51 protein-coding genes and 8 tRNA genes (2 of these 59 only partly in view) are annotated in these 57,671 nt (G+C 44.6%); 51 read left to right on the forward strand and 8 right to left on the reverse strand.

Translation table 11 applies throughout. The features are described 5' to 3' along the window. The 5 genes from AC4OGX_RS14240 to AC4OGX_RS14260 all read left to right on the forward strand — a co-directional run. A protein-coding gene (locus AC4OGX_RS14240) for a bL17 family ribosomal protein (RefSeq protein WP_493331239.1) crosses the window boundary here: on the forward strand, positions 1-313 show its 3' portion. The gene continues 224 nt to the left of window position 1, outside the view; 313 of the gene's 537 nt are visible here — the last part of the coding sequence; its start codon lies beyond the left edge, outside the window; its stop codon occupies positions 311-313. Between the two features lie 185 nt (positions 314-498). Beyond that, the gene (locus AC4OGX_RS14245) at positions 499-2,115 is read left to right on the forward strand and encodes an AAA family ATPase (RefSeq protein WP_493331240.1); all 1,617 of its coding nucleotides are present in this window, start codon (positions 499-501) and stop codon (positions 2,113-2,115) included. Positions 2,116-2,235: 120 nt separating this feature from the next. Next, complete coding sequence (locus AC4OGX_RS14250) at positions 2,236-2,892, forward strand: TetR/AcrR family transcriptional regulator (protein ID WP_493331241.1); 657 nt, start codon at positions 2,236-2,238, stop codon at positions 2,890-2,892. A gap of 84 nt (positions 2,893-2,976) precedes the next feature. Then, positions 2,977-3,831 carry an ABC transporter ATP-binding protein gene (locus tag AC4OGX_RS14255; protein WP_493331242.1) on the forward strand — a complete coding sequence of 285 codons (855 nt, stop codon included), beginning with the start codon at positions 2,977-2,979 and terminating at the stop codon, positions 3,829-3,831. Next, positions 3,818-4,582 carry an ABC transporter permease gene (locus AC4OGX_RS14260; protein WP_493331243.1) on the forward strand — a complete coding sequence of 255 codons (765 nt, stop codon included), beginning with the start codon at positions 3,818-3,820 and terminating at the stop codon, positions 4,580-4,582. The genes AC4OGX_RS14255 and AC4OGX_RS14260 overlap by 14 nt, the downstream gene beginning before the upstream one ends. Before the next feature lie 61 nt (positions 4,583-4,643). On the opposite strand, the gene AC4OGX_RS14265 is transcribed toward AC4OGX_RS14260, so the two are convergent. Continuing rightward, positions 4,644-5,519, reverse strand: a complete 876-nt coding sequence (locus tag AC4OGX_RS14265; RefSeq protein WP_493331244.1) for a GNAT family N-acetyltransferase — start codon at positions 5,517-5,519, stop codon at positions 4,644-4,646. 367 nt (positions 5,520-5,886) lie between these two features. Here AC4OGX_RS14265 and adhE point away from each other — a divergent pair, with 367 nt between their 5' ends. Both adhE and AC4OGX_RS14275 read left to right on the forward strand, forming a co-directional pair. Continuing rightward, complete coding sequence (gene adhE, locus AC4OGX_RS14270) at positions 5,887-8,505, forward strand: bifunctional acetaldehyde-CoA/alcohol dehydrogenase (RefSeq protein ID WP_493331245.1); 2,619 nt, start codon at positions 5,887-5,889, stop codon at positions 8,503-8,505. Positions 8,506-8,860: 355 nt separating this feature from the next. Then, positions 8,861-9,616, forward strand: coding sequence for a phosphotransferase (locus AC4OGX_RS14275; protein WP_493331246.1), 756 nt, complete (start codon positions 8,861-8,863; stop codon positions 9,614-9,616). A gap of 131 nt (positions 9,617-9,747) precedes the next feature. Here the strand turns inward: AC4OGX_RS14275 and AC4OGX_RS14280 are convergent, their stop codons facing one another. Continuing rightward, positions 9,748-10,905, reverse strand: coding sequence for a cell wall hydrolase (locus AC4OGX_RS14280; protein ID WP_493331247.1), 1,158 nt, complete (start codon positions 10,903-10,905; stop codon positions 9,748-9,750). Between the two features lie 118 nt (positions 10,906-11,023). Here AC4OGX_RS14280 and AC4OGX_RS14285 point away from each other — a divergent pair, with 118 nt between their 5' ends. The 17 genes from AC4OGX_RS14285 (at position 11,024) to AC4OGX_RS14365 (ending at position 29,492) form a co-directional block, all read left to right on the forward strand. After that, positions 11,024-11,869, forward strand: coding sequence for a Cof-type HAD-IIB family hydrolase (locus AC4OGX_RS14285; RefSeq protein WP_493331248.1), 846 nt, complete (start codon positions 11,024-11,026; stop codon positions 11,867-11,869). After that, the gene (locus AC4OGX_RS14290) at positions 11,863-12,693 is read left to right on the forward strand and encodes an undecaprenyl-diphosphate phosphatase (RefSeq protein ID WP_493331249.1); all 831 of its coding nucleotides are present in this window, start codon (positions 11,863-11,865) and stop codon (positions 12,691-12,693) included. Before AC4OGX_RS14285 ends, AC4OGX_RS14290 begins: the two co-directional genes overlap by 7 nt. A gap of 206 nt (positions 12,694-12,899) precedes the next feature. Then, complete coding sequence (locus tag AC4OGX_RS14295) at positions 12,900-13,574, forward strand: response regulator transcription factor (RefSeq protein WP_493331250.1); 675 nt, start codon at positions 12,900-12,902, stop codon at positions 13,572-13,574. Next, entirely contained in the window at positions 13,571-14,806 is a 1,236-nt protein-coding gene (locus tag AC4OGX_RS14300; RefSeq protein ID WP_493331251.1) for a sensor histidine kinase, read from the forward strand. The genes AC4OGX_RS14295 and AC4OGX_RS14300 overlap by 4 nt, the downstream gene beginning before the upstream one ends. 63 nt (positions 14,807-14,869) lie before the next feature. Then, the gene (locus tag AC4OGX_RS14305; RefSeq protein WP_493331252.1) at positions 14,870-15,442 is read left to right on the forward strand and encodes a polyphosphate polymerase domain-containing protein; all 573 of its coding nucleotides are present in this window, start codon (positions 14,870-14,872) and stop codon (positions 15,440-15,442) included. 144 nt (positions 15,443-15,586) lie between these two features. Then, entirely contained in the window at positions 15,587-16,258 is a 672-nt protein-coding gene (locus AC4OGX_RS14310) for a DUF4956 domain-containing protein (RefSeq protein ID WP_493331254.1), read from the forward strand. 9 nt (positions 16,259-16,267) lie between these two features. Further along, positions 16,268-18,019: a CotH kinase family protein gene (locus AC4OGX_RS14315; protein ID WP_493331255.1), complete on the forward strand. Its 1,752-nt coding sequence runs from the start codon at positions 16,268-16,270 to the stop codon at positions 18,017-18,019. Positions 18,020-18,122: 103 nt separating this feature from the next. Continuing rightward, positions 18,123-18,905, forward strand: a complete 783-nt coding sequence (locus tag AC4OGX_RS14320) for a transporter substrate-binding domain-containing protein (protein ID WP_493331256.1) — start codon at positions 18,123-18,125, stop codon at positions 18,903-18,905. 14 nt (positions 18,906-18,919) lie between these two features. Then, positions 18,920-19,612 (forward strand): amino acid ABC transporter permease, encoded by a 693-nt coding sequence (locus tag AC4OGX_RS14325; RefSeq protein WP_493331257.1) that lies wholly within the window; start codon positions 18,920-18,922, stop codon positions 19,610-19,612. Next, the gene (locus AC4OGX_RS14330; RefSeq protein ID WP_493331258.1) at positions 19,602-20,348 is read left to right on the forward strand and encodes an amino acid ABC transporter ATP-binding protein; all 747 of its coding nucleotides are present in this window, start codon (positions 19,602-19,604) and stop codon (positions 20,346-20,348) included. Before AC4OGX_RS14325 ends, AC4OGX_RS14330 begins: the two co-directional genes overlap by 11 nt. Before the next feature lie 351 nt (positions 20,349-20,699). Then, the gene (gene mutY / locus AC4OGX_RS14335; protein ID WP_493331259.1) at positions 20,700-22,445 is read left to right on the forward strand and encodes an A/G-specific adenine glycosylase; all 1,746 of its coding nucleotides are present in this window, start codon (positions 20,700-20,702) and stop codon (positions 22,443-22,445) included. A gap of 180 nt (positions 22,446-22,625) precedes the next feature. After that, entirely contained in the window at positions 22,626-23,234 is a 609-nt protein-coding gene (locus tag AC4OGX_RS14340; protein WP_493331260.1) for a TetR/AcrR family transcriptional regulator, read from the forward strand. Positions 23,235-23,257: 23 nt separating this feature from the next. Next, a complete protein-coding gene (locus AC4OGX_RS14345) occupies positions 23,258-24,178 on the forward strand; it encodes a diacylglycerol/lipid kinase family protein (RefSeq protein ID WP_493331261.1) in 921 nt (306 codons plus the stop codon). Positions 24,179-24,243: 65 nt separating this feature from the next. Continuing rightward, positions 24,244-25,014 carry a glycerophosphodiester phosphodiesterase family protein gene (locus AC4OGX_RS14350; protein WP_493331262.1) on the forward strand — a complete coding sequence of 257 codons (771 nt, stop codon included), beginning with the start codon at positions 24,244-24,246 and terminating at the stop codon, positions 25,012-25,014. A 172-nt stretch (positions 25,015-25,186) separates the two neighbouring features. After that, positions 25,187-25,867 carry a phosphatase PAP2 family protein gene (locus AC4OGX_RS14355; protein WP_493331263.1) on the forward strand — a complete coding sequence of 227 codons (681 nt, stop codon included), beginning with the start codon at positions 25,187-25,189 and terminating at the stop codon, positions 25,865-25,867. 302 nt (positions 25,868-26,169) lie between these two features. Then, a complete protein-coding gene (gene trpS / locus AC4OGX_RS14360) occupies positions 26,170-27,255 on the forward strand; it encodes a tryptophan--tRNA ligase (RefSeq protein WP_493331264.1) in 1,086 nt (361 codons plus the stop codon). 20 nt (positions 27,256-27,275) lie between these two features. Then, on the forward strand, positions 27,276-29,492 hold the full coding sequence (locus AC4OGX_RS14365; protein ID WP_493331309.1) for a bifunctional diguanylate cyclase/phosphodiesterase: 2,217 nt from the start codon (positions 27,276-27,278) through the stop codon (positions 29,490-29,492). A gap of 64 nt (positions 29,493-29,556) precedes the next feature. On the opposite strand, the gene AC4OGX_RS14370 is transcribed toward AC4OGX_RS14365, so the two are convergent. After that, positions 29,557-29,630, reverse strand: a tRNA-Arg gene (locus AC4OGX_RS14370). 174 nt (positions 29,631-29,804) lie between these two features. Beyond that, positions 29,805-31,037: a 6-phosphofructokinase gene (locus AC4OGX_RS14375; protein ID WP_493331265.1), complete on the reverse strand. Its 1,233-nt coding sequence runs from the start codon at positions 31,035-31,037 to the stop codon at positions 29,805-29,807. 311 nt (positions 31,038-31,348) lie between these two features. Here AC4OGX_RS14375 and glf point away from each other — a divergent pair, with 311 nt between their 5' ends. The 3 genes from glf (at position 31,349) to AC4OGX_RS14390 (ending at position 33,773) form a co-directional block, all read left to right on the forward strand. Continuing rightward, positions 31,349-32,446 carry a UDP-galactopyranose mutase gene (glf, locus tag AC4OGX_RS14380; protein WP_493331266.1) on the forward strand — a complete coding sequence of 366 codons (1,098 nt, stop codon included), beginning with the start codon at positions 31,349-31,351 and terminating at the stop codon, positions 32,444-32,446. Between the two features lie 10 nt (positions 32,447-32,456). Next, positions 32,457-32,876, forward strand: a complete 420-nt coding sequence (locus AC4OGX_RS14385) for a GtrA family protein (protein ID WP_493331267.1) — start codon at positions 32,457-32,459, stop codon at positions 32,874-32,876. Between the two features lie 162 nt (positions 32,877-33,038). Then, complete coding sequence (locus AC4OGX_RS14390) at positions 33,039-33,773, forward strand: protein kinase family protein (RefSeq protein ID WP_493331268.1); 735 nt, start codon at positions 33,039-33,041, stop codon at positions 33,771-33,773. 415 nt (positions 33,774-34,188) lie between these two features. On the opposite strand, the gene AC4OGX_RS14395 is transcribed toward AC4OGX_RS14390, so the two are convergent. Next, a complete protein-coding gene (locus AC4OGX_RS14395) occupies positions 34,189-35,448 on the reverse strand; it encodes a Glu/Leu/Phe/Val family dehydrogenase (RefSeq protein ID WP_493331269.1) in 1,260 nt (419 codons plus the stop codon). Between the two features lie 110 nt (positions 35,449-35,558). Further along, on the reverse strand, positions 35,559-36,839 hold the full coding sequence (locus tag AC4OGX_RS14400; protein WP_493331270.1) for an aspartate aminotransferase type Ic: 1,281 nt from the start codon (positions 36,837-36,839) through the stop codon (positions 35,559-35,561). Between the two features lie 125 nt (positions 36,840-36,964). Here AC4OGX_RS14400 and AC4OGX_RS14405 point away from each other — a divergent pair, with 125 nt between their 5' ends. The 5 genes from AC4OGX_RS14405 (at position 36,965) to AC4OGX_RS14425 (ending at position 43,402) form a co-directional block, all read left to right on the forward strand. After that, complete coding sequence (locus AC4OGX_RS14405) at positions 36,965-37,930, forward strand: LysR family transcriptional regulator (RefSeq protein ID WP_493331271.1); 966 nt, start codon at positions 36,965-36,967, stop codon at positions 37,928-37,930. Between the two features lie 147 nt (positions 37,931-38,077). Continuing rightward, complete coding sequence (locus tag AC4OGX_RS14410; RefSeq protein ID WP_493331272.1) at positions 38,078-39,943, forward strand: PEP/pyruvate-binding domain-containing protein; 1,866 nt, start codon at positions 38,078-38,080, stop codon at positions 39,941-39,943. A gap of 260 nt (positions 39,944-40,203) precedes the next feature. Continuing rightward, positions 40,204-40,968: a carbon-nitrogen hydrolase family protein gene (locus AC4OGX_RS14415; protein ID WP_493331273.1), complete on the forward strand. Its 765-nt coding sequence runs from the start codon at positions 40,204-40,206 to the stop codon at positions 40,966-40,968. Positions 40,969-40,995: 27 nt separating this feature from the next. Next, positions 40,996-42,306, forward strand: coding sequence for a cytosine permease (locus AC4OGX_RS14420; protein ID WP_493331274.1), 1,311 nt, complete (start codon positions 40,996-40,998; stop codon positions 42,304-42,306). A 28-nt stretch (positions 42,307-42,334) separates the two neighbouring features. Continuing rightward, entirely contained in the window at positions 42,335-43,402 is a 1,068-nt protein-coding gene (locus AC4OGX_RS14425) for an aminopeptidase (RefSeq protein ID WP_493331275.1), read from the forward strand. Positions 43,403-43,544: 142 nt separating this feature from the next. Here the strand turns inward: AC4OGX_RS14425 and AC4OGX_RS14430 are convergent, their stop codons facing one another. Continuing rightward, on the reverse strand, positions 43,545-44,453 hold the full coding sequence (locus AC4OGX_RS14430) for a LysR family transcriptional regulator (RefSeq protein ID WP_493331277.1): 909 nt from the start codon (positions 44,451-44,453) through the stop codon (positions 43,545-43,547). A 174-nt stretch (positions 44,454-44,627) separates the two neighbouring features. Between AC4OGX_RS14430 and AC4OGX_RS14435 the strand changes: the two genes are divergently transcribed. The 14 genes from AC4OGX_RS14435 (at position 44,628) to AC4OGX_RS14500 (ending at position 53,510) form a co-directional block, all read left to right on the forward strand. Beyond that, the gene (locus AC4OGX_RS14435) at positions 44,628-45,692 is read left to right on the forward strand and encodes a 2,5-dihydroxypyridine 5,6-dioxygenase NicX family protein (protein ID WP_493331278.1); all 1,065 of its coding nucleotides are present in this window, start codon (positions 44,628-44,630) and stop codon (positions 45,690-45,692) included. Positions 45,693-45,770: 78 nt separating this feature from the next. Then, entirely contained in the window at positions 45,771-47,366 is a 1,596-nt protein-coding gene (locus tag AC4OGX_RS14440; RefSeq protein WP_493331279.1) for an OPT/YSL family transporter, read from the forward strand. Positions 47,367-47,381: 15 nt separating this feature from the next. Further along, a complete protein-coding gene (gene pepD, locus AC4OGX_RS14445; protein WP_493331280.1) occupies positions 47,382-48,809 on the forward strand; it encodes a beta-Ala-His dipeptidase in 1,428 nt (475 codons plus the stop codon). 367 nt (positions 48,810-49,176) lie between these two features. Then, positions 49,177-49,647 (forward strand): DUF1700 domain-containing protein, encoded by a 471-nt coding sequence (locus AC4OGX_RS14450; protein ID WP_493331281.1) that lies wholly within the window; start codon positions 49,177-49,179, stop codon positions 49,645-49,647. Positions 49,648-50,047: 400 nt separating this feature from the next. Continuing rightward, positions 50,048-50,326, forward strand: coding sequence for a hypothetical protein (locus tag AC4OGX_RS14455; RefSeq protein WP_493331282.1), 279 nt, complete (start codon positions 50,048-50,050; stop codon positions 50,324-50,326). 185 nt (positions 50,327-50,511) lie between these two features. Further along, positions 50,512-51,660: a THUMP domain-containing class I SAM-dependent RNA methyltransferase gene (locus AC4OGX_RS14460; protein ID WP_493331283.1), complete on the forward strand. Its 1,149-nt coding sequence runs from the start codon at positions 50,512-50,514 to the stop codon at positions 51,658-51,660. A gap of 11 nt (positions 51,661-51,671) precedes the next feature. After that, a complete protein-coding gene (locus AC4OGX_RS14465) occupies positions 51,672-52,271 on the forward strand; it encodes an XTP/dITP diphosphatase (RefSeq protein WP_493331285.1) in 600 nt (199 codons plus the stop codon). 5 nt (positions 52,272-52,276) lie between these two features. After that, entirely contained in the window at positions 52,277-52,759 is a 483-nt protein-coding gene (locus AC4OGX_RS14470; RefSeq protein ID WP_493331286.1) for a metallophosphoesterase family protein, read from the forward strand. Positions 52,760-52,925: 166 nt separating this feature from the next. Next, positions 52,926-53,000: transfer RNA gene (locus AC4OGX_RS14475), tRNA-Pro, on the forward strand. A gap of 4 nt (positions 53,001-53,004) precedes the next feature. Beyond that, a tRNA-Gly gene (locus AC4OGX_RS14480) sits at positions 53,005-53,075 on the forward strand. 48 nt (positions 53,076-53,123) lie between these two features. Then, positions 53,124-53,197 (forward strand) — tRNA-Arg (locus tag AC4OGX_RS14485). Between the two features lie 5 nt (positions 53,198-53,202). Next, positions 53,203-53,276, forward strand: a tRNA-His gene (locus AC4OGX_RS14490). Between the two features lie 51 nt (positions 53,277-53,327). Beyond that, positions 53,328-53,399: transfer RNA gene (locus AC4OGX_RS14495), tRNA-Gln, on the forward strand. A gap of 38 nt (positions 53,400-53,437) precedes the next feature. Beyond that, positions 53,438-53,510 (forward strand) — tRNA-Lys (locus AC4OGX_RS14500). A gap of 93 nt (positions 53,511-53,603) precedes the next feature. Here AC4OGX_RS14500 and AC4OGX_RS14505 read toward each other — a convergent pair. Further along, positions 53,604-53,846 (reverse strand): helix-turn-helix domain-containing protein, encoded by a 243-nt coding sequence (locus tag AC4OGX_RS14505; protein ID WP_493331287.1) that lies wholly within the window; start codon positions 53,844-53,846, stop codon positions 53,604-53,606. Positions 53,847-53,996: 150 nt separating this feature from the next. Here AC4OGX_RS14505 and AC4OGX_RS14510 point away from each other — a divergent pair, with 150 nt between their 5' ends. From AC4OGX_RS14510 to AC4OGX_RS14530, 5 genes are all read left to right on the forward strand, one after another. Further along, positions 53,997-54,332 carry a hypothetical protein gene (locus tag AC4OGX_RS14510; protein ID WP_493331289.1) on the forward strand — a complete coding sequence of 112 codons (336 nt, stop codon included), beginning with the start codon at positions 53,997-53,999 and terminating at the stop codon, positions 54,330-54,332. 58 nt (positions 54,333-54,390) lie between these two features. Then, positions 54,391-54,471, forward strand: a tRNA-Leu gene (locus tag AC4OGX_RS14515). Positions 54,472-54,895: 424 nt separating this feature from the next. After that, positions 54,896-55,969 (forward strand): zinc-binding dehydrogenase, encoded by a 1,074-nt coding sequence (locus tag AC4OGX_RS14520; RefSeq protein ID WP_493331290.1) that lies wholly within the window; start codon positions 54,896-54,898, stop codon positions 55,967-55,969. Between the two features lie 11 nt (positions 55,970-55,980). Then, on the forward strand, positions 55,981-56,661 hold the full coding sequence (locus AC4OGX_RS14525) for a beta/alpha barrel domain-containing protein (RefSeq protein WP_493331291.1): 681 nt from the start codon (positions 55,981-55,983) through the stop codon (positions 56,659-56,661). Positions 56,662-56,710: 49 nt separating this feature from the next. Further along, positions 56,711-57,671, forward strand: partial view of an MFS transporter gene (locus AC4OGX_RS14530; protein WP_493331292.1) — the 5' portion only. It continues 413 nt past the right edge of the window; the window shows 961 of its 1,374 coding nt (coding positions 1-961); its start codon is at positions 56,711-56,713; the stop codon falls past the right edge of the window.

Raw genomic sequence — 57,671 nt, forward strand, 5'->3', positions numbered from 1 at the left:
CAAGAGAGTCAAAGAAGTTGTTGACGGCAAGAAAGTTACTGTATACGACGAAGTTGACAAGAAGATCAAGAAAGACATGCCAAGCAGACTTCATGCAAGAAGAGAGATGCTGAAAGTTCTTTACCCGGTTAAAGAAGTTCCTACTCAGGCTGCCGGAAGAAAGAAAAATACAAAGGAAGTTGATCTTGCAGAAAAATTATTCACAGAGATCGCTCCTAAATATGCAGACCGCAACGGTGGTTACACAAGAATCGTAAAGATTGGCCAGCGTAAAGGTGATGCAGCTATGGAAGTTCTGATCGAGTTAGTTTAATTCGATTGGCAATATAGCGAGATAAATGAAGGGCAGAGATATGAATAGTATCTCTGTCTTTTTGTATTTGAAATGTACTTTAAAAGCTTTGGTTAATCTCGAAAAATGTGGTACACTATATTGTATAAGAACCCGCAGTACAGGTATAGACTTTCAAATATAATCCAAAATCAACAGGAGGCATTATGGCATTTTATTTAAATAATAACGGGTGTTATGAAGCATATAAGTATATTGCCCAGATGACTTATTTTGTGGATAAAACTGAGATTTTAGACGAACTGATTCCACTGATTAATACAGAAAACCGCTTTATATGTGTCACACGTCCGCGGAGATTCGGGAAGACTGCAGCAGCAAATTTAATTGCGTCTTTCTTCTCAAAGGGTTGTGACAGCAGAGAATTGTTTAAAAAACTGAAAGTGGGCGGCAGGCCGGAATTTGATGAGCATATTAATCAACATAATGTCATTACGATTGATTTCAGTAAAATGCCGCTTACCTGCAACACCTATGAAGATTATATTACATCCATTGCCGGAAAATTGATGCGTGATCTAAAAGCACAATATCCGGATTGTGGAATTGGAGAAACTGACAGTCCATGGGATGCCTTAGAGATGATTCGCAGTGGAAAAAATGAAAGATTTATTTTTGTATTGGACGAATGGGATTTCATTTTCCACGATGAGACATTTAATAAGAAGGATCATATCAAGTATCTGCGCTTTTTGCAGAACTTACTCAAGTCTCAGACATATGTGGAATTAGCCTACATGACTGGAATCCTTCCTATTGCGAAATATTCGAGTGGTTCACCTTTGAATATGTTTAGTGAGTATACCATGGCAAATGCAGATGTTTCGCGATTTAGTACATCTTTTGGTTTTACTGAACCGGAGGTTAGAGAGTTATATCAGCGATACAAAAGCCAGTCCGGTGGAGTACAGTTTTGCTACGCTGACTTAAAAGAATGGTATGATGGTTATCAGACATTCGGCGGTGATTCTGTGTTTAATCCCCGTTCAGTGGTTCTTGCACTTACGGAAAATCATCTTGGAACATATTGGTCCAGTACAGGTCCATATGATGAAATATTTTTCTATATTAACCATAACTTACATGAAGTGCAGGAAGACATTGTTCGTATGGCAGCCGGAGAATGGATTGATACAACAATCAAGAATTTCACTGCGGAAACGATGGAACTGAATACCCGTGAGGATATATTTTCGGCGATGCTGGTCTATGGGATGCTGACGTATAAAAATGGAAAAATAGCCATTCCAAATAAAGAATTGATGCAAAAATACGAGGAAGTGCTTCAAAGGAAGGAAATGGGATACATCGCGGCACTTGCAAAGCGTTCAGAAGAAATGCTCCAGGCTACGCTTGAAAAGGATATAAAGACCATGGAAAGCATATTGTCGATTATGCATGATACAGAGGTTCCCATTTTAAACTATAACCAGGAGGCGGATTTAAGCGCATTGGTTAATCTTGTCTATTTATCTGCACGCGGAAGATATCGGATAGAACGGGAGGACAGGGCAGGAAAAGGATATGCAGATTTTATTTTTTATCCGTCAAGAGTGGGTGATACTGCAATCATTCTGGAACTTAAGGTGGATGCCAGTCCAGAGGCTGCTATTCATCAAATTGAGGATAAGAAATATGCACTCAGATTGACGAATTGTACAGGAACAGATTGCAGTATTGGGAAGATTCTTGCAGTAGGGATCAGTTATGACCGTAAGACGAAAACACACCATTGTGCAATAAAAGAGTTGATGACAAACTGAGAATAAGTTTGTCATCAACTCTTTATAACTTGTTCTATTAAAAAACTTCTTAATTGACAAAAGCAAACCTAAAGTCTATAATTAAATAAACATACATGCGTATGTACAGGAGGTGATTATATGCCGCGTCACGACCCAGACCAGAAAACAAAGCAGAATATATTGGAAACTGCTAAGCGTCTTTTTGCTGAAAAAGGGCTGGAGAATGTGAAAGTTGAAGATGTTGTAAAAGAAGTTGGTGTAACGCGGGGGGCATTTTACCATTATTTTAAATCCCGGGAAGAATTGATTGCAGGAGTTATGTACAAAGCCTTTGAAGAAGATGATGACAACCCATATCTACTGGCTTACAAACAAGAAGGACTCAGTGCTCTTGAAAAACTCCGCTTTGCAGCCAAACTTAGTTTGCGTTCTCATTTGGATACCAGTGAAAGCATGAGAGCGGAGATGAAGAAGTTAGCAAGTGACCCTATTGTTTTTAAGAACGAGATGATTTTCCAAGTAACCGTAATGGCGGCCTGCATCGAAAAGCTATTGATTGAGGGAAACAAAGATGGCTCCATGAATGTTGTCTTTCCAAAACAGGCGTCACAGATGATCGCCTGGCTTGTTGCCTCTTGGCTCAGTCCATACCTATTAGAAGTGTCTTATGAAGAGTATATGGATAAAATTTCGTTCTTTGAACAGCTTTCAGCATCGCTTGGCATTCCTATCATGGACGAGGAAATGAAAGAAATCTATTCTACACTTGGCAGCAAGGAATTTAAAAGAGAATAGATTTATAATTTTACTGCCTTTCTATAGGCAGTAAAATTTAAGGCCATAACATACATACGCATGTATATATAAAGGAGGACGACCATGTCAGAAAAAATAATCGAAGTATCCGGACTGCAAAAATCCTACAAGGAAAACCATGTTTTGAAAGATGTCAGTTTTACCATTGATAAAGGGAGTATTTTCGCACTGCTTGGCTCAAATGGTGCAGGAAAAACAACAGTAATCAAAATTCTCTCCACACTACTGAGATCAGACGGCGGAAGTGCTGTTATTAACGGATTTGACGTGACAGCAAATGGCGACAAGGTACGGGAATGTATCAGCCTGACGGGGCAGTTTGTGGCGGTAGATGAAGTTTTGACAGGCAGAGAAAATTTAACACTGATCGGACAACTGAAACGTTTAGCAAACCTAAAAAGTACCGTAAACGAGTGGCTGTCTTTTTCAAGATTAGAAGATGCTGCGGATAGAAAAGTGTCTGCCTATTCGGGAGGTATGCGGCGCAGGCTTGATATAGCCATGAGTCTTATGGGAAAGCCGGATGTGCTTTTTCTTGACGAACCGACAACAGGACTTGATCCACAAAACCGTATCGCCATGTGGGACCAGGTTAAGGATCTGGCAGAGACAGGAACAACTGTGTTTCTCACAACACAATATTTAGAAGAAGCGGAATATCTTGCTGACCATATCGGGATTCTACATGAGGGTAGAATTATTGCAGAGGGCACACCGAAGTATCTGAAAGAAATAATGCCGGAGAGAGGAGTACGGCTTAATTTTGACAGTGAGGTAAAAGCCAATTCAGCAATAAAGCTCTTAACAGAAAATGGAATTTCTGCCGACAGTATAGAACAAAACCTGCCCTCACTAGAAGACGTATTTTTAACACTAATCGATGAGAAAAAGGAGAGAAATCAATATGAAAAGATCTGATAAAAACATAGTTCTTGATACATGGGTTATGTTCAAACGCTGTTTAACGATCTCTTTGCGGAATCCAGAAACGCTCCTGACAGCAACACTGATACCATTTTGCCTCATTCTATTATTTGGCACTGTATTTGGCAGCATATCCGATGTAGGGGATTATCATTACATTGATTTTATTGTGCCGGGAATTATTTTGCAAAGTATCGCTCAGGCGTCGCAATATTCGGCTATGAATGTTACTGCTGACATGACAAAGGGAATCATAGACCGTTTCCGCTGTATGTCTATTTCAAAGTCCGCTGTGTTGATCGGTCATATAGGTGCTGGAGTAATACGGGGAATTATTTCAAATGCCGTCATTGTGGTAACGGCTCCTATTCTTGGATTTAGGCCACAGGCTGGGATTGTAGAATGGATTTTAGTGATAGCTCTCCTTTTGCTGATAAATATTACATTTACATTAATCGCTGTACTTTGTGGAACGATTTCAAAGTCTGTAGAGGGAGCAGCCGGACTACTGTTCCCACTCTTTATTCTACCTTTTATGAGTTCGGGATTTGCCCCTGTTGACACTATGCCAGGCGGTATTGGCTTGTTTTCTGCAATACAGCCTATGACACCGATGATCGATAGTCTGAGAGCCCTGACACTTGATCTGCCTTTGGGAAATAGCTTATGGCTGGCATTCGCGTGGTGTATGGCATTAAGTGTTGTGAGCTTTGCTGTTTCAATGCGGACATACAATCGCAGATAAGCATAGAGGTATATTTATTAACTAACTATGCTGAGTCAAAAAGAAGGAGAAAGCCTCAAGTTTAACTGTACGGATTCGCTCTTCTCCAGGAATAAAAATCGGATGAAACTTTAAAGCCAATTTTGAAATAAAATTCTTGCTCCGAAAGGACAATCGCTCTTTTTGCTCCCAGGCCTCTGGCCCGACTGAGTGCTTCGTAGACTACAGCTTTTCCAAGGCCTGAATTTCTACATTCAGGTATGGTTACAACAGGCTCTATGTACGCAGTATCTCCTTTACTATACCAAACTTGGCAATGAGCACAGTAATCATCTGATCTTATTGCAAAGACAGACAATTGCGTATTGGAATTAGGAGAGGGAGTAAAGAGCTTTTCATCCCATTTATCCGGTATATCAGTATGATTAAATCCCTTATGTATCACCATTTGATATTTCCAGTGGTCGAATAGAAACTCCTTAGGGCTCATGGAATATCCGAAGGGAAGTTTATAGTCTAATTCCTGATCCAGATTAATTTCCAGGATGCTTGTCTCTTTATTACATTTTACAAAATGAAGTTCCTGTAAAAGCTGACACAGGCTGTGATCCTGATCACTGATTTTTATAGTACATTCATCTTTGGTATTGGATAAAATGAGATCTACCATCAATTTTAACAACATGGGATCGTTACAGCGGTGTAAAATATAATACCTGTCTTCATAGAAGGTATCATATACGATCAGCCCTGCTATTTTATGCTCTTCATCTCTAAAAAGGGCTATGCTGTCAAGGTGACTTGTATCTAACAAAGAATGTCCCATCATCCATTCAAAGCGGCCCCAGTGGAATAATTCGTTATAACCACGATCTGCTGCTTTCAAAAGAAATTCATATATTTCATTATACTGTTTATTAAATCTTTCATGATTTTGATACATTTCAACTGTATACATGTTATCCCTCGCTTTTATCTATTTGGATCATACCCATTATAACATCGGATCATATATCGTACAATTAGATACTTTCATAAGGTTTGATGTAAATGAAAGTAAAATCAGAATTATCTGTATGAGGGAAAATGAAGAAGCAGTACCTGAAACCAATTTAAGGAATCGTTCTTGTAAAATAACTTATAAAACATATTGGTCTTTATAGAAAATCAAGAACGTTTGTTTGCCATTTGTGCAATATACACAATAAACGTTAAAAAAATAACGTTAAATATTTGTCAATTGCGTCATTGACAATAATTTAACGATGAGATATACTGAGACCTGTAAGAAAGAGAACAATTCAATTACGGGAGGAAGAATTGAAATGGCAAAGAAGGAAACGGTCGTAGTACCTGAGATTGTTGACAGCGTGGAGACACTCGAAGCGAAAATGAAAGCAATGCGTGAAGCACAGAAGGTATTTGCTACTTTCACACAGGAACAAGTAGATAAGATTTTCTATGAGGCAGCCATGGCAGCCAACAAGATGAGAATTCCGCTCGCAAAGATGGCTGTAGAAGAGACTCAGAGAGGTATCGTAGAAGATAAGGTAATCAAGAACCACTACGCAGCAGAGTATATCTATAATGCATATAAAGATACAAAGACATGCGGTGTTATTGAAGAAGACGCTGCATATGGAATCAAAAAAATAGCAGAGCCGATCGGTCTTGTAGCAGCAGTTATTCCTACAACGAACCCGACTTCCACTGCAATCTTTAAGACTCTGATCTGCTTAAAGACAAGAAATGCAATCATCATCAGCCCACACCCGGCTGCTAAGGCATGTACGATCGCAGCAGCTAAGGTTGTTCTGGATGCAGCGGTAAAAGCAGGTGCACCGGAAGGCATCATCGGATGGATCGACGTTCCTTCACTGGAGCTGACGAATACGGTTATGAGAGATTCCGATATCATCCTGGCAACAGGTGGTCCTGGAATGGTAAAAGCGGCATATTCATCAGGAAAGCCGGCACTTGGTGTAGGACCTGGAAACACGCCTGTTATCATCGATGAGACAGCAGACATCAAGATGGCAGTAAACTCCATCATCCATTCTAAGACATTTGACAATGGTATGATCTGTGCTTCTGAGCAGTCCGTAACAGTACTGGACAGCATTTATGACGAAGTAAAGAAAGAGTTCGCTTACCGTGGATGCTACTTCTTAAAGAAGGGCGCTGAACTGGATAAAGTCCGCAAGACGATCATCATCAACGGCGCATTAAACAGCAAGATTCCTGGAAAGTCTGCATACGAGATCGCTAAGATGGCTGGCGTAGATGTTCCGGAGAATACAAAGATCCTGATCGGTGAAGTAGAATCAGTTGACATCTCAGAAGAATTTGCACATGAAAAATTATCTCCTGTACTTGGTATGTATAAAGCAAAAACTTTTGATGAGGCACTTGATAAAGCAGCACAGCTTGTAGCTGACGGCGGATATGGACATACAGCATCACTTTATGTACATCCGGCACAGACAGAAAAGATCGCAAAACATGCGGCAGCAATGAAGACATGCCGTGTACTGATCAATACACCTTCTTCTCACGGCGGTATCGGAGACCTGTATAACTTCAAGATGGCTCCATCCCTGACACTGGGATGCGGTTCATGGGGCGGAAACTCCGTATCTGAAAACGTAGGAGTAAAACACTTACTGAATGTGAAGACAGTAGCTGAGAGGAGAGAAAATATGCTTTGGTTCAGAACACCTGAAAAGGTTTACTTCAAGAAAGGCTGTATGCCGGTTGCGCTGGATGAGTTAGGAACAATCATGCATAAGAAGAAAGCATTTATTGTAACAGACTCCTTCCTGTACAAGAACGGATACGTGAAACCGATCGAAGCAAAACTGGACGAAATGGGAATCCAGCACACATGCTTCTACGAAGTAGCTCCGGACCCGACTCTGCAGTGTGCACAGAAGGGTGCAGATATGATGAGATCCTTCGAGCCGGATACGATCATCGCACTTGGCGGCGGTTCTGCAATGGATGCGGCTAAGATCATGTGGGTAATGTATGAGCATCCGGAAGCAAACTTTGAAGATATGGCTATGGACTTCATGGACATCAGAAAGAGAGTATTTACCTTCCCTAAGATGGGCGAGAAAGCATACTTTGTAGCAATCCCGACTTCCTCAGGAACAGGTTCCGAGGTAACACCATTCGCAATCATCACAGATGCAGAGACAGGTGTAAAATGGCCTCTTGCAGACTACGAACTGCTTCCGAACATGGCAATCGTAGATGTTGACAATATGATGACACAGCCGAAGGGACTGACAAGTGCTTCCGGTATCGACGTTATGACACACGCAATCGAAGCTTATGTATCTATCATGGCTACAGATTACACAGACGGTCTGGCTATGAAGGCAGTGAAGAGTGTATTCGATTACCTGCCGTCAGCATATGAGAACGGAGCAAATGATCCGAAGGCACGTGAGATGATGGCAAATGCTTCCTGTATGGCAGGTATGGCATTCGCAAATGCTTTCCTTGGACTGAACCACTCCATGGCTCATAAGCTGGGTGCTTTCCATCACCTTCCACATGGTGTTGCAAATGCAGTGATCCTGACAGAAGTTATGAAGTACAACTCAGCAGAAGCTCCGACTAAGATGGGCACCTTCTCACAGTATCAGTACCCACATGCACTTGCAAGATACGCTGAATTAGGACGTTTCGCAGGATGCACAGGTAAGGATGACCAGGAAGTATTCGATAACTTCGTTGCTAAACTGGAAGACTTAAAAGAGAAGATCGGTATCAAGAAGACGATCAAAGATTACGGTATCGATGAGAAGTACTTCCTGGATACATTGGATGACATGGTTGAGCAGGCATTCAATGACCAGTGTACAGGTGCTAACCCAAGATACCCACTCATGAAAGAAATCAAAGAAATCTACTTAAAATGCTATTATGGCAAATAAGATTTAAAGTTAAATATTTTCTCACTGGAAAGAGCGTGGCGCATAAGCGTCGCGCTCTTTCACAATATAAAAAATCTGGTATATTATTGAGTATGCATATACTGGGCCACAGAGGTAAGCAATTCAAGTCTTGCCGAATCAAAATCCATCTACAGCATTCAATAATTTCTTATACTCCTGAGGATGGGAATTATGGCTTAAGCATATAAGTTAATAAATTAACAATAAAAGAACGCAAAAAAACTTAGTTAAAAATTGCACAAATTTACATATAGGTACTTACATTGTTAAAAAATATAAGCTATAATAAAACCAACTTAAAACAACGGCAACAAAAAATCAGGAGGTATGGCTTATGAAACTGGAAGAGAAAAATTTAATCGTAGAACGTTCTTATAAGAAAGTATACAAATGCGATGACAGTGTAGTGAAAGTATTCGAACCGTCACATCCCAAGTCAGATGTATTTAATGAAGCTCTGAATACTGCACGTGTAGAAGAAACAGGCCTGGATATCCCGAAGGTAAAGGAAGTCACTCAGGTGGACGGCAGATGGGCGATCGCGATTGAGTATAAAGCCGGTAAGACCTTAGAAGAGATGATGGAGACAGATAAGGGCAACCTCGAGAAGTATATGGAGGATTTTGTTGACCTTCAGATCACAGTTCACAGCAAGACCTCCCCACGGTTGAATAAGCTGAAAGATAAGCTTAGCAGCCAGATCAACAGCTTGAAGGAAGTCGATGCCACGACCAGATACGAACTGCTTACAAGACTGGAAAGTATGCCGAAGCACAGCAAAGTATGCCACGGTGATTTTAATCCAAGCAACGTCATTGTAGGTAAGAACGGTAAGATGACAGTAGTTGACTGGGCACATGCAACACAAGGAAATGCAAGTGCAGATGCGGCCATGACATATCTTCTGTTTGCTTTAAAGGATCAGAAAGCCGCAGACCTTTACCTTAAGATTTTCTGTAAGAAGAGTGATACAGCTATGCAGTATGTTCAGCAATGGCTGCCGATCGTAGCTGCGGCACAGCTTACAAAGGATAACGAGCTGGAGAAGGATTTCCTGATGAGATGGATCGATGTCATCGATTATCAATAGGATGCGAAGGACAGTTCTAAGATAGATGGTCAGAATGGATACAAAAGGTAAAAAGTAAAGACTATTACAAATGATAAAAGAGCATTGAAGTGCAAGATATTCTTTCCTGCATTTCAATGCTCTTTCTTATCTTACCATCCCTGGAAGAACAGATTGTTGCCGATGTTCACTCCCGGTCTGTCTGTCGCCCCGGCATAGAGGAAATAGTAACAATCCTGTACGGCTGCAAGCCTTGCCCCGTTGATCGCATCCTGGGCAACTGTATACGCCAAGCTGCTCGCACCATTTGCAAGAACACTGTCCAGCCTTCCTGTCCATACGGGTTCGAACTGTCCGCTGGCATATACGACCTCTGTGATACTGTTAGGGAAGAGCGGACTGTAAACACGGTTCATGATAACAGTGGCAACAGCCAGCATGGAATCATAGTCGTGCATGGCTTCGCAGTCTAGGATCGCTGCGAAAACATCCAGGTCACCACCGCCTACATTCGCAGCGCCCCCATTTACAACGGTATCGTCGTATCCGCCGCCGGAGCTGCCGCCATTGCCGGAACCTCCGCCATTTTCAGACTGACCGCCGGACACGCCGGCATTCGCCTCTTCCTTCGCTTTCGCGTCTGCTTCGGCCTTCGCCTTTGCAGCTGCCTCCGCTTCCGCCTTTGCCTTTGCTGCTTCCTCTTCACGCAGCTGTGCCAGTTGTGTCTTATATGTCTCTAAATCTGTAGAAGTTGCCCTTGCTTTCTGTTCCAGCTCATCCTGACGGCTCTCCAGGTCCTTCTGGATCTTGACCAGAGAAGCCTGCTGTGCTTCCAGAGTATCTTTCTTATCAGAGATCTCTTTACGTGTCTTCTGAAGCTCCGTAAGCATGTCCCTGTCGTAATCACTGATATTCTGGATGAAATCTGCCTTGTTTAAGAAATCCGTCATGTTTTCTGCCGAAAACAGCATCTCTAACAGTGTTGCATTACCAGTTTCATACATATACTTAATACGGGTCTTCATGTCATCGTATTGTTTGGCTTCGTTTGCCTTAGCTTCTTTTAAGGAATCCTTTGTCCTTTGGATCTCGCCGTTTGTTATCTCGACCTGCATCTCGGCAGTAGAGATCTCGTCGCTTATGGAAAGAAGCTCCTGGTTGATACCGGTAAGCTGATCCTGAAGATCTGATGTTTTGCTTTCCAGGCTCTTCTTATCTTCGGCGTGGACCGGGAAGGCAGAAAGCAGGAATACGAGAGAACAAAGTAGTGCAAGAAGCGCTTGTCCTCTTCGTTTTAAGCGCAATTTCATAATTTCCAATTCCTTTCTAAATTGTTTTGCTCTAGTATTATACTATAAATTGCTTTATTACGCAAATTTTGATAGAATGAGTTATAAAATCGAAGAAATTAAGAGGTAAGAAGAATACATGGAGCATAAAATTAAGATGATAGGACTGGATCTGGATGGGACACTATTGACAGACAAGAAGGAGCTGCTTCCCTATACAAGACAGATCCTGGATGAGGCGATAGAAAAAGGGATTTTGGTCCTTATGGCAACAGGAAGACCGTTTACAGGGATTCCGGAAGAGCTGAGGTATTATCCGGGGGTGAGATATGCACTGACCTCCAACGGCGCGCGCGTGCTTGAGATCAAGGGAGAAAAGGTATTGATCGAGCATCTTCTGCCGATGGAAAAAGCAAAGAAAGCATTGGAAACTTTGTCAAAATATGATACATTACAAGAGGTGTATTTTGAAGGTCAGGCGTACGCGCCTGAGGAGAAAATGAAACATATCGGCCGTTACCATCACAATCCGTATATGTGGGAATATCTGCGGACGACCCGCAGGGCTGTGCCGGACATCTGGAAATTTACGGAGGCGCAGAGCAGGGATCTGGATAAGATTCAGGCTTTGTTTGCAGACATGGAAGAAAGGGATGCGGCCTGGAAGGAGCTGGAGCAGCAGGGAGGCCTGGCCCTTGTAGGTTCACTTGGTTACAATATTGAGATCAATGCAGCAGGCGTCAATAAAGGAACCGCACTTGTGGAACTGGGAAGGATCCTGGGGATCAAGCGTGAAGAGATCATGGCATGCGGAGATGGAGATAATGATGCTGACATGCTGCGTGAAGTTGGGCTGGGTGTAGCTATGGAGAATGCGATTGATACGGTCAAGGAAGCGGCGGATTATATCACCGTGTCCAATAACGAGCAGGGAGCTGCAAAGGCAATAGAAAGATTTGCTCTTAGAGGAGGAGAATTATGTTAGAAGCATTGAAGGTAATCATACTGGGAATCGTGGAAGGGATTACGGAATGGCTGCCCATCAGCAGTACCGGGCATCTGATCCTGGTTGAGGAGTTTATCAAGCTGGATATGAGTGAAAGCTTTCTATCCATGTTTAATGTAGTGATACAGCTTGGTGCGATCATGGCGGTAGTTCTGATCTATTTCCACAAATTGAATCCATTTTCACCGAAGAAGACGGAGAAGCAGAAGATGCTGACACTCCAATTGTGGGTAAAGGTTTTAATCGCGTCTGTACCGGCAGCGATCATCGGCCTTTTGTTTGATGATTTTATTGACGAACATCTGATGAATTATGTAGTTGTTGCAATTACTTTGATCCTTTATGGTGTTGCGTTTATTGTAGTGGAGAAGCGGCATGAGAATGCAAAACCGGCAGTGAAGAGACTGTCTGACCTGACGATCCCGATGGTACTCATAATCGGATGTTTCCAGGTACTTGCTCTGATTCCAGGTACCTCACGTTCCGGTGCCACGATCATCGGCGGTCTGCTCATCGGGGCAGCCAGAGGGGTTGCGGCAGAGTTTACATTTTTCCTTGCAATTCCGGTAATGTTCGGAGCAAGCTTTTTAAAGATCATAAAATTTGGATTCCATTTCACTGGGATGGAAGTATTCCTGCTTCTGCTGGGATGCGTGGTCTCTTTTGCGGTATCCATATTCGCGATCAAGTTCCTGATGCAGTACATAAAGAATCATGATTTCAAGGTGTTTGGATATTATCGTATCGTACTTGGTGTTATTGTTCTGCTTTATTTTGGTATGACGGCTATGTTTGCGGCATAGAGAATCTGAGGCTGTGTAAGCGCCAGAAGTAAAATTCGGTTTGGTGACGGAATTTTACTTTGGCGCTTTTTATGATTCTGAAAATCCAGGAGAGTAAAAGCGGATATTCTTAAATCCATTTCTTTACTTACGGGATAGGGAGATCTAAGGTCTGACTAAGGTGGATATGCTTTCATAAAATAAAATGAATGAGATGAGGTGGCAAAATGAAATTGCTGTTTGCGGAAGACGAAATAGAGATGTCAGAGGCAATCACGGATATCCTTACATTTCATAAATATGTGGTTGATGCGGTGTATGACGGGGAGGAGGCTTTGGAATATGCCCGGGCGGACAAGTATGACGGGATCATACTGGATATCATGATGCCGAAGAAAAGTGGGCTGGAGGTGCTGACAACTCTCAGGAGGGAGGGATGCCGCACACCGATCCTATTATTGACTGCGAAGGCGGAGGTGGAGGACCGGATTCAGGGGCTTGACCTTGGTGCCGATGATTACCTGCCTAAACCGTTTGTTATGGGGGAACTGCTGGCCAGAATACGCGCTATGCTTAGAAGAAGGGAAGAATTCACACCGGACATCCTGACCTGTGGAAATATTTCGCTGAATATGCAGAATTATGAGCTGAGCGGAGACGATCAGTCTTTTGTGCTGCCGAAGCTGGAATACCAGCTGATGGAGCTGTTTATGCTGAATCAGGGGATCTACCTGTCTACGGAGGATCTGCTTGTGAAGGTGTGGGGATATGAGACGGAGGCTGAACTGGGAACGGTGTGGGTGTATATTTCCTATCTGCGGAAAAGGCTGGCTGCATTAAATGCAAATGTGGAAATTAAAGCAAAGCGTAATATCGGATATACGCTGGAGGTGATGAGATGATCCGGACACTTCAGAAGAAATTCATCACGACAGCTATGCTTGCAATTTCTATCCTGCTGTTGGTCCTTTTAGGGGCGATTAATATCGGATATTATCTGGCAAATGGGCAGCAGGAGCATGCGATGATGGATATGCTGTCTAGAAATGATGGGATGCTGCCTCATGATATGGAACCTGCGGGAAAGGGAAAAGACAGCTTCTTGGGGCCGCCGATGAATGAGGATACGGCAATGTCAGCAAGATTTTTTAAGGTTTACATAGACATGGATGGTCAGATCGTGAGAACTGACGTGAGCCGGATATCTTCGGTAACAGAAAAAGAGGCGGCAGAGTATGCAAAAGGCGTTGTCGAGAAAACGGAAAGCTTAGGGAAGATAAGCGGATTTCGATATCAGATATCTGAGACCAGGGATGGACAGGGGAGAGTTATTTGGTTTCTGGACACCTCCATACAGCGTCATAATATGCTGGTGGTATTAGTTCTTTCTATATTTATAGGAGCCGTCTGCTGGGGATTGATGCTTCTGCTGGTCATTCTTTTGTCGAAAAAGGCGATTCTTCCGATAGCAAAGAGTCTGGAGAAGCAGAAACAGTTTGTGACGAACGCCGGACATGAGATCAAGACGCCGCTGGCTATTATTATGGCAAATACAGATGCGATGGAACTGCATCAGGGGGAAAGTAAATGGAGCCGGAATATCAGGAATCAGACGCTGCGTTTAAATGGCCTGATGCAGAATCTGCTGACGCTGTCCCGCATGGATGAGGAGACATTAAAGCTTGAGACTACGGAATTATCATTAAGTTGTCTGGCAGAAGAGATGCTGCCTCCTTTTTACGAGTCTGCATCCTTAAAGCAGATTGTAATCAGGAAAGAAATTCAGCCGGATGTGATGATCCGGGCGAACCGGGATCATATGACACAGCTGCTTTCTATTTTATTAGATAATGCGGTAAAGTATACCAACAAGGGCGGAGAAATAGGCATCCTTCTGAGAAAAACCGAGAAGAGTGTGCTTCTTCAAGTGCAAAATACCTGTGAAATGCTTCCGGAAGGGGAACCGGAAAAGTTGTTTGACAGATTCTACAGAGGGGACAGTGCAAGAACACAGAAAAGCGGTGGTTATGGAATTGGTTTATCCGTTGCGCAGGCAATTGTGGAAGCACATAAGGGGACGATCAAAGCAGAGTTTGGGGAAGAAAATCAAATTTCATTTATCGTCAGTCTCTAAGTTTCAGCTAAGGTTCTGCATGTAGAATACCACTTGTGACAAGAAAAGAAAGGAGAAGTTTCGATGAAATTCAGACACGAGTGGAAACATGAGATAAACTATTCGGATCTGATCACTCTCAGGCAGCGGCTGTGTGCCGTAGCGGATATAGATCCACATGCAGTAAACGGACACTATGAGATCAGGAGCCTGTATTTTGATAATTTATCAGATAAGGTTCTCAGAGAAAAGCTGGATGGAGTGAATCGGAGAGAAAAGTTCCGGCTTCGTTATTATAACAGAGACACATCATTGATACATCTTGAAAGGAAGAGTAAACAGAACGGTCTTTGCAGTAAGGAAAGTGTGATCCTGTCAAAGGAAGAGGTGCGTGCAGTCACAGAGGGCCGCTATGAGTGGATGGCAGGCAGTGACAGGAAACTGGTACAACAACTGTACTGTAAGATGAGAACGCAGGGACTTAGGCCGAAGACAATTGTAGATTATACAAGAGAGCCGTTCGTGTCTTCACCCGGAAACGTCAGGGTCACCATGGATTATGATATTCGGACTGGGCTGCGGTGCACGGATTTTCTGAATCCGGCCTGTGTGACGGTTCCGGCCTGCGGCGGACAGATCGTTCTGGAAGTCAAGTAGGATGAATTCCTGCCATCGGTCATCCGGGCTGCAGTGCAGCTGGAAGGACGGCATACAGCGGCCTTTTCAAAATACGCTGCCTGCCGGATTTACGGGTAGTTGTCTGCGAGCATATAACAGAAGAATAAAAAGAGGAGAAGAAAAATGACTTTTAATGATGTGTTTAAATCTAGTTTTCTTGAAAATATAGGAAGTGTGAGCATCCTGGATATGGTGATCGCACTGGTATTGGCGTTCGGACTGGGGATATTTATCTTTTTTGTTTACAAAAGGACGTTTTCCGGGGTGATGTATTCCTCCAGCTTTGGAGTGACCCTGATCGCTCTGACGATGATCACAACTGTTGTGATCCTGGCTGTGACATCTAATGTAGTGTTGTCTCTTGGTATGGTCGGCGCATTGTCTATCGTACGTTTCAGGACCGCGATTAAGGAGCCGCTGGATATCGCATTTTTGTTCTGGTCGATTGCAGTGGGGATCGTCCTGGCAGCAGGAATGATCCCACTGGCAGTGATCGGAAGTGTTGTGATCGGTGTGATCCTTCTTGTGTTTGTAAATAAGAAGACATATCTGAATCCCTACATTGTTGTGATCCAGTGCGACGGTCATGACAGTGAAGTAAAGGCAAAGGAGTTTTTGAAAAAGCAGGTGCAGAAATGTGTGGTGAAGAGCAAAACGGCACAAAAGGGGAGTGTAGAGCTGAATCTGGAAATCCGCATGAAGGAGGAGAATACAGATTTTGTGAATATTCTCTCGGAGATGGATGGAGTAAGCAGTGCAGTTCTGGTCAGCTACAACGGAGAGTATATGGGATAAGGAGGCGTTATGTCAACAAACAGGCACATTGATAAAATATGCTGTGCCATCCTGATTATCGTTCTGATCCTGACAGGAGTTTTCTGTAATGCAAAGGCTCTGGGAGTTGAAACCATGGCGGCTTCTTTGGGGTATGAAGCAAAGCTGTTCGATACCTCATCTGTACATACGATCAATATTGTGATGGACGACTGGGAAGAGTTTTTGGATTCCTGCGAAAATGAGGAATATGCTGTATGCTCCGTGGTGATCGATAACGAGGCATATAAAAATGTAGGGATCCGCGCAAAGGGCAATACGTCCTTGAGTTCAGTGGCAGCATATGGAAATGACAGGTATAGTTTTAAAATAGAATTTGATCATTATGATGATACGAAAAATTATTATGGTCTGGATAAGGTCAGTCTGAATAATATCATCCAGGATAATACTTATATGAAGGATTATCTTACTTATCAGATGATGGGATACTTTGGCGCGGATGCTCCTCTGTGCAGTTATACTTATATAACGGTGAACGGGGAAGACTGGGGGCTGTATCTGGCGGTAGAGGGTGTGGAGGACAGCTTTCTGGAACGGAATTACGGCAGCGATTCAGGAAACCTCTATAAACCGGACAGCATGAGCATGGGCGGCGGCCGTGGGAATGGCGGTGAGTTTGATCCGGATGAATTTAAGGAGAAGTTCGGCGGCGGTGAAACTGGTGAAAATGCCGATGCAGGGACGGATCTAAGAGAGGATGCAGGGACAGAAAATGCAGGCGGTGAAGGTTCGGGGGAGGATAACAGTGGCAGAATGATGCCCGGCGGGGAGCGCCCTGGAGGCGGGAACTTTCCTGGAAACGGTGAAATGCCGGGTAGAGGGAATGGTGCTGAGAATGGAGATATGTCAGAGGACGGAACTTTCCCGAAGGATGGGACTATCCCGGAGGACGGAAACATGCCTGACGAAGGTGATCTTCCTGCCAATGGCAGTATGGGAGGCGGAAAAGGGATGGGCAGTGACGACGTATCTCTGATCTATTCAAACGATGATTTCGACAGTTACAGCAACATTTTTGATAATGCCAAGACGAAGGTTTCAGATGCTGACAAGACCCGGTTGATTGAGTCTTTGAAAACGCTGAATGAAGGTGAGAATATTGAAGAAGTCGTGGACGTGGATGAAGTACTTCGCTATTTTGTTGTTCACAATTTTGTTTGTAATTTTGACAGTTACACCGGTTCAATGATCCATAATTATTATTTATACGAAAAGGACGGTGTCATGTCCATGATCCCATGGGATTATAATCTTGCCTTTGGAGGTTTCATGTCAGGTTCGGATGCCGTAAGCCTTGTGAATTACCCGATCGATACGCCTGTGTCCGGCGGCACTGTGGAATCAAGGCCCATGCTGGCGTGGATATTCAATGATGAGGAATATACAAAAATGTATCATGAATATTTTCAGGAGTTTCTGACAGAATATTTCGACAGCGGATATTATGGGGAAATGATGGATTCGGTATCGGAAATGATCGCTCCGTATGTGGAAAAAGATCCTACGAAGTTTTGTACTTATGAAGAATTTGTGGAAGGAGTTTCTACATTAAAAGAATTCTGCCTGCTTCGGTCCGAGAGTGTGAAGGGGCAATTAGACGGAACGATTCCTTCTACTTCGGATGCACAGAAGGAAGACGGGAGTGCATTGGTTGATGCAAGTGAGATTACGATCATGGCAATGGGAACTATGGGGAATATGACGGGAAGAAAATATTAATGGAAAAACGTTCCTCCTACTTGTATTTTATTAAAAACGTGATAAAATATAAAAATACTGTGTATTATTATGCATAACATGATAAATTTGGAGGAATGGAAAGATGAAGAAGAAAGTTTTAAGCTTGTTATTAGTTACAGCGTGTGTATTCTCAATGGCAGCATGTGGTTCCAATAAGGATGACGGAGCAAAATCCGATTCAGGAGACACAGCTAAGAAAGAGACTTTGGTCATGGCAACAAACGCGGAGTTCCCGCCTTATGAATTTTATGAAGGCGACAAGGTAGTCGGGATCGATGCAGATATTGCGGCAGCAGTAGCTGAGGAGATGGGAATGGAATTAAAGATCGAAGACATGGCATTTGATTCCATCATCGCAGCCGTGACAAGTGGAAAGGCAGATATCGGTGCTGCCGGAATGACAGTGACAGAAGACCGTCTGGAGAATGTTGATTTTACTGATACATATGCAAAGGCTACACAGGTCATCATCGTAACAAATGACAGTGCCATCGCAGGACCGGATGATCTGACAGGAAAGAAGATCGGTGTCCAGCTCGGAACAACAGGTGATATCTATGCTGACGATATCGAAGATGCAGAGGTAGAGCGTTACAATAAAGGTTTTGAGGCTGTTCAGGCTTTACAGCAGGGAAAGATCGATGCAGTTGTGATCGACGGAGAACCGGCTAAGGAATTTGTAAAAGAAGCAGATGACCTTAAGATCCTGGATGAGGCATTCACAGAAGAAGAGTATGCCATCGCAGTGAAAAAGGGAAATGATGAACTGAAAGATAAAATCAATGAAGCACTGAAAAGCCTGAAAGATTCAGGAAAGCTGGATGAGATCGTTGCAAAATACATCAGTGCGGATAAAGCAGAGTAAAAGAGGAATGAAAGATGTTGCAGACATTGCAGGATAAGTTTTACCAAAATTTTATTAAAGACGATCATTGGAAATATATCGCAGACGGACTCAAGGTCACATTACAGGTTACGTTTTTTGCGGTGATCATTGGTATTGTCCTCGGTTTTCTGGTGGCCATCATACGTTCCACTTATGATAAGACGGGAAAACTGAAAATATTGAACGCTGTCTGTAAGGTTTACCTTACGGTCATCCGCGGAACCCCGGTCGTTGTCCAGCTTTTGATCATCTACTTTGGAATTTTCTCCAGTGTGGATATCAACAAGGTCCTGGTGGCGATCATGGCCTTCGGACTGAATTCCGGAGCCTATGTTGCGGAGATCTTCCGTTCCGGCATCATGTCCATAGACAATGGACAGTTTGAAGCGGGGCGGAGCCTTGGATTTAACTATGTACAGACGATGATTTATATTATCATGCCGCAGGCTTTTAAAAATGTCCTTCCGGCCCTGGGAAATGAGTTTATCGTACTTTTAAAGGAAACCTCTGTTTCCGGTTATATCGCACTGCAGGATCTTACAAAGGGCGGAGATATCATCCGAAGCCGTACATACGATGCGATGTTCCCGCTGGTAGCCGTAGCTTTAGTATATCTTGTCATGGTAATGATCTTTACCAAGCTTGTGAATATGCTGGAGAGGAGGCTGAGAAACAGTGATCATTAATGGAGATGTTTTAATCAAAGTAGAAGACCTGCATAAGGTTTACCATAATAAGCTTCATGCATTGGACGGAGTTTCCGAGGAAATCTGTAAGGGTGAGGTTGTCGTGATCGTAGGACCATCCGGTTCCGGTAAATCCACGTTTCTGCGTTCCCTGAACCTGCTGGAGGTACCGACATCAGGACATGTATATTTTGAAGGTGTCGACATCACAAGTAAAGAGACCAATATAGATCACCATCGTCAGAAGATGGGAATGGTATTCCAGCACTTTAATCTGTTCCCGCACAAGACGATTTTGGAAAACATCACGCTGGCTCCGATCAAGCTTTTGAAGAAGAGCAGGGAAGAGGCTGAAAATCGTGCGATGGAGCTGCTTAAGCTGGTCGGTCTGGAAGCAAAGGCGAATTCTTACCCCTCCCAGTTATCAGGAGGACAGAAGCAGCGTATTGCGATCATCCGTTCCCTGGCAATGGACCCGGATGTCATGCTGTTTGATGAGCCCACATCTGCCCTGGACCCTGAAATGGTCGGGGAAGTACTGGAACTGATGAAAAAGCTGGCTGATGATGGAATGACAATGGTTGTCGTGACTCATGAGATGGGATTTGCAAAGGAAGTAGCGACAAGAGTCATTTTCATGGATGAAGGAAAGATCAAGGAGCAGGGAGCACCTGCAGAATTCTTTGACCGGCCGAAGGATCCAAGGCTTCAGGAATTTTTGTCTAAGATTTTATAAAAGAAATAAATTGCAAATGTGAGATTGGCAGGGCAGGAGATATTGACTGCAGGCCATGAAAAGGCATCCATCCGGGAGAAGCTCCGGATGGATGCCTTTTTATGATATAGGAAATTCCAAAGGAATATCCTATATCATAAAAACTCTTCGGGGGGGGGCCCGCTTTGTTCTAAGGATATCCATTTCCCTTATATTGGGTGTATTGGATATAATAAAAGAGGAAAATATTTTTACAAAACGTTTGTTCTGTGCTAAACTAGCCATATGACAGTATCAGTCAAGATACAATCTTGGCGTTACATCGGTATTACGACAGTATGCTAGTAAGAGATGGAGAGAAGCAGAGAACATATGAGATATGAAAGAATAGAAAAGGCCGTATTCCTGGAGCGGCCGAACAGATTTATCGCTTATGCAGAGATAGAAGGACAAAAGGAAACGATCCATGTTAAGAATACCGGGCGCTGCGCGGAGCTTTTAAGGCCGCGGGCATCGATTTATGTACAGAAGAGTGATAATCCAGAGAGGAAGACGAAGTGGGATCTGATCGCCGTAGAGAAAGGAAATACCATGGTCAATATGGACTCCCAGATTCCAAATCGGGTGGTGCAGGAGTGGATTGAGGGCGGTGGTGCCTTTGAGGACGCACCTTATGTGAAGCCGGAGACGACTTACGGGAATTCACGTTTTGATCTATATGTGGAGGCTGGAACACACAAAGGCGCCGATAGAAAGATTTTTATAGAGGTGAAGGGCGTTACCCTGGAGGAAGACGGTGTGGCACGTTTCCCGGATGCACCGAGTGAACGTGCGGTAAAGCATGTGGAAGAGCTGTGCCAGGCCGTGAAGGACGGGTATGAGGCTTATATCATCTTTGTGATCCAAATGAAGGGCATCCGTTATTTTACGCCGAATGTGGATACTCATCCGGCATTTGCCGAGGCCCTGAAAAAGGCGAAGGAATCAGGTGTGAATATTCTGGCATATGACTGTCAGGTCACACCGGAGTCGATCGTATTAGATGAACCGGTACCTGTGGTACTTAGAAGCCCTCTCTTAAAGGAGTCGGCAGATCTGCTGGTCAGGTGGTACAGGGAACACAAGCGGGATCTTCCCTGGCGGCATGACATCAGTGCCTACCGTGTGTGGGTATCGGAGATCATGCTCCAGCAGACACGGGTGGAGGCTGTGAAGCCGTATTATGAGAGGTTTTTAAGAGAGCTTCCCACGGTAAAGGACCTGGCAGAAGCAGAGGAAGACCAGCTTTTAAAGCTGTGGGAAGGGCTTGGTTATTATAACAGGGTGCGGAACATGCAGAAAGCGGCACAGCAGATCATGGTGGATTTCCAGGGCGAATTCCCTGAGACTTATGAGGCGGTTTTGTCTCTTACAGGGATCGGGAGCTATACTGCCGGCGCGATCAGCTCCTTTGCTTTTGGGCTTACGAAGCCGGCCGTAGACGGCAATGTTTTAAGAGTAGTGTCCCGGCTTTTGGCGAGTGAGGAGGATATCATGAAAGCCAGCGTCAGGACGGAGATTGAGAAGGCGTTGGAAGAGGTGATCCCGCCGGATGCGCCCGGAGATTTTAATCAGGGCCTGATCGAGCTGGGCGCTATTGTCTGTGTGCCAAACGGAGAACCAAAATGTACCGAATGTCCGCTTGCCCATCTGTGTCAGGCAAGGCAGAAAGGGATTGAAACTAAGCTTCCGGTGAAGAAAAAAGCTAAGGCACGCCGGATCGAGAAGCGCACCGTACTGATTTTTAAAGACGGGGATACACTGGCGGTTAGGAAGCGTCCCTCAAAGGGGCTGCTGGCCGGATTATATGAACTGCCGAATCTGGAAGGTCATCTAACGAGGAAACAGGTCATAGAATATAGTAACTCCATAGGCCTTGCTCCGATCCAGGTGAAGAAGGCAGAAAAAGCAAAGCATATATTCAGCCATGTGGAATGGCATATGATCGGTTATGAGATTAAGGTAGATGAACTGGAAAAGAACTGCAGTGAGGAGATGATCTTTGCACGGAAGTCAGAGTTGGATGAGAAATATCCCATTCCGTCTGCTTTCGAAGCTTATAGAGGAAGTCTGATATAATTTTTTGATAATTTTAGAGTCCGCTCTGTTTTCTTGAAAGCTGTATATTTTTATGTTATACTTAGCCATAGAACCCGGTAAATGATCTAGTGATCAGGCAGTGTCGTACATCCGGTGCGGCGGAGTGATTTCAAAGACTGCCCGGTAAGATTCTCATCTGATAATAAGGAGTGTACAGTTATGAGTGATAAAGTGGAATTATCCAGGCAGCAGCAGAAATCAAAGGAGACAAAGGAACGTATATTCAGGGCTGCAAAGAGGATATTGCAGAAAAAGGGCTATGAAGAGCTTTCTATAAAGAATATCTGTGAAGAGGCAGGTGTATCGAATGGGAGCTTCTATCATCATTTTAAGACAAAGGACGACCTTCTTTCCTATTATATCGAAGACCAGCCGAACATCAACCCGGATCTTCTGGATCTGCCGAAGAATGCGGATGAGGCTAAGATCGCCATTATACATGTCTACCTGAATTATGTGGAATACTGCAGGGAATTAGGCGTGGAGTTCATGTCCGGCTACTATGACACTAAGAATCAGGCATTGAATCCTGCCATCCGTACGGAACGCCCGTATCCGATCGTGACGGTGCAGACGTATGTGGAGAAGGCTGTCAGGGAGGGGATCATAAGGATCGGTGTAGACATTGATGAGTTTACGACAGATATTCGTATGATCGTGATCGGCAATGTATTCGAATGGTGCTTAAGGAATGGGGAAGCAGATTTTGAGGGGAACATGAGGCGCTCTCTGGGAAAATATCTGGATAGTACAGTTTACGCAAGATAACAGACGGCACGGGGGTGCAGAATATGAGATATACATTTATTGTGAATCCAAATTCACGTTCCGGCATGGGCGGTATGATCTGGGAGGTCATCGAGCCGGAGCTGATCAAGAAAAAGGTGGAGTATGACTGTTTCCATACAACTTATCCCGGACATGCGACAAAGCTGGTCAGGCAGATCACAGCTGACGGCCTTTTGCATACTCTGGTCGTATTGGGAGGGGATGGTACGGTAAATGAAGTGATCAATGGGATCGAAGATATCAGTAAGATCACTCTCGGATATATCCCCACCGGTTCCAGCAATGATTTTGCGCGGGGGTTAAAGCTGCCGAAAGATCCTCTCAAGGCTCTTGAGGTGGTTCTTAATCCGGGGCAGATAAAAAGGATGGATATCGGACTTCTGACACGTGCGGGAAAAAAACGCAGGTTTGCTGTGAGCACGGGGATCGGATTCGATGCGGCGATCTGCCATCAGGCGGCAGTTTCGAAGCTGAAGGTGTTATTAAACAGATTAAAGCTGGGAAAACTGACCTATGTGGGGATCGCGTTGAACCGTTTGTTCCATGATAAGCCTGTGGAGGCGGAGGTGATCCTGGACGGTGGAGAATCAAGGACGTATCACAGGGTATACTTTGCGGCCGCTATGAATCAGCCATACGAGGGCGGCGGATTTTATTTTTGTCCCGGGGCGCAAAGCGATGACAGGATGCTGGATGTGATCATTATTTCCAGCCTTCCTAAGCTGGCAGTTTTGCTGCTGCTCCCTACGGCATATAAGGGATGGCATGTGCATTTTCCGGGGATCTCTGTTTTGCGGTGCCGCGAGGTCTGCATCAGGACCAAGAAGGCACTGGCCGTACATACGGACGGGGAACCTGTATTTTTAAGAAAAGAGATCAAAGCAGAATTATTAAAAGAGCAGATCAAAGTGATAACAGCCTGATAGAGGAAGAGGGGATGCTGGACATGATTTTTATAGGAATGCTATTCTTGCTTTTCTACTTATTTATGCTGACGCCGAGAATGACAAAGCGCAGCCGGATGAAGCCCTTTTTGGGAACGATGTGGGCCCATAGAGGGCTTCACTGCATAGAGAAAGGAATCCCGGAGAATTCCATGGCGGCTTTTCGGATGGCTGTGAAGAAGGGCTATGGGATAGAACTGGATGTTCATATGACCCGGGATAAGAAAGTGGTCGTTTTCCATGATGATACACTAAAGAGGGTCTGTGGAAAAAAGGGGACTGTTGAGGAGACGGACTGGGAGGAACTTAAGAAGTGTTACCTTAGCAAAACGTCCGAGAGGATGCCCTTGTTTTCAGAGGTCCTCGCCTACGTTAACGGCCGGGTGCCGCTTTTGATCGAGATAAAACAGCCCTCGCAGGATACACAGGTCTGTGCCCTGCTTGCTAAACAGCTGGAAGGGTATCAGGGAGCATATCTTGTGCAGTCCTTTAACTGTCTGGCTCTTCGCTGGCTGAAAAAGAACAGACCCGGGATATTGCGGGGACAGCTTTCCTCGGATCTTGTAAAAAGTGACCGGTCGCCGCATTATTTTCTGCGATTCTGCGTAAAATATTTGTTAAGCAATTGTTACAGCAAACCGGATTTTGTTTCTTATAAGTTAAAAGACAGCCGGAATATCAGCCTTTGGCTTTTAAAATATCTCTTTCATACTCCGATCGCAGTATGGACGCTTAAGACACACGGAGAACTGACAAAAGCCCGCAGTAGTTATGATATGTATATCTTTGAGAGGATCAAAGAGCTGTGTGAGTGAGTACACGGCGGCACACATGGCAGAGGCGGGGGAATTCTCAAAAATTCAAAAGAATTTGTTAAGAATATATGAACATTATTGTTGTCGGGATAAAATCGTGCTATAATCGGGGCAAGTTACAGGGGATCGTATAAAAGACAGAAGGTTCGGAATCGAAAAGGGAGCGTTCAATATGAACATGAAAAGTAAAGCGGCAGGCCTCATAAAGAAGTATAAGCATGCGTGGGTATTTGCCTATATACTCATCTACATGCCCTGGTTCATGTATTTGGAAAAGCATGTGACAGTAAACTATCATGTTATCCATTCGGCGATAGATGATAAGATACCATTTATAGAATATTTTATTGTTCCATATTTATTGTGGTTTGCGTTTATAGCAGCTGTGTTTCTTTACTTTTTTTTCACAGATGTGGAGGGATTTTATAAGCTCTCCAAGCTGATGTTTACAGGGATGACGATTTTCCTGGTCATTTCCACACTGATGCCCAATGGACTGAATCTGCGGCCGCTCTATTTTGAGAGAGATAATATTTTTGTGGATATGGTGAAGACGCTCTACCGGGCAGACACCCCGACAAATGTACTTCCAAGTCTTCACGTATTTAACTCACTGGGGGCATGCATCGCGATCTACCACAGCGAGGCGCTGCGCAGACATAAGGCGGTCTGTGCGGGGGCATATATCCTTGCGGGGCTGATCGTTTTGGCGACTATGTTTTTAAAGCAGCACTCTGTGATCGATGTGATGGCTGCATTTTTAATGGCATATACCTTGTATCAATTTGTCTATGAGACAAGCAGAAAGAAGGTTCCCAAGATGTCACGGCAGACAGTATTCGGTAATAAATGACAGTGGAAGTAAGCGTAAGACATATGTAAGCGGCAGAAGGAAAACAGAAGCGTGAGGCTTGAGACAGCTTTACGTGTGATTCGAATAGAGAAGACAGAGAGCAGAAGAACTCTTTCAGACACGGGATCTATGGTGCAGATAGACCAAAGACTCGTCTGAAAGGGTTCTTTTTTCTCTTCAAAGATGTAATCCTAAGTATCGGGCTGCAAAATAGATACGTTATTAGGTAGCCAAAAATGTGATGTTAGTGTTATAATGTGAGCAGACGACCAGAAATTTATTTAGGAGGAATGTAGAAAGTTATGGGAAAAATTATATTAACGGGAGACAGACCGACTGGAAGGCTGCATGTGGGACATTATGTGGGTTCTTTAAAACGCAGAGTGGAGCTGCAGAATACAGGAGAGTATGACGATATATTTATTATGATAGCGGATGCACAGGCATTGACCGATAATGCGGACAATCCGGAGAAGGTACGCCAGAATATCATCGAGGTTGCATTGGATTATCTGGCATGCGGGCTGGATCCGGAGAGATCCACGCTGTTCATCCAGTCTCAGATACCGGAATTGTGTGAATTATCTTTTTATTATATGAACCTTGTTACAGTATCCCGGTTACAGCGTAACCCTACTGTGAAGTCGGAGATTCAGATGCGTAACTTCGAGGCCAGCATACCGGTCGGATTCTTTACCTATCCGATCAGCCAGGCTGCGGATATCACCGCATTTAAGGCCACGACTGTGCCGGTTGGGGAGGATCAGCTTCCGATGCTGGAGCAGACAAAGGAGATCGTGCGGAAGTTTAACTCTATTTATGGGGATACCCTGGTGGAGCCGGATATCCTGCTGCCGGATAATTCTGCATGCTTAAGACTCCCTGGAATTGACGGAAAAGCAAAGATGAGTAAGTCATTGAATAACTGCATCTATCTTTCAGAGGAACCGGATGAGATCAAGCAGAAGGTATTCAGCATGTTCACAGATCCGACTCATATTCGGATCGAAGACCCGGGCAAATTGGAAGGCAATACAGTATTCACATACTTAGACGCATTCTGCAGGCCGGAGTATTTTGCAGAATTCCTGCCGGACTATGCCGATCTGGATGAATTAAAGGCTCATTATCAGCGGGGCGGACTCGGTGATATGAAGGTGAAGCGTTTCCTGAATAATGTACTGCAGGCCGAACTCGAACCGATCAGGAACAGACGGAAGGAATATCAGAAGGACATCCCTTATGTATATGAGATTTTGAAAAAGGGCAGTGAGAAGGCAGAACAGGTTGCTGCAGATACACTGCGTGATGTAAAAGAAGCCATGAAAATTAACTATTTCGAAGATCAGGAATTGATCAATGCACAGTCTGAGAAGTTCCGTGAATAATTGACAGAGGAGTCATTATGATGCAGTATATGAAGGATTCGGAAGAGTACAAGCTGCTTTTAGAGCGGGCAAATTACGACGATCTGACCAAGGTGCTCAACCGCAGGGCAGGGAAAGAATATTTGGAAGGGCTGCTTGATAAAGCAAAGAGCGAGAAGAAGATCATCTCGGTCGCTCTCTGCGATATCAATGATTTAAAGCAGGTGAACGATAAATTCGGGCATAGGGAAGGCGACCATATGCTTCGTTATGCTGCATCTACAATGACACGTCAATTGGGCGCGTATGATCTGGTATTCCGCTTAAGCGGCGATGAATTTGTCATGGCATATTACGATGAAAGCCAGAAAAATGCTGAAGGCCGGATGGAGGAGATCCTAAAGGAACTGAAGCTGAGAAGAAAAGAGAACGGTATTTTTTATGATGTATCTTTCTCCTATGGGTTTGTGGAGATCTATCCGGAGGAGCATTATACGGTATCTGATGTGATCGCAAAAGCTGATTCTAAGATGTATATCCAGAAGCGGAGCTATCATATCATGAGAGCTAAGCAGAAGCTGAGACAGCAGAGCGGGAGAGAGGAGATCCGGCAGTTTCAATACGATAAGGAGCATCTGTATGATGCACTTTTGTACAGTACGGATGATTACATCTTTGTAGGAAATATGAAGACGGGTACCTTCCGTTATCCGCCTGCAATGGTGGAGGAGTTTGGCCTTCCGGGGCAGGTTGTGGAGAATGCAGCAGCCTTTTGGGGGGAGATCATCCATCCACATGACGAAAAGGGATTTCTGGAGAGCAATCAGGAGATTGCGGATGGCCGCACAGAATATCATGATATTGAGTACCGGGCAAGAAATGTACGCGGAGAGTGGATCTGGCTGCGCTGCCGTGGAAAGATGATACGCGACAGGCAGGGAGTTCCGAATCTCTTTGCAGGAATGATCAGCAATCTGGGACGCAGAGACCAGATCGATCATATGACAGGACTTTATAACCGCTTTGAGTTCGAAGGGGATGCTAAAAAGTATTTGGTAGACCAGGAGGGGACAAGGGAGCTGGGGATTATGATCCTGGATATGGACAGCTTCCGCAATATCAACGATCTGTATAATCGCTCTTTTGGAGATGAGATCCTGAGGGTGACAGCACAGAAGATTGCGGAGATGCTCCCATATAACGCGAAGATTTACCGGCTGGACGGCGATGAGTTCGGGATCCTGATCCTGAATGGGAATGTAGATGAGGCGATGGAGATCTTCAATCGGATACAGCAGAAGTTTCAGAGGCAGCAGGATCATAACGGCCGGAAATATTTCTGTACCATTTCCGGGGGATATGTTTCTTATCCCAAAGATTCGGATCATTATCTTGAGCTTTTAAAGTTTGCGAATTATTCTCTTGAATATTCAAAGGCAATGGGAAAAAATAAGATCACCGTGTTCTCTCATGAGATTCTTGAGCGTAAGGAGAAAAAGCTGAAGCTGACAGAAATGCTCAGGGAAAGTATGGAACGGGAATTTGCCGGATTTTCGGTCAGCTACCAGCCACAGGTGGACTCTATCACGAAGGAGCTGTACGGAGCGGAGGCACTTGCCAGATGGAACTGTGCATCATACGGAAGGGTATCACCGCTTGAGTTCATACCGATCCTGGAGCAGAGCGGCATGATCATTCAGGTGGGTAAGTGGATCTTTAAGAAAGCAGCGGCGCAGTGCCGGGAATGGAGAAAAATAAAGCCGGATTTCAATATGAGCATCAATCTTTCCTATCTGCAGCTGTTAGAGGAAGATTTTGGGGCCTTTGTTGAGGATACTCTGGAATCTATGGGAGTGCCTTTTGAGAATATTACCCTGGAGCTGACAGAGAGCTATCTTATCGAGCAGGATGGGATGGTACATGATATCATGGTGAATCTGCAGAGTAAGGGGATCAGAATCGCTATGGATGATTTTGGTGTGGGGTATTCATCATTGTTTGAACTGAAGAATACACCGGCTGATATTATCAAGATCGACAGAGCCTTCGTGAAAGGTCTGACCTCAGATATATTTACAGGGACCTTTATCCGTTCTATCACAGAGCTGTGCCATAATGTAGGGAAGCAGGTCTGCATGGAGGGTGTGGAGACTCAGACAGAGTATAATATCGTAAAGGATATCGGGTTGGATCTGATCCAGGGATTTTACTTTGGAGAACCGATCGTTCCTGAGATGTTTGAGAAAAAATATTTTTGAGGCATGAGGATTTAACAACAAAAAAGGACTGATACTAATTGCTTAGTGTTCAGTCCTTTATTAACGTGCGCGAGAAGATTCGAACTCCCGACCTTCTGGTCCGTAGCCAGACGCTCTATCCAGCTGAGCTACGCGCACATGCTGTTGTAACTCGTTCACAGCGAAATTTAGTATATAATAGATTTGAGGTTTTGTCAATAGATTCCGGGAAAAAAGTTTTAAAAAATTTTACGCGGATTCTCTCAGTGCAGAATCCATGGTGTCTTTAGAAACAAATTCCCGGAATCTTTTTTGTGATAAAGCGGATATCTCTTATAATGTACGGAATAAATGTCTTGGAATACCATCCACCATAACCGGTGATACGTCACCCTGAATAAGAGGGCGCACATAGTTTACAAACTCATCAGTTACATAGTTTCCTTCTTCGTTCACCCATTCTCTTGGTACCAGCTTCTCATCATTTGCGATCTTATGTACGTCTTTTACCTCTGTTCCGCTCTGGTAAGGATCATCGGAAAGTCTCTGGATGACTACCATTTTACCGGAATCTCCTTCGTCAGCCGCTTTCACGGCAGCACCGCCTACCTGGTAAGCCTCCAGGATATCGACACGGGACGCACAATGGGATGCGGAGCGCTGCAGGCTGCTCAGCTCGATGGCACGAGTCTTGCTGCCGATCTCCCCGGCAATGTAGCTTGCAAGGTAATTCGCTGTACCGGAGAGCTGTTTATGTCCGAATGCATCTACAAAATCAATGCTCTGGCCCAGCTCGCAGACATAACGTCCGTCAGCCAGACGGATTCCTTCTGATACAGCAACCACAACGGACGGCTTTTTCGATAACAGCTCCCGGACCTTCGCACCGAATGTCTCAATGTCAAATGGAAGCTCCGGCAGATAGATCAGGTCCGGTCCTGAGCAGTCTTCTCCTTTTGCCAGGGCAGCGGCGCCGGTGAGCCAGCCTGCATTGCGGCCCATGATCTCAACAACAGAGACGAGGCCCTTCTCATATTCCAGACAGAAGCTGTCCCGGATGATTTCTTTCACAGAGGTGCCGATGTACTTAGCAGCACTTCCGAATCCCGGTGTATGGTCGGTCAGTGCCAGGTCGTTATCGATGGTCTTCGGGCATCCGATAAAACGTGTGGGGTGTCCTGTTACAATGGCGTAATCGGATAATTTCTTGATGGTATCCATGGAGTCGTTGCCTCCGATATAGATAAAGGCTTCGATGTCCAGTTTATTCAGGATCGCGAAGATCTTCTCATATACTTCCTGGTTCTCATGGATCTCCGGCAGTTTATAACGGCAGGAGCCTAAGAATGCGGCGGGAGTTCTCTTAAGGAGCTCCGCGTCCAGTTCCGTCTGTATGTACTCGGACAGATCAATGTATCTCTCCTGCATCAGTCCCTGGATTCCGTGCAGCATTCCATATACCTTCTTTGCTCCACGGTCCTTAGAAGTGCGGTATACCCCTGCAAGGCTTGAATTGATGGCAGCAGTGGGGCCGCCTGATTGTCCGACGATTACGTTTCCTTTCATGTATGTTACCTCCGTGTCTTAATTATTATCAGTCCTGCTTTCTCGTAGGAAAACAACCTATAGTATTAGTTTAGTGCATAATGCTCAATTTGTAAACGAAAAAAATAGAAATATAGTAAAAATGACCAAATTCGACACGATGCGCAGGGGGGATAAGTCGATTTGTATGGAGTTTCTATATACAGAAAGCGGTGAAAATGTTATAATATTGCCCGTAACCGGGACATACATACAGATTCCGGCTTATAGAAAAATATATTTATAGTAAGAACATTGTGGGAATTAAGAATGGATTTCAGGAGGAAATAGGAATGTATCAGTATGACTATCTGATCGTCGGATCAGGTTTGTACGGAGCCGTGATGGCACATGAGCTGAATAAAAAGGGAAAGAAGTGTCTTGTGATCGATAAGCGTGATCACATTGCAGGTAATATATATTGTGAAGATGTGGAGGGGATCCATGTGCATAAGTATGGTGCACATATTTTCCATACCTCTAATAAAAAGATCTGGGATTATATGAACCAGTTTGCGGAGTTTAATAACTACATCAATTCGCCCATTGCTGTATATAAGGATGAGCTCTATAATCTGCCGTTTAATATGAATACTTTTAGCAAGATGTGGGGGATTCGAACGCCTAAGGAGGCGAAGGAGATGATCGCAAAGCAGGTGGCAGAGACGGGCATTACAGAGCCTAAGAATCTGGAGGAGCAGGCATTATCCCTTGGCGGACGTGACGTTTATGAGAAGCTGATCAAGGGATATACAGAGAAGCAGTGGGGAAGAGACTGCAGGGAACTCCCGGCGTTTATCATCAAGCGCCTTCCGTTTAGGTTTACTTACGACAATAATTATTTTAACGACAGATATCAGGGGATTCCGATTGGCGGCTATACGGCCATCGTGGAAAAGATGCTGGAGGGAATCGAGGTAAGGACAGGCGTGGACTTCTTTGAGTTTAGAAAAGAGAACCCGGATATTGCAGAGACGACGATTTTTACAGGTATGATCGACGAGTATTTTGGATATCAGCTTGGTGCGTTGGAGTACCGCTCCGTGAGATTTGAGACAGAGGTGCTGGACTGCGATAACTATCAGGGCAATGCGGTGGTGAACTACACGGACAGGGAGGTACCATACACCAGGATCATCGAGCATAAGCACTTCGAGTTCGGAAAGCAGGAGAAGACGGTAATCTCCAGAGAGTACTCCTCCGAGTGGAAGGTAGGGATGGAACCTTATTATCCGGTCAATGATGAGAAGAATACCAAGCTCTATGAACAGTATAAGGAACTCGCTGCAAAAGAAGAGAATGTGATCTTTGGCGGAAGGCTGGGAGATTATAAATATTACGATATGGATAAGGTGGTAGAGGCTGCCCTGAACAGACTGGAAGAGTTGTAAGGTGCGCAGTATGGACAAAAAGAAGAAGACAAGCCTGCTTTCGCAGCTGATCAGGTTTGCGGTCGTGGGAGGCGGTGCTTTCCTGATCGATTACGGGATCATGATCCTGCTGACAGAGCTGTTTGGCGTAAATTACCTGATTTCCTGTGCTGTTTCATTTACAGTATCTGTCATATTCAATTATGTGCTGAGTGTGTACTGGGTGTTTAATGTTACCGGGGAGAGGAGCAAAACACAGGATTTTGCCGTATTTATCATCCTCAGCGTTATAGGATTGGGGATAAATCAGCTGATTATGTGGCTCGCTGTGGATAAACTTCACATTTTTTATATGATCTCCAAAATCGGTGCAACGGCAGTGGTGATGGTTTATAATTTTGTGACGAGAAAAATATTTCTGGAAAACAGCAAGGCAGAGAATGAAGAATAAACATAAAAATGCAGGCATGAAAGTGCTTGCATTTTTTATGTAAATCAAGTAAGATACAAGTATTCTGATAGGTCTGATTTATCTATCATTCACGTTTTAAAGTTCGGCATCGTTTCTGATAAGTATTTCAAGTTTTAAGTAAAGCTGTAGAAAGGAGTATGATTGGTTACAGCAGAAAGTTATGAAGTTTTGAGGTTTATTGAGCATGGGGGAAAATGCAGGACCATTATGGATTGTGCAGACGGACGGCTGCTCATACAGCGCTTAAAGGATCCCAAGGGGATCACAAAGGAGCTGGTTTTTAAATGGTTCAGAATGACTGCCGGTGAGGCAGTGAAGTATGAAAAGTGCAGAGAGGGGCAGGCATACCGGTATCTGAATCCGTATAGTATCCTGGTCACTAAGGAAGAGGAGATCCTCCTTTTGGATCTTGGGGCAAAAAGCAATGAGTCTGTTCTAAAGAATATGCGGGATCCTAAGGTTCAAAAGTATTTTGTGGACCCGGTCATTCGGATCAAGGAGGACGCCGGATCGTCTGCGGCATTATATAGTCTGGGAAAGACCATACAGCTGATTCTGGCTCATACAGAAGCCTATATTTCCCTCACAAGAGGAGAAGAATATCTATTATCCGGGATCATCGGAAAATGTCTCGGTGTAAATCCAAAGAAGAGGTACGGGAATCTAAAGCAGATCCAGAAAGAATTATCCAATATTACATGTAAACAAGAGAAAAAGCAGCAGCGGAAAACAATACTTATCATTGCAGTTATTGTCCTTATCTTTGCAGGGATATGCGGCGGACGTGCAGTGGCAGAAAGCAGGAAAACGATGACCGGGGTACAGGCAGCGGATGGAAACAGGGAAGCAGCTGTGAAATTAGCAGAACAGGAATAGGGCGGAAATAAGACATGATAGACAGGATATCGGAAGTTATCCCATAAAAGGGAGGATGCCAGGTGATTGATCGCTCAATCCCTGGCATGTATTATGAAAAAGTTTATTCAAATAGTATTACACTTGTTGTCGGATGTAATATCAAGTGAAGTAGTTCTTGTTCTTCATTTGATATATTAAGTATATGCAAGAGAAATGAAGAAAGAATGAGGAGAAAGTGAAAGATTTTTGAATGATAAATGAACAAATTGTGAACATAAGCGGCATAGGAGCATGGGAATTAGTGGGATGCACTGCTCCTATCATATGGCAGCAGAGAATATTGAACTACCTAGTCAGAATAGAAGAAAGCCCCGGGAGATCCCAGGACTTTCTTCTAACTTTAGGAAAAAAATCATTTATCATAAGATGATTCTTATGGCCAGATCGCTCTTGCTTTCTTCGCATCAACAACACGTTTTACAGCGATCAGGTAAGCGCCTGTACGCAGTGTTGTGTGCTGCTGGTCAGCAATATTCCATACTGCTTCAAAAGCAGGATCCATAATATTTTTCAGCTTCTCATTAACGGTTTCTTCTGTCCAGCTTACAGACTGGATATTCTGTACCCACTCGAAGTAGGATACGACAACACCACCTGCGTTTGCGAGGATATCAGGTACAACTACGATTCCTTTTGCGTTCAATACATCATCAGCCTCAGATGCAATCGGGCCGTTGGCAGCTTCTACGATGATGTCAGCTTTGATGTTCTCAGCGTTAGAACCATTGATCTGGTTCTCTAATGCAGCAGGAACCAGAACCTTTACATCCAGTTCAAGCAGCTCTTCGTTGGAGATACGTGTCATGCCTTCTTCTTCGTATCCGCTTAAGAGATTCTTGCGGTCCTTGGACAGGTACTCAAGGATTGCAGGAATATCCAGACCGTCTGCATTGTAGATACCGCCGGATACGTCACTGACAGCAACGACCTTCATGCCTTCTTTGTGAAGAAGCTTTGCTGTGATACTTCCGACATTTCCCATACCCTGGATAGCTACGGTTGTTCCGTTTGTATCTAATCCCAGTTTCTTTAAGATGTTCTTTGTTGTGAACATAACACCGCGTCCGGTTGCCTCGTTACGTCCTAAAGCACCGCCCAGTTCGATCGGTTTTCCTGTAACAACACCATGTACACAGTGTCCTTTTAACATGCTGTATGTGTCCATCATCCAGCCCATAACTGCTGCGTTCGTTCCTACATCTGGAGCCGGGATATCCTGCTCTGGTCCGATCAGCGGAGCGATAGCGGCTGTAAATCTTCTCGTGATGGCACGGATCTCGTTTTCGGATAACTTGTTAGGATCACAAACGACACCACCCTTGCCGCCGCCGTATGGGATATTAACAACTGCACATTTAAATGTCATCCATGCTGCAAGTGCTTTTACTTCGTCTAAGTTTACTGCCGGATGGAAACGGATTCCGCCCTTTGCAGGACCTCTGGATGTGGAATGCTGGATACGGTATCCTTCGAATACATGTGTTGTTCCGTCGTCCATGCGTACCGGGATCGCTACTTTCAGTTCTCTTTCAGGATACTTGATCGCTTCGATATCGCTGTCTGAGTATCCTAAGATGTCGGCTGCCTCTTTTACTACTTTTAATACGTTGTCATAAGGATTATACTGTGCCATGATTTGTTCTCCTTTTCTTATAAAAAAATTATTGGCATTCATTTTGGTATTCATATAAAAATCGTTGGCATCGATTTTGGTATTTATTTTATGTCTGCATTTCTTTCGTATTATTTCTCTAATAGTTTCTCAATTCCTGCAATTTTTACGCAGATCGTAAAGATATCCATCGCCTTTTCCAGTTCCTCGATGGTCGGATAGGTCGGTGCGATACGAATGTTGGAATCCTGAGGATCTTTACCGTAAGGATATGTAGCTCCGGCACCTGTCATTGTGACACCTGCATTCTTTGCAAGCTCAACAGTACGTTTTGCACATCCCGGGAGGGTGTCCAGTGAAACGAAATATCCGCCCTTTGGATTACTCCATGCTGCAAGACCGCTGCCGCCTAAGGATTCCTCCAGTTTATTGAGGACCATGTCGAATTTCGGCTTTAATTCTTCAGCCAGCATCTTCATATGTGCTCTGATGTTTTCAGGCGTTTTGAAGAACTGTACGTGGCGCAGCTGGTTTAACTTGTCATGTCCGATAGTCTGTGCGGACATATGCCCTTTCAGCTCTTTAATATTAGCCGGGCTGGAGGCAACGAGTGCGATTCCGGCTCCCGGGAAGCTGATCTTGGATGTGGAGAAGAAGTAATATACCCTGTCAGGATTTCCACATTTTTCACATTCCTTTATGATATCCTTCAATGGAACATCTTCATATATATGATGTACACCGTAAGCATTGTCCCAGAAGATGCGGAAGTCTTTCGCGGCGGTTTCCATAGAAGCCAGCTGCTCTACGACCTCATCGCTGTAGCAGACGCCCTGTGGATTGGAGTGGAGCGGTACGCACCAGATTCCTTTGATCATCTCGTCTTCGCTTACTAATTTCTTGACGATGTCCATATCCGGCCCGTCCTCTTTCAGCGGAACACAGATCATCTCAATGCCGAGCTCTTCACATATCTTGAAGTGGCGGTCATATCCGGGTACAGGACACAGGAATTTGACCGGTGTGCCATTGTGCTTGTGGTAAAGCCAGGGCTCGCATCCTGCTGTTCCGAAAAGGCATAAGAAGCTGAGTGTGTCAAACATGACATTCAGGCTTGCATTGCCGCCGATGATGATCTGTGACGGATCGATCCCGAGCAGTCCTCCGAACAGTTCTCTGCATTCCGGTATTCCATCAAGAATACCGTAGTTTCTTGCATCGGTTCCGTCTGCCAGTGTGTAGCTTTCCATTTTTCCTAAGAGGTCATTGCTTAAGTTCAGCTGTGTGGTAGCCGGCTTACCTCTTGCCATGTTCAGTTTCAGGTTCTGCGCCTGTGCTTCTTTGTATTGTACTTCTAAATCTTTCAGAAGTGCGCTTAAGTCTTCGCTTGAATAATCTGCGATTGGTTTCATAAATCTCCTCCTTGTACAGGTCTCTTAAGTTCTTGCTTTTATTATAGAAATATCATAAAATAAAAACAAATATTTATATTTGTATAGTTATTATAACTAAATGGTTATGTGCATGGAGGTAAGCGATGTTCAGTGGTATGAACTATGTATATGAGGTGTATAAAGAAAAGAGTTTTTCAAAGGCGGCGGAGAATTTATATATTTCCCAGCCGGCCCTAAGCGCTATGATCAAAAAGGTGGAGACAAAGGTGGGAATGCCTCTGTTTGACAGGAGTACGACCCCGATCCAGCTGACAGACTGCGGGAAGAAGTACATAAAGACAGCCGAGAAGATCATGGATCTGGAGGATGAGTTCGCGTATTATGTGGGGAACATGCATGAACTAAAGACGGGACATTTATCGCTGGGAGGGAGTTATCTGTTTTCCTCTTTTATTTTTCCTCCGCTCATAGAGAAATTCAGGGCAGCATATCCCAATGTGAAGGTGAGCCTGTTTGAGGGACACACTCCGCTGCTGGAGCAGAAGCTCTTTGCAGGGGAGCTGGATATCATCATTGACAATTATCTCTTGGATGAGTCTATCTATGAAAAGAAGCAGTTTATGGAGGAACATCTTCTTCTTGCAGTACCAGCTTCCTTTGACAGCAACAAGAGGGCGGGGAAATATCAGCTGACGGTGGAGGACGTACGCAATGATGTACATCTCCAGCCGGAATTCCCGGGGGTGCCGCTCTGGAAGTTCAAGGATGAGCGTTTTGTAGTGCTGCGCGCCCATAACGACACCAGAGAACGGGTGGAGGCGATATGCCGGAGAGCAGGAGTTACCTTAAATATTTCGCTGAAGCTGAATCAGCTTCTTACGACCTATCATCTGACAGAGTTTGGGATGGGGGCTTCCTTTGTCAGCGATACTGTAGTGAAAAGCCTGCCGCCGGATGCAAATATCGTTTACTATAAGATTGATGATCCGGAGGCAGTTCGTGAGGTTTATTTATACTATAGAAAGAATAAATACCTGACAAGAAGTATGACGGAATTTATGAAGATCGCCATACCGGGGCTTAAGATCGAATCCAATGATAAAGTGTGATCCGGGGCCATAAGCAAATGCTTATGAGGAGTATAACTTTGAATGATTTGCTATTTTTTCAGGATTCGATTACACTAAAATTAGTATAGGGGAATGTCGCATGAGATGTGGTATTGCTCCCCATCAACAAAGAAAGGGGAATGGAACATGAATGGCTGGGAAGAACTGCTTAATAAAGAAGAGATGACAGAAGATGAAAAAAAGATCGTGTGCAACAGCCTCATGACGACAGAAACGCGGATGGAACGGCTGATACTCAGGCACTTTACACCGCAGGATTTCAGAAAGGTATGTAAGAGACGGATCGGGGGCGGGCTGATCGGAGGAAAGGCATGCGGCCTTTTGGTGGCGCGCAAGCTGATCAAGGTGCGTCTGCCGGAATTTAAAGAATATATCGAGCCGCATCATTCCTTCTTCATCGGTTCCGATGTCTTCTGCAAGTATCTGAAACAGAACGGCTGCGAAGAGCTTAGAGAGAAGCAGCGCCGGGAGAAGGAGCATTTTAAAGAAGCAGAAGAGCTAAAGCAAAGAATCAGCACAGGGGTGTTTCCTGAGTCGATCCGTGTGGAACTTAGGAAGGTGCTGGAATATTATAAGGACACACCGATGATCGTGCGTTCCAGCAGTCTGTTGGAGGATGGATATGGGAATGCGTTCTCCGGCAAGTACGAGTCCATCTTCTGTATGAATCAGGGAACAGATAAGGAACGGCTCCTGGAATTAGAGGATGCTATCCGCCGGGTATATGCAAGCACCATGAATCCGTCTGCGATTGAATATAGAAGGAAGAGGAAGCTTCTGGATGTAGATGAGCAGATGGCGCTCCTTGTCCAGAAGGTGGAGGGAGAGCGTTACGGGGATATGTATTTCCCGGCGGCAGCAGGTATGGGGTGCTCCTATAATCCTTATAAATGGATGGAGCATATGAACCCGGATGCGGGGATGCTGCGCATCGTTGTGGGCTTGGGGACCAGGGCGGTGGAGCGTACCCCCGGGGATTATCCGAGGCTGGTAGGACTGGACCGTGCGCAGGCCAATATCCGCACCACGATCGCAGAGCGGCATAAGTTCTCGCAGCGCCAGGTGGATGTCCTGGATTTTTCGGAAAATAAACTGATGACCAGACCTCTGGATCTGGTGATACGCAACATGCCGGACTGGCAGAAAAAGCTGGTTCTAAGCCGGGATACAGAGGCAGAGTATATGCTGTCACAGAGGCGGCAGTTCAGAAAGGTGTATTTTGCAGACTGCCAGGGATTAGTTGAGAAGAATGATTTTATCCGTATGATGCGCAAGATCTTAAAGATGCTTGAAACGGAGTATGAGCGTCCCGTGGATGTGGAGTTTGCGCTGAAATGCCCTGAGGAGGGCATATGGAGGGTGAACCTGCTGCAGTGCCGTCCGCTCCAGACAGCAGCGTCAGAGAATGTTGTGATCCCGGTGGGCGTGGATGATGAGTTGTTATTTGACGTGCGCCGGACGTCCATGAGGAGATCCAAGAAGGAGAAGCTGGACCGTATCGTATGGGTAGACCCGCAGGCTTATTATGAGTATCCTTATGCTAAGAAGCCTGATGTGGGAAGGATGATCAGCCAGATCAACCAGCATTATGAGGAAGAGGACTTAAAGCTGATGCTGCTCGTGCCGGGACGGATCGGAACATCGTCGCCGGAGCTTGGTGTGCCTGTGGTGTATGCAGATATCAGCCAGTTTATCGCGATCTGCGAGGTCGCTTACAGTAAAGCGGGATACCGCCCGGAGCTGTCTTACGGAAGCCATATGTTCCAGGACCTGGTCGAGGCGGATGTATATTATGGTGCGATCAATGAGAACAGTAAGACAAGGCTCTATCAGCCTGAACTTTTGAACGGGTTTCCGAATGTATTCCTGAAAATATGGCCGGAAGAAAAGGAACTGTCGGAGATCATCAAGGTGTTTGATGTATCCGGCGGCAAAGCATGTCTGCTTTTAGATGCAAAAGACGGGCGTGCGGTGTGCCGCTTGGAAAAGTGAGCGACAAATAATGCTATAAAAGAAAAAATAATATGAAATGATGTAGAAACAGCCTGACGTGTGCACTTTTAAAGTGCTGCGGCAGGTTGTTTTCAGGTAAAAAATAAAACAGAGTTAGAAATATAAGAAAATTATACCCTATAACTCCAACTTATTGCACTATAAGATAACGTGATTTCATTATAAAGGAAAATTATGGTACTATAAAAATTAATGAAAGACAAAAACAAAAAAACGAAAGAGGAAAGGAGGGAAAAATAATGTTAAAGCTTGGTCTTGTCCAGATGTCCGTCCTCGAGGGACAGATTGAAGAGAACTGCAAGAGAATCCAGAAGCTTGTACAGCATTATGCGGCAGATGATATTGATCTGTTATGTTTTCCTGAATTATGTATCAGTGGTTATGATTTTGAAAAAGCAGCACTCTCAAATGAGGAGGCTGACTTCTTTTCTGCCATGGCGGCTGACTGCCATATTGCGATTCTGGCAGGGATTCAGATGTCAGAAGGGGACAGGCGTTATGATGTGGTCTGCATCTGGGACGAAGAAGGGGAGATGATCGGAAAGTACAGAAAAATCCATCTGTGGGATACCGAAAATGACTTTTTTGACAAGGGCGGGGAATTAGTTACGGTCCCTTTCAAGGGGTGGAATGTTGGTCTTTTGATCTGTGCAGATTATGGCTTTCCGGAGATATCAACGCCGTTAGCACAGAAAAAGGGCGCGGAGATCATCATTTATCCGAGTGCGTGGGGAGCAGGCTGGGAAGATTTGTTTACCACCTGCAGCAAGATGCGTGCGGCAGAGAATCAGGTATACACGGTTGCACTGAACCGGGCTTGTGGGGATGTGCAGTACTGTGGCAATACGACGGTATCTAACCCGGATGGCAGCACTTTAGTACGGCTCACAACAACAGATGAGGCTTATGCCAGGGTGGTATTAGAAAAGGAGAAGCTGAAAGAAGCCAGAAAAGGAATCCCATGGAGAAATATGAAACGGTATGAAGTTTATCAAAATTTATAAAAGAAGAGGGTATGAGGAGGAAGGAACATGGGCAGTGAGAAAAAAGAGAAAACAGTGATCGTAGATGAACCGATGACACCGGTCCCGCTTGACCAAAGACAGAGCTGGATCACACCGGCAGTGATCTTCGGCGGGCTTGAATTCTGTGTGCCGATTCTGATGATCGGAGCTACATTGATCGGAGCATTCGGGATCAAAGGAATGATCCCGGTCGTACTTTTTACATTCCTGGTACTGACTTGGGGAGGCAACACGTTAAGCGGGTACATAGGGGCTAAGACAGGGCTGTCATCGTCTGTTATCGCACGTCAGGGGTTTGGAGATAAACAGGCAAAGTTTATCATTGCACTGGTGATCGGTGTCATCAGCATGGGCTGGTGGGCCATCCAGACATCCGTGACGGGAAATGCGCTTTGCGTGATTCTGGGCATTGATTATACGGCAAACAGGATCGCATGGGCGATCGTAACCATTATCGTCGGGATTTTATTTGCAGTGCCATCCATCATCGGATATTCCTCTATGAAATGGACGGATTATCTTGCAGTGCCGTGTGGACTGCTTTTATGCGTGGCAGGGATCTATCTTGCATTGAAAAATGTCGGATGGGGAAATATCGTGAACTATCAGGGTTCAGGAGATATTTCGTTTGCTGCAGGAGTTACCATGCTCTTAGGTATGAATGTTTCGCAGTTTGTAATTGCAGCGGATTATACAAGGTACGCAAAGCCGAAATGGAAGGATAACGTCTTAATTCCTCTTGGGATCATTGCAATCGGTATCCCGCTTGTTTTTATCGGAGCTATTATGGCAGCAGGCAACGGGACGGCAGATATCGTGGCTGTTATGCAGAATCTTGGCTTCCCGGTCTGGGGATTCATCGTGCTCTGGCTGGCATCCTGGACCAGTCAGTTAGTGAATAACTACACCATGGGACTTTCTTTCTCGAATATCTTAAATGTAACATCCAACAAAGGAAGAGCAACCGTGACACTGGTGGGGACGATCTTATCGATTATTCTTTCTCTGTGGGGAATTCTGGAGCATTTCCAGGATCTGTTAAGTCTGGCGGCACTTTTGTATCCGGCGATCGCGGGAGTCATGTTTGTAGACTTCTTTGCAAGAAAAGAGAAATGGGAAGATAAGCTGGGATGGAACTTCATGGCAACGATCGCAATGGTGATCGGAACAGCGGTGGGCTATGTGACGACATATGTAGTGAAGGTCGGGATCCCTCCCCTTCAGTCACTTCTGATCACAGGTATCGTATACTATGTGGCTATGAAGATCAAAGCAAAATCTGCTCCTGATAAATTTACAAAAGGAATGTTTGAGTAGAAAATAAAAAAGAAAAGGCGTGATAAATATGGAATACCCAATCGGGATTGAAATGACAGATTCTTATCTGTCTTATGAAGTGCAGAGAGCAGCAATGAAGCTGGTCAGGGATGTCATGTTGGTAAAACCCGGAGAAACTGTCGTGATAACGGCAGATACCTCCACAGATATGCGGGTGGTCGATGCAGTGATGGGGGCAGCGTATACCATCGGGGCTAACCCGGTGATGATAAAATACCCCACCACAGGAAAGGCGTTTGAAGAGCCGTACCCGCCGATTGCCAATGCAGTTGCGGTGGCAGATGTATGGATCGAATTTGCTTACTATTGTGTCATGCATTCCCCATGCTTCCAGAAGGCGATCGCCAACGGGGCGAGATACACATGTCTGTGCGGAATGGATGTCATTATGCTGGTCAATACAGTAGGTCGTGTGAAGTATGACGTGCTCGTTGAATTCGGCGAATATCTGACCCAAAAAGTACAGGCTTCCAATGAGGTCATTGTCCGCGACGCAAACGGAACCAATTTGAAGGCCTATAATCAAGGGCGAAAGGTGAAGCATTCGGGACAGCTTGCTACGAAAAAGGGCTATCCTGTCATGTTAGGCGGACAAGTCAGCTGGTGTCCGGTAGAAGAGACCATAGAGGGGACCCTTGTATTTGATGCGGCACTGTTCCCGCCGAGCGAGATCGGGCTGCTAAGGGAACCAGTAAGACTTGAATTAAAAGAAGGAAGAGTGGTTGATATTACAGGCGGTGTCCAGGCAGAAATCTTTCAGAAGTGGCTGGCTTCCTTTGAAGATCCTAATATGTACCGTCTGGCACATTATTCCATCGGATTTAATCCCGGTGTACAAAAAGCGACAGGCAGGATCGTAGAGGATGAGAGGATCTTCGGCTGTATCGAATTTGGGATTGGAAGCCAGGGAGCGAGCCTGATGGGGGCTTTCTGGGATGCCGCTTCCCATACAGACGGGGTGGTATCTAAGCCGACGATCATCCTGGATGGGGAAATTCTTGAGGAGAATGGAATCTATAAAGAGGAAACCTGTATTTCCTACTGTAAGAAGCTGGGAATTGCAGATTACGAATAAGAAAAGAGTTTACGGATCAGTTTTTTCTCTATCGCCGGAAAGCCGTTCCTGCTTAGCAGGACGGATTTCCGGCGAGGATACCTGGCGGGCTGGTGAATGCCTAAAAAAGACTCACCCAAAAGGGGCAAATTACAGGATCGTTTTAGGCGTGAAAGTATGAGGAAGCTAATACTTCTCTGCAGACATCTAAAAACTGTCTGTTTACAGGTTCAAAAAAGCTGTCTTTCAGCCAGACGAAGTTAAACATTGCGTGAGAAGAAAAATTACGGATATGGATCTGGCTTAAAAGACCGTTATCTAAGTTCTTCTGTGCAACAAAATGGTAGATAAAGGAGATTCCTATATTCTCCATAACCATTTTCTGTACCGAATTAATCGTACCGATCTCTACATAGGATCTAAAATTATTGATATCCTGATTATGCGTATGCAGTATCTGCATCAGATTGCGATGGGAATTCGTATCATTCTCACGGAAAATCAAACGGTAATCATTTAACTCTTTGAAATCAACGGTCTTTCCCGCTAATGGATGTAAAGGGGAACAGATGCAGATCGTATCGGCTTCAAAGAGTTCATAACTCTCGAATTCGAGGGGCGGGCAGTATGTATCTATGATGCACAGCTGTATCCGCCCTGTTTTTAGCTGCTGCAAAAGTGCATCTGCCTCGCCGAGGTACATACTGACCTTCTTATCAGGATAATGTTTCAGGTATTCGGCTACCATATGCGGAACCAGAGATTCCCCTGTGGTGGTTAAGGTGCCGAGCCTCAATTCATCGGGCTCATCTACAGGCGTCCTTAATTTCCTCTCAATAATCAGGGAATCGGCCTTGACCGTCTGTGCATATGCACGCAGCAGTTTTCCGTGTTCTGTAAGGTGCAGACGGCGCTTCTCGTCATAATACAGAAGCTTTGTCTCATAGTACCCCTCCAGGTGCTTGATATGCTGTGTGACAGCGGGCTGCGTGATATTCAGCAGATTGGCCGTTTTTGTATAATTTCTAGTCTCGCATAAAGTCAGGAAGGTATCTAATTTTAAATCTAACATTTCAAACAACTCCTTTCTGAATTTTCTGCTAACTATCCGTATAATCGGAACTTATTAGGCTATAAAATAATGTGATTTCATTTTAAAAGAATTTTATGATATTATCAAGACAAATAAAGGACTTTCCGAAAAAGTCCGAAAGAAATGTGGTACAAAAAGAAGGAGGATCTTATTATGGAATACCCAATTGGAATTGAAATGTCACCGGATTATTTATCTTATGAGGTGAGCAAGGCAGCATACAAGCTTGTAAAAGAAATGATGCTGGTAGAACCTGGTGAAAATGTTGTTGTTACAGGTGATACATCCACAGACAAAAGAGTTCTGGATGCGATCATGAATGCAGCTTATATCGTAGGCGCTAACCCGGTACTTGTATACGTTCCGACGAATGAGAAAGCATATGCAGAACCGATCGCTCCACTTGGAAATGCAGTAGCAGTGGCAGATGTGTGGATTGAATTATCCTATTCCTCTATCATGCTGTGTGAATCCTGGAGAAAAGCAATTGATTTCGGATGCCGCTATATCAACCTGACAGGCATGGACGTGACAATGATCGTTAACTGCATCGGCAGGGTAGATGTTGCAAGCGTTGTAGAGCTCGGTGAGGCTCTCAAGGCAAAGATGGAAGCTGCCAACGACATCATTATCAAAGATGAGAACGGTACATATCTGACAGCAAAGAACGAAGGCAGACCTGTCCGCCACTCAGGACAGCTGGCTACCTTCAAAGGATATCCGTTCATGATGTGCGGACAGATCAGCTGGTGCCCGATCGAAGAGACAATCAACGGAAAACTGGTATTTGATGCGGCGATCTTCCCGCCGACTGATATGGGAATCCTGTCCGGCAATGTAGAACTGACACTTGAAAATGGAGTTGTAACAAAGATTGAAGGCGGCAAGGATGCAGAAAGATTCAGCGCATGGCTGCATTCCTTCGATGATCCGAATATGTTCCGTCTTGCTCACTATTCCTTAGGATTTAACCCGGGAGTAAGTAAAGCAACAGGGCGTATCGTTGAAGACGAAAGAATCTTTGGCTGTATGGAATTCGGTATCGGCAGCCAGGGCAAGATGATCCGAGGAAGTTACTGGACAGCGGCATCACATACAGACGGCGTTGTTTCTAAACCTTCTATTATCCTGGACGGAGTTGCTATCGAGGAGAATGGGAAATATGTTGATCCAGAGTTAGCTGCAATCTGTAAGAAAATGGGAGTAGCAGGGTATTAAAAACTTTGAAAAAAGAGTACCCAGATTTTCCTGCTGGGTACTTTTTTCTTTATAGAGGAAGGGATTAAGGTGGAAAATATGGAAGAGAAGAAAGCAAAGGATGGAAAGTCCACATTTGAAAAGATCCGCTTTTCAGAGCCTGCAACCATTATTTTTGGCTCTATCCTGGCAGTCCTGTCAGGTATCATCTGCATGCAGATCATGGGAAAGGTTGGTGTATCGGCCAACACCTCGATCTTAGGTGCGGTATTTGCAATGCTGGTTTCTAAGATTCCGATGTCGATGTTCGGAAGGTTTAAGAGCCTGGAGAGGCAGAACTATATTCAGACGATCGTATCAGGTGCAGGGTTTTCAGCGGCTAACTGTGCGTTTGTCGCAGTTGCGATCCTGTTTGTTATGGGTGAGACGAAAGCGATCCTTCCGATGGCAGTCGGATGTATCTTTGGAACTGTGATCTCAGTCTATACGGTCGGGTCATTATTTGATTCTCCACTGTTTCCGGCAAGAGAGGCGTGGGCACCCGGCGTGGCTACGGCAGAGGTTCTGGAAGCGGGAGACGAAGGCGGAGATAAGGCGAAACGTGTCATCCAGGGTATTGTAGTGGGTATCGTGGGCAGTATCTTCAAACTTCCTGTCGGTGCCGTTGGTATCGTATTTATCGCAAATATCGTATCCATGCTGGCACTTGGCATCGGTCTTTTGATCCGCGGCTACTGTGCACCGCTGACAGGATTTGACCTGGGGAGCACAAGTATCCCACAGGGATTTATGGTCGGAGCAGGATTGATCGCGCTGGTACAGTCCGTTGTTTCCATATATCAGAGCTCTTCTAAGGCCAAGAAGTCAAAGGCGGCAAAAGAGGAACTGGAAGAGGGCCTGACTGTTTCGAGTACAAAGACAAGAGGAACATTGATCGTTGCATTGGCTACCCACGTAGTCGGTGGTATTTTCGTGGGCGTGATCTGCGGCATCTTTACAGGAATGTCACCGGCAAAGATGGTGCTCTGGGTAATCTGGACGGCATTTGCATCTGTCGCTTCCATGATCATCATCGGAAAAGCTGCAATGTATTCCGGATGGTTTCCGGGATTTGCGGTTACTACTATATTTATGACGATCGGTGTGCTGATGGGATTCCCACCGGTTGCAGTCGCAGTTCTGACAGGATACATCAGCTCAGTAGGACCGTGCTTTGCAGATATGGGATATGACTTAAAGACAGGCTGGATCATCCGCGGAAAAAGCAAGAATCCAGAACATGAGGTTTACGGAAGAAAACAGCAGGTATTCATCGAGATGCTCGGTGCGTTTATCGGAATCGTTGTTGTAATCTTTTTCGCAGACATGACTCTGAAAGACGGTCTGATTCCTGCAACAAGTACTGTGTTTGCTACGACAGCACAGATGGGAAGTAATATGGCGCTTTTGAAGGAACTGGCAATTTGGGCAATCCCGGGTGCGGTCATTCAGATCATCGGCAGAAAGTACATGTTTGGTGTATTGCTGGCGACAGGACTTCTGATCAACAATCCGATCTATGGTATCGGTGTAGTAGTTGCAGTTATCATCCGCAAGATCATCGGTGATGAATTCATGAACTGCCGTGATGCAGGCTTGATCGCAGGAGATGGATTATTCAGCTTCTTCTCAAGCTTGATTAAGATGTTTATGTAGGAGAACAAAAGTATTATGGTTGATGTAGAAAAAGTGATTTCTTATTTTAAGAAGGTCTGTTCCATCCCAAGAGCATCCGGAGATGAAAAGGCGATCAGTGATTATATTGCCGATTTTGCTAGGGCCAGAGGGCTGGATGTGACACAGGATGCGAATTATAATCTGATTATCAGAAAACCTGCTACCACTGAAGGTGCCAAAGATCCGGTCATTCTACAGGGGCATCTGGATATGGTTTATGTAAAAGAGAATGACAGTGACCATAGATATGAGGATGGGATCGAAGTAAAAGAGGATGATGAGTACTATTTTGCAGAGGGAACATCTCTTGGCTCTGACAATGGAATTGCAATCGCATACTGCCTGGCGCTCCTGGACAGCGAAGATCTTAAGCATCCTGACCTGGAAATTGTCTTTACTGTAAAGGAAGAGGTCGGATTGATCGGAGCGGATCTGATCGACATTTCCTCTTTGAGGGGAACCAGGCTCATTAATCTGGATTCCGAGGAGGAGGGAATCTTCTATACAAGCTGCGCCGGAGGATTGAGATGCCGGATGATCTGGAACCTGGAGACAGAGCGTCTCGAAGAAGATAGGATTCCCCTGAAAGTCGCTTTTAAAGGTCTTGCAGGCGGGCATTCAGGCATCAACATCGGTATGGGGCTGGGTAACTCTATCGTGCTTCTGGGAAGGCTGCTCTACTTATTAAAAGAGCTTCCGGTGCGTATCAATGCGTTAGATGCACCTGGTAAGGCCAATGCAATAGCTAATAACGGAAGTGTGTGCCTTTTTGTGAAGCCGGAAGATTTAGGTGCAGTGAAGAAAAAACTGGAAGAAGTGGAAAAGACATTTCAGACAGAGCTGCAGTATACTGATTCTATCAGCTTTGAGATCGAAGATGGCAAGGCTGTGACGGGTGCAGAGGTGTATACAGAGAAATATCAGGCGGAGATCTGCAATAGCCTGATGCTGCTTCCATATGGTGTAGCAGGTTATTCCTTCGCCATAGAAGGGCTGATTGAGACTTCCATGAATCTGGGTTCACTCACCCTGGAGGATGGTAAATTAACACTTCTGATGTCCCTTAGAAGTTCTGTGGCATCACAGAAATATATGCTCAGAGATAAGATACAGATCATAGCAGATGAGTACTGTGACACCTGTATTTTCGAGAGTGACTATCCGGGCTGGCAGTATCGGAAAGAGTCACCGCTTCGCGACACTGCGATTGCATTATATGAAAAATTATTTGACAAAAAGGCAGAGGTGGCGGCAATCCATGCCGGATTAGAATGCGGGTATTGGGATGATAAGAAACCGGGAATGGATATTATCTCGACCGGGCCGGACCTCTTTGACGTACATTCTACTAAGGAAAAGGTTTCTAAGGAATCCATTTCCCATATGTGGCTGTATCTGACAGAACTTTTAAAAGAACTGTAACTCTTAGAGCTACAATTCACGCGCGCCATTCGCAAAACGCATCTCCGATGCTTCCTCGCCGTTTCACGGCTCTTTTTGCTCATAAACTGGCGCTCCCTGCGTCTGTTATGGGGCAGCAGATTCTTGTGCAGGCACAAATCTGCTGCCCCATAACAGACGAGTGAACTGTAATCCCTTAGATAATTATAAGGAAAATTTAAGAACCTTGTACTTGGAATGTGCCATAGATTATGGTATTCTAAGTGCAAGGTTCCTTTTTATATCATATGTGGGGAATATTCCCGGAGATTGTTGATAAAAGGAAGGAAATGTGGATATCTTATGAAACAGAGTGAGATCGTGAAGAATCTTTTAGGAGGATACAAAAATGACGCGAAACGAATTCTTGGCAGAACTGCGTAAGGCGCTGGAAAATGATCTGTCCGGCAGGATCGTGCAGGAAAATGTAGAGTTCTATAACCAATATATTATGGATGAGATACAGAAGGGGAAGAGCGAGGAGGAAGTACTGGCCATGCTGGGAGATCCGTGGATCCTCGCGCGCACGGTGATCGATGCGGCGGACGGTACGGACCAGTCGACTGTATATGAGGCCGGCAGCGGCACGTATGGCGGCTATGAGAGCGAAAGGGGACACACTACAGAGAAAAACCCTTATGTGCGCTCCTTCGGTCTGGATACATGGTGGAAGAAGCTGCTTTTAGTCCTGGGGATCATTATGGTCATTGTGGCTATATTTGCCATCGTTACGGGTGTGATCAGGCTGGTGGCGCCGATCTTGGTACCGATACTGATCATTATGATCGTGTTCCGTGTGATCGGGAACAGGCGGGGCTGAGAAAGAAGTTAACCGGATATGTCCCTGGTGAGAACTATGGCATGATTATAATAAAATATTGTAAATTTAACGAAAGAAAACACTGGCGCATGAGAGGCCGGTGTTTTTGTATCTAAGTGCAAAAAAGTCGGAATTTTGGTAAAAATGGAAAAATTTGGAAAGTAAAAGACCGATGGGGGAGCCATCGGTCTTTTGAGGGGAGTATAAATAATTAATAAGGGGTTGTAGAAAGTAACCTTTCTACAATGATAAGTATAATATATGAAATTGGAAAAAGCAAGCAAAAATAAAAAAAATATTAAATAAAATGAAATTCTTGGTTTTGTAAAAAGTGAATAAAAAAGAAAGCGGGATGACATAATATGAGTGTACCAAATAAATTTTCCTAGGAGGAACACTCATGTCAAACAATAACAACAACTCAAACAACAATAACGCAAGCAGAAACGCAAACACAAACAGTTCTTCAAAGAACTCAAACAACAACTCTTATTCTAACTCTTATTCAGATGTACAGAGCCAGAATAACAACAACCAGAACAACAATAACCAGAACAACAACAAGAATTCTAACAAGAATTCCAATAAGAATTCTACAAGCAACACAACATCAAACAGCAACTCAAACAATAACAACAACAATAAGAATTCTTACAACAACGGCAGCATCAACTATTAATCAGAGTACTTTTTCTAACAAGTACGCGACAAAAGTCAGTTTGGTACAGGGCTAAGGTCAATTTAGGACGTAGTAAAGTTCAGCTTTACTACGTCCTAAATTTATAGTAATATGATACATATAATTTACTGTGCAGCAAATGTACGAGCATTTAGCAGCTGTATACTGCGCATATGGAGGCGTTCATGGATAAAATAGAATTAATCGCACCTTGTCATTTCGGCCTGGAGGCAGTACTGAAAAGAGAAGTACAGGACTTAGGATATGAGATCGCACAGGTAGAGGATGGCAGGGTTACATTTTACGGGGATAAGGAGGCGGTCTGCAGGGCAAATATTTTCTTGCGCAGTGCAGAGCGGATCCTGTTGAAGGTGGGCTGTTTTAAGGCAGAGACCTTTGATGAGCTTTTCGAGAATACAAAGGCAATCCCGTGGGAGGAGTATATCCCCAAGGATGGGAAGTTCTGGGTGGCAAAGGCGGCCTCTGTGAAGAGTAAGCTGTTCAGTCCGTCAGACATCCAGTCCATTATGAAGAAAGCAATGGTAGAGCGTTTGAAGATGCACTATCATATGAAGTGGTTTGAAGAAAAAGGGGCATCTTATCCGGTCAGGGTATTTTTGATGAAGGATATGGTGACAGTGGGGATCGATACCTCAGGTGTTTCCCTTCATAAGCGCGGCTACCGCCAATTGGCGGGAAAAGCTCCGATCACAGAGACGCTGGCGGCGGCTTTGATCATGCTGACGCCCTGGAATAAAGACAGAGTTCTGGTCGATCCGTTCTGCGGCAGTGGGACATTTCCAATAGAAGCTGCTATGATGGCGGCAAGGATCGCACCAGGGATGAACCGTTCTTTTCTGGCAGAAGACTGGGGGAACATACTGCCCCGGCAGGCCTGGTATCATGCTGTGGATGAGGCGAATGATCTGATCGAGGATGATGTGGAGGTTGATATCCAGGGATACGATATTGATCCCGAGGTATTGAAGGCAGCCCGTCAGAATGCGGAGGAAGCAGGAGTGGGTCATATGATCCATTTCCAACAGCGTGATGTAAGAGACCTCAGACATCCGAAGAAGTATGGTTTTATCATTACAAATCCGCCTTATGGAGAACGTTTGGAAGAAAAGGCAGTCCTGCCGCAGCTATATGGGGATTTTGGCGAAAGCTTCCGCAGGCTTGACAGCTGGTCAGCATATATGATCACCAGTTACGAAGATGCGGAGAGATATTTTGGAAGACAGGCAGATAAGAACAGAAAGATCTATAACGGGATGATCAAGACCTATTTTTACCAGTTTATGGGTCCTAGACCTCCAAAACCAAAGAAATAGAAGGTGGAGAGATGGAAAAGAGAATTATTTTTGCAACAGGGAATGAAAATAAGATGGTAGAGATCCGCATGATCCTGGCAGATCTTGGGATTCCGATCTATTCGATGAAGGAGGCCGGAATTGATATCGATATCGTGGAGGACGGTTCCACGTTTGAAGAGAATGCCGTGATCAAGGCTTCTGCGATCGCGAAACTGCTCCCGAATGATATTATACTTGCAGATGACTCCGGCCTGGAGATTGATTATCTGGACAAAGCACCGGGAATCTATTCGGCGCGGTTTGCAGGGGTAGATACCTCATATGATATTAAGAATCAGATGCTTCTGGACAAGCTGGAGGGGGTACCGGATGAAAAGAGGACGGCACGTTTCGTGTGTGTGATCGCTGCTGTGCTGCCGGATGGGTCTGTAGAGACCGCCAGAGGGACTATTGAGGGAATCATAGGGCATGAGATCATAGGGGATCATGGATTCGGATATGACCCTATCTTTTATGTACCTGAATATGGATGTACAACGGCACAGATGGATCCTGAACAGAAGAATGAACTCAGCCACCGCGGGAATGCCCTGCGCGCAATGCGTAAAATTTTGGAAACAAGGATGTAGGTCATATGAAAATTTTGATTGTAAGTGATACACATGGAAATCATGGGAATCTTGACAAGATTTTAGAGCTTGCCGGGGACATAGACATGTTTATCCATCTTGGTGATGTAGAGGGCGGAGAAGACTATCTCAATGCGGTCATAGAGTGTGAAAAGCATATTGTAAGGGGAAATAATGACTTCTTCTCCGATCTTCCGCGGGAAGAGGAATTTTATATCGGTAAATACAGAGTATTTATCACACATGGACACAGCTATTATGTATCTCTTGATCCGGAATATATCCGGGAAGAGGGAAAGGCACGTTGTGCCGATATTGTGATGTTCGGTCATACCCACAAGCCATATTTTGAAGAAAAAGAAGATACCATACTTCTGAATCCCGGCAGCGTCTCATATCCGAGGCAGGAGGGAAGAAGAGGAAGCTATATGATCATGGAATTGAATGAGGGGGAAAATCCCAAATTCAAGCAATTTTATCTCGGATGAAGGTTCGGTTTACGACTTTTTTTTCGCCGAAAACCGCGTAAAATCAAGGGTTCCGAGACTTGCATGAAAAAAATGTAAAAAAAATTAAAATAATTGTTGACATATTGCAAAGTGTAAGATATAATAATTCTTGCGTCACGGGTGAGCGTGATAAACAAAAGAACATCGGGGTGTGGCTCAGCTTGGCTAGAGCGCCTGGTTTGGGACCAGGAGGTCGCAGGTTCGAATCCTGTCACCCCGATAGTGCGGGTGTAGTTCAATGGTAGAACACCAGCCTTCCAAGCTGGATACGTGGGTTCGATTCCCATCACCCGCTTTCCTACAGGATGACTGTGGGATATAGAGCAAGGGGATAATTGCATAAGAGTCTGTAGCTCAGCTGGATAGAGCAACGGCCTTCTAAGCCGTAGGTCGAGGGTTCGAATCCCCCCAGGCTCGTTGTGGTGGGTATGGTGCAGTTGGTTAGCGCGCCAGATTGTGGTTCTGGATATCATGGGTTCGAGTCCCATTACCCACCCTTTATTTTTTTTATAGTACTGGCAAAGCAGTGTCAGATATAAGTCTTCAATGGGCTATCGCCAAGCGGTAAGGCACAGGACTTTGACTCCTGCATTCGCTGGTTCGAATCCAGCTAGCCCAGTTTAGCCTGGACAAAGCAGGATGAGTTTAATAGAATACGGGCGTGTAGCTCAGGTGGTAGAGCACTTGACTTTTAATCAAGTTGTCCGGGGTTCGAATCCCCGCACGCTCATGAATTTTTAAGTATCCGAGGAAATTGATTCCCCGGTTATTTTTTTCTTAAAGAAAGTTGACCAAAGTAAAAAAGACTGTGTAAGCCTTGTGCCTACTCAGTCTTTTCATCTTCTTTGATATAATCTATTAGATCGGTGATTTTGAAGTCATTGTCCAGCTCCGAGAATACGTCACATAATCTGCGTAATACATCAAAATCACATCTTGTAATTTCATTATTTTCCCAAGCTTGAACCTGAGAAAATTGTATTTCTGCCTTATAACATAGTTTATTTTTAGATAATCCATATTTCTTTCTTAATGCTTCTAATTTTATTTCTATTTTACTACTCATGAGTACAACATCCTATTCGATAAATTTTATAAGTGTATTGTAACCTAATTATATTTATTTTATAATATATGGTATAAAACATGTGTTTAAGTACATGTATTAGCATACATATAATAACATACATACATTATTGTAATAAGGGAGAATAAAATGCTAGAGATGTTACAATCATTATCCGAAAAAGAAAGACGCTATATAGAGGAAAAGAGCCTTTTTCTTCTCGTTTCTACAGAGGAAGAGTTTGATGCATATATGAATAAACAAATGGATAAAGAAATGTTTAGTAAATGCATTGAAATATGCGAACGCTATTGCTTGATTAATTTGTTTAACGAACTGGCGGGGGATTACGGAGGACTTTTGGATGAGATCGTAGATGAGATCGAGAAGGACATTGAATTTACTGCCCCTATTCCCCAATGTATGGAGGATGACATGGAAGAGTGGTATCGGAATTTAAAGTCATGGGATTTCAGGGAGCTTTAAAGGATAAAAAGTATTTGACAAATGCTCTCAGATGTATTAAAATACAACATGTTCACATGCGGATGTGGCGGAATTGGCAGACGCGCTAGACTTAGGATCTAGTGTCCCAGACGTGCAGGTTCAAGTCCTGTCATCCGCATTCTTGTAAGGCGCTGAGTACTTATTTAGAGTACTCAGCGCCTTTTAACTATTAAAAAGCACTGCTGGGACAAAAGTTCCGGTTAATAATATAGATCCTAAATGGAAATGCCCAGATATACTTCATGTAAGGTATATCTGGGCTTTATTCATTTTTATTCAGAGTTTATTTTTATCTGAGTGAAAGAGTGAAAATCTGTGTTTCAAAAATTTTTGTTGGGAAATAAAAAAATACTTGGTCATTATATACAAAAAAGAAATATATATTTGTGAAACAGTAATAAAAATCTGTGAATCACAGAAATAATGTTTGACTTAAAAGAAAATGCGAGGTATTATGTACTCATAAAGCAAGTGGTAAACAAAACACTTACTTTTCGGCCGAAGAATAACAGTATAAAGAATGAAAGTATGGAGGTACTAGAATGAAAGCATTAGCAAGATATGGAAAAGAATTTGGTGGATACAGGATGATCGATATCCCGGAACCAGAATGCGGACCAGAGGACATTATTATAGAAGTGAAAGCAGCAGCGATCTGTGGAGCTGATATGAAGCACTATAAGGTAGAGAATGGTTCAGATGAGTTTAATTCAGTACGCGGCCATGAATTTGCAGGTGAGATCGTCAAAGTAGGAGAAAAGGTTACAGACTGGAAGGTTGGTCAGAGAATCGTATCAGACAACAGCGGACATGTATGCGGTGTCTGTCCGGCTTGTGAGCAGGGTGATTTCCTCTGCTGCGAGGAGAAGGTGAACCTTGGACTTGACAACAACCGTTGGGGCGGAGGCTTCACAAAGTACTGCAAGATCCCGGGTGAGATTTTAAGAATCCATAAGCATGCGATCTGGGAGATCCCGGAAGGTGTGAAATACGAAGAGGCGGCAGTTCTTGATCCTATCTGTAATGCATATAAAGCGATTGCGCAGCAGGCACATCTGCTTCCCGGACAGGATGTTGTCGTATTCGGTACCGGCCCGCTTGGATTATTCTCAGTACAGATCGCCCACATCATGGGAGCTGTTAACATCGTAATGGTCGGCCTGCAGGATGATACAAAGGTTCGTTTTGGGGTTGCAAAAGAACTGGGAGCTACACACTGTGTGAACGGGTCTACAGAGGATGTTGTAAAGCGATGTCAGGAAATCTGCGGAAGAGACAACCTTGGGTTAGTTATAGAATGCTCAGGTGCTAATATTGCTCTGGAGCAGGCAATCGAGATGACAAGGCCAAATGCAGAGATCGTTCGTGTAGGAATGGGATTTAAGCCGCTGGAGTTTTCTATCAATGATATCACCTCCTGGAACAAGAGCATTATCGGGCATATGGCTTATGATTCTACCTCATGGAGAAACGCGATCCGTCTTCTTAAGAGCGGGGCAATTAAGGTACAGCCTATGATCACTCACCGTCTGGGTCTTTCCGAGTGGGAAAAAGGATTTGACGCAATGGCTTCTAAAGAAGCGATTAAGGTAATCATGACATACGATTTTGACTAATGGAGGATATAATGAGAGACAGACTTTTAGTTGCGCCGTCGATGGGCTGCTGTGATTTATTTAAACTGGAGGAACAGGTAAAGTTTATTGATGCCAGGGCAGACTTCCTGCACATGGATATTAAGGATGGAAATTATGTAAAAACCTTTGGGATCGGGCCAGACTTTATGGCATATTTAAAGCCCCACGTAACCACACCGATGGATGCACATCTCATGGTGAAGCACCCTCAGGATTACATAGAAGCGTGTGCAGAGGCCGGAGCGGCTTACATTACGCCACATACGGACTGCATTGAGAGCGATGCGTTTGTAACGATCAATAAGATCAGAGCACTGGGATGTAAAGCCGGAATTGCTCTGAACCCGGCAGCTCCTTTAGAGGCGATCCGCTATTATCTGCCGCTGCTTGATAAAGTGACGATCATGATCGTAGATGCAGGGTATGCCGGACAGAAGGTTATTACACAGATGTACGATAAGATACGCACACTTGTACAGTGGCGTGCAGAGATGGGGCTGAAGTTTTTGATCGAGGCAGACGGCTCTATGAACTGGGAGGTATATCAACCGCTTTATGATGCCGGAGCTGATGTTGTTGTGCTGGGACCTCCAGCCCTGTGGAATAAAAGCAAAGATATCAAAAAGGCATGGGAGATCATGGAAGCGGAGAGTAAAGTAGAGACAAAATAAAAACGAAGATGAGAAATGGTATCGCAAGGGATATCAGGAGGGTAGGAGAATGGGTAAAAAATCTAATGTTAATATTGGCGCAAGACTGGATCGTCTGCCAAATTCATCCTGGCATATCAAAATGTGGCTGGTGACAGCATTTGCACTTTTGGTATGCTGGTCAAATGGAATCGGAGGTGCCGTGCAGAATATTCTGCTCAACGAGATTCACTGGCTGGAACCGGGGTCAAAGCTTTTAGCACTCTGGAGTACAACGTATACTGCAGGACAGCTGTTCGGTGCATTGATCGGCGGACCGATCGGAGATAAGATCGGACGTAAGAAAAGTATCCTGTTATATGAAATTATTCACATCATCGCTATGATCGGCGGGGCAGCTTCACCTAATGTATATGTATTGTATGTGTTCAGATTGATCCAGGGTCTTGGCCTTGGAGCACTCTTGGTAGTTCTTTTTGCAGGATTTACAGAGTATGTTCCTGGAAGAAACCGTGGTACATGGTCAAGCCGTACTTCGTTCATCGGAAACTGGGCACACCCGATCTGCAATGGTATTGCGCTGTTAGTTGTTTCAACAGGTATCAGTTATGCGTTGAATTGGAGAATTCAGTTCATGATCCCGTCTGTTCTTTCTATCATTGCAAGTGTCTTGATCGCCAAGAAGTTTCCGGAATCACCAAGATGGTTAGAGGCACAGGGCAGGATCGAGGAAGCAGATGCGATCATGACAAGCATTGAAAAAGAGATTGAAGCTGCTACAGGCAAACCACTTCCAGAGGTGACAGATGAGCCAAAACAGGTAAAACAGCTTCCATATTCAGCATTGTTTAAAGGGAAGCTGCTGAGGAGAACGATCGTTGGATCACTCGTACTGATCGGTATGAATACCATTCAGTATACATTGATGAACTGGATGCCGTCTATGCTTAAATCGCTGGGATTTGATACCTCTCAGTCACAGTTTATGACAATGTTTGGCTTATTCGGCGCTCCTTTCGGAATCTTTATCG

The organism is Faecalicatena sp. (assembly GCF_058819085.1).

What these genes read in the sequence shown, in the direction of transcription:
- AC4OGX_RS14290 (WP_493331249.1), top strand. Translation starts at nt 11,863, where the DNA reads ATGTTAGAAGCATTGAAGGTAATCATACTGGGAATCGTGGAAGGGATT.
- glf (WP_493331266.1), top strand. Translation starts at nt 31,349, where the DNA reads ATGTATCAGTATGACTATCTGATCGTCGGATCAGGTTTGTACGGAGCC.
- AC4OGX_RS14425 (WP_493331275.1), top strand. Translation starts at nt 42,335, where the DNA reads ATGGAATACCCAATCGGGATTGAAATGACAGATTCTTATCTGTCTTAT.
- AC4OGX_RS14250 (WP_493331241.1), top strand. Translation starts at nt 2,236, where the DNA reads ATGCCGCGTCACGACCCAGACCAGAAAACAAAGCAGAATATATTGGAA.
- AC4OGX_RS14310 (WP_493331254.1), top strand. Translation starts at nt 15,587, where the DNA reads ATGACTTTTAATGATGTGTTTAAATCTAGTTTTCTTGAAAATATAGGA.
- AC4OGX_RS14510 (WP_493331289.1), top strand. Translation starts at nt 53,997, where the DNA reads ATGCTAGAGATGTTACAATCATTATCCGAAAAAGAAAGACGCTATATA.
- AC4OGX_RS14245 (WP_493331240.1), top strand. Translation starts at nt 499, where the DNA reads ATGGCATTTTATTTAAATAATAACGGGTGTTATGAAGCATATAAGTAT.
- AC4OGX_RS14355 (WP_493331263.1), top strand. Translation starts at nt 25,187, where the DNA reads ATGAACATGAAAAGTAAAGCGGCAGGCCTCATAAAGAAGTATAAGCAT.
- AC4OGX_RS14430 (WP_493331277.1), bottom strand. Translation starts at nt 44,453, where the DNA reads ATGTTAGATTTAAAATTAGATACCTTCCTGACTTTATGCGAGACTAGA.
- AC4OGX_RS14420 (WP_493331274.1), top strand. Translation starts at nt 40,996, where the DNA reads ATGGGCAGTGAGAAAAAAGAGAAAACAGTGATCGTAGATGAACCGATG.
- trpS (WP_493331264.1), top strand. Translation starts at nt 26,170, where the DNA reads ATGGGAAAAATTATATTAACGGGAGACAGACCGACTGGAAGGCTGCAT.
- AC4OGX_RS14520 (WP_493331290.1), top strand. Translation starts at nt 54,896, where the DNA reads ATGAAAGCATTAGCAAGATATGGAAAAGAATTTGGTGGATACAGGATG.
- AC4OGX_RS14255 (WP_493331242.1), top strand. Translation starts at nt 2,977, where the DNA reads ATGTCAGAAAAAATAATCGAAGTATCCGGACTGCAAAAATCCTACAAG.
- AC4OGX_RS14415 (WP_493331273.1), top strand. Translation starts at nt 40,204, where the DNA reads ATGTTAAAGCTTGGTCTTGTCCAGATGTCCGTCCTCGAGGGACAGATT.
- AC4OGX_RS14260 (WP_493331243.1), top strand. Translation starts at nt 3,818, where the DNA reads ATGAAAAGATCTGATAAAAACATAGTTCTTGATACATGGGTTATGTTC.
- AC4OGX_RS14300 (WP_493331251.1), top strand. Translation starts at nt 13,571, where the DNA reads ATGATCCGGACACTTCAGAAGAAATTCATCACGACAGCTATGCTTGCA.
- AC4OGX_RS14265 (WP_493331244.1), bottom strand. Translation starts at nt 5,519, where the DNA reads ATGTATACAGTTGAAATGTATCAAAATCATGAAAGATTTAATAAACAG.
- AC4OGX_RS14320 (WP_493331256.1), top strand. Translation starts at nt 18,123, where the DNA reads ATGAAGAAGAAAGTTTTAAGCTTGTTATTAGTTACAGCGTGTGTATTC.
- AC4OGX_RS14325 (WP_493331257.1), top strand. Translation starts at nt 18,920, where the DNA reads ATGTTGCAGACATTGCAGGATAAGTTTTACCAAAATTTTATTAAAGAC.
- AC4OGX_RS14295 (WP_493331250.1), top strand. Translation starts at nt 12,900, where the DNA reads ATGAAATTGCTGTTTGCGGAAGACGAAATAGAGATGTCAGAGGCAATC.
- AC4OGX_RS14280 (WP_493331247.1), bottom strand. Translation starts at nt 10,905, where the DNA reads ATGAAATTGCGCTTAAAACGAAGAGGACAAGCGCTTCTTGCACTACTT.
- AC4OGX_RS14450 (WP_493331281.1), top strand. Translation starts at nt 49,177, where the DNA reads ATGACGCGAAACGAATTCTTGGCAGAACTGCGTAAGGCGCTGGAAAAT.
- AC4OGX_RS14375 (WP_493331265.1), bottom strand. Translation starts at nt 31,037, where the DNA reads ATGAAAGGAAACGTAATCGTCGGACAATCAGGCGGCCCCACTGCTGCC.
- AC4OGX_RS14350 (WP_493331262.1), top strand. Translation starts at nt 24,244, where the DNA reads ATGCTGACGCCGAGAATGACAAAGCGCAGCCGGATGAAGCCCTTTTTG.
- AC4OGX_RS14315 (WP_493331255.1), top strand. Translation starts at nt 16,268, where the DNA reads ATGTCAACAAACAGGCACATTGATAAAATATGCTGTGCCATCCTGATT.
- AC4OGX_RS14400 (WP_493331270.1), bottom strand. Translation starts at nt 36,839, where the DNA reads ATGAAACCAATCGCAGATTATTCAAGCGAAGACTTAAGCGCACTTCTG.
- AC4OGX_RS14340 (WP_493331260.1), top strand. Translation starts at nt 22,626, where the DNA reads ATGAGTGATAAAGTGGAATTATCCAGGCAGCAGCAGAAATCAAAGGAG.
- mutY (WP_493331259.1), top strand. Translation starts at nt 20,700, where the DNA reads ATGAGATATGAAAGAATAGAAAAGGCCGTATTCCTGGAGCGGCCGAAC.
- AC4OGX_RS14440 (WP_493331279.1), top strand. Translation starts at nt 45,771, where the DNA reads ATGGAAGAGAAGAAAGCAAAGGATGGAAAGTCCACATTTGAAAAGATC.
- adhE (WP_493331245.1), top strand. Translation starts at nt 5,887, where the DNA reads ATGGCAAAGAAGGAAACGGTCGTAGTACCTGAGATTGTTGACAGCGTG.
- AC4OGX_RS14305 (WP_493331252.1), top strand. Translation starts at nt 14,870, where the DNA reads ATGAAATTCAGACACGAGTGGAAACATGAGATAAACTATTCGGATCTG.
- AC4OGX_RS14455 (WP_493331282.1), top strand. Translation starts at nt 50,048, where the DNA reads ATGTCAAACAATAACAACAACTCAAACAACAATAACGCAAGCAGAAAC.
- AC4OGX_RS14470 (WP_493331286.1), top strand. Translation starts at nt 52,277, where the DNA reads ATGAAAATTTTGATTGTAAGTGATACACATGGAAATCATGGGAATCTT.
- AC4OGX_RS14460 (WP_493331283.1), top strand. Translation starts at nt 50,512, where the DNA reads ATGGATAAAATAGAATTAATCGCACCTTGTCATTTCGGCCTGGAGGCA.
- AC4OGX_RS14345 (WP_493331261.1), top strand. Translation starts at nt 23,258, where the DNA reads ATGAGATATACATTTATTGTGAATCCAAATTCACGTTCCGGCATGGGC.
- AC4OGX_RS14410 (WP_493331272.1), top strand. Translation starts at nt 38,078, where the DNA reads ATGAATGGCTGGGAAGAACTGCTTAATAAAGAAGAGATGACAGAAGAT.
- AC4OGX_RS14365 (WP_493331309.1), top strand. Translation starts at nt 27,276, where the DNA reads ATGCAGTATATGAAGGATTCGGAAGAGTACAAGCTGCTTTTAGAGCGG.
- pepD (WP_493331280.1), top strand. Translation starts at nt 47,382, where the DNA reads ATGGTTGATGTAGAAAAAGTGATTTCTTATTTTAAGAAGGTCTGTTCC.
- AC4OGX_RS14285 (WP_493331248.1), top strand. Translation starts at nt 11,024, where the DNA reads ATGGAGCATAAAATTAAGATGATAGGACTGGATCTGGATGGGACACTA.
- AC4OGX_RS14505 (WP_493331287.1), bottom strand. Translation starts at nt 53,846, where the DNA reads ATGAGTAGTAAAATAGAAATAAAATTAGAAGCATTAAGAAAGAAATAT.
- AC4OGX_RS14275 (WP_493331246.1), top strand. Translation starts at nt 8,861, where the DNA reads ATGAAACTGGAAGAGAAAAATTTAATCGTAGAACGTTCTTATAAGAAA.
- AC4OGX_RS14525 (WP_493331291.1), top strand. Translation starts at nt 55,981, where the DNA reads ATGAGAGACAGACTTTTAGTTGCGCCGTCGATGGGCTGCTGTGATTTA.
- AC4OGX_RS14385 (WP_493331267.1), top strand. Translation starts at nt 32,457, where the DNA reads ATGGACAAAAAGAAGAAGACAAGCCTGCTTTCGCAGCTGATCAGGTTT.
- AC4OGX_RS14465 (WP_493331285.1), top strand. Translation starts at nt 51,672, where the DNA reads ATGGAAAAGAGAATTATTTTTGCAACAGGGAATGAAAATAAGATGGTA.
- AC4OGX_RS14435 (WP_493331278.1), top strand. Translation starts at nt 44,628, where the DNA reads ATGGAATACCCAATTGGAATTGAAATGTCACCGGATTATTTATCTTAT.
- AC4OGX_RS14395 (WP_493331269.1), bottom strand. Translation starts at nt 35,448, where the DNA reads ATGGCACAGTATAATCCTTATGACAACGTATTAAAAGTAGTAAAAGAG.
- AC4OGX_RS14405 (WP_493331271.1), top strand. Translation starts at nt 36,965, where the DNA reads ATGTTCAGTGGTATGAACTATGTATATGAGGTGTATAAAGAAAAGAGT.